Annotated in this window: 41 protein-coding genes (1 of these 41 cut by a window edge); 30 read left to right on the forward strand and 11 right to left on the reverse strand. The window is 55.9% G+C overall.

What is annotated here, in order from left to right:
• The 10 genes from ACN0RL_RS03805 to ACN0RL_RS03850 all read left to right on the forward strand — a co-directional run.
• On the forward strand, positions 1 to 1,681 hold the 3' portion of the coding sequence (locus tag ACN0RL_RS03805) for a chemotaxis protein CheA (RefSeq protein ID WP_417513852.1). 419 nt of this gene lie to the left of the window's left edge; the window shows 1,681 of its 2,100 coding nt (coding positions 420-2,100); its start codon lies beyond the left edge, outside the window; its stop codon occupies positions 1,679 to 1,681.
• A gap of 59 nt (positions 1,682 to 1,740) precedes the next feature.
• Entirely contained in the window at positions 1,741 to 2,904 is a 1,164-nt protein-coding gene (locus ACN0RL_RS03810) for a protein-glutamate methylesterase/protein-glutamine glutaminase (RefSeq protein ID WP_417513854.1), read from the forward strand.
• Complete coding sequence (locus tag ACN0RL_RS03815) at positions 2,904 to 3,644, forward strand: flagellar motor protein (protein ID WP_417513856.1); 741 nt, start codon at positions 2,904 to 2,906, stop codon at positions 3,642 to 3,644. Before ACN0RL_RS03810 ends, ACN0RL_RS03815 begins: the two co-directional genes overlap by 1 nt.
• 18 nt (positions 3,645 to 3,662) lie before the next feature.
• Positions 3,663 to 4,445, forward strand: coding sequence for a flagellar motor protein MotD (motD, locus tag ACN0RL_RS03820; RefSeq protein WP_417513858.1), 783 nt, complete (start codon positions 3,663 to 3,665; stop codon positions 4,443 to 4,445).
• Between the two features lie 97 nt (positions 4,446 to 4,542).
• Positions 4,543 to 5,340: a ParA family protein gene (locus ACN0RL_RS03825; RefSeq protein ID WP_417513860.1), complete on the forward strand. Its 798-nt coding sequence runs from the start codon at positions 4,543 to 4,545 to the stop codon at positions 5,338 to 5,340.
• On the forward strand, positions 5,333 to 6,100 hold the full coding sequence (locus ACN0RL_RS03830; RefSeq protein WP_417513862.1) for a chemotaxis protein CheW: 768 nt from the start codon (positions 5,333 to 5,335) through the stop codon (positions 6,098 to 6,100). Before ACN0RL_RS03825 ends, ACN0RL_RS03830 begins: the two co-directional genes overlap by 8 nt.
• A 143-nt stretch (positions 6,101 to 6,243) precedes the next feature.
• Positions 6,244 to 6,732: a chemotaxis protein CheW gene (locus ACN0RL_RS03835; protein WP_417513864.1), complete on the forward strand. Its 489-nt coding sequence runs from the start codon at positions 6,244 to 6,246 to the stop codon at positions 6,730 to 6,732.
• A 68-nt stretch (positions 6,733 to 6,800) separates the two neighbouring features.
• Positions 6,801 to 7,193 carry a DUF2802 domain-containing protein gene (locus tag ACN0RL_RS03840; RefSeq protein WP_417513942.1) on the forward strand — a complete coding sequence of 131 codons (393 nt, stop codon included), beginning with the start codon at positions 6,801 to 6,803 and terminating at the stop codon, positions 7,191 to 7,193.
• Between the two features lie 27 nt (positions 7,194 to 7,220).
• Entirely contained in the window at positions 7,221 to 9,503 is a 2,283-nt protein-coding gene (locus ACN0RL_RS03845) for an ATPase, T2SS/T4P/T4SS family (protein ID WP_417513866.1), read from the forward strand.
• Entirely contained in the window at positions 9,500 to 10,603 is a 1,104-nt protein-coding gene (locus ACN0RL_RS03850; RefSeq protein WP_417513868.1) for an ATP-binding protein, read from the forward strand. The genes ACN0RL_RS03845 and ACN0RL_RS03850 overlap by 4 nt, the downstream gene beginning before the upstream one ends.
• Here ACN0RL_RS03850 and ACN0RL_RS03855 read toward each other — a convergent pair.
• Both ACN0RL_RS03855 and ACN0RL_RS03860 read right to left on the reverse strand, forming a co-directional pair.
• On the reverse strand, positions 10,589 to 10,918 hold the full coding sequence (locus tag ACN0RL_RS03855) for an EscU/YscU/HrcU family type III secretion system export apparatus switch protein (protein WP_417513870.1): 330 nt from the start codon (positions 10,916 to 10,918) through the stop codon (positions 10,589 to 10,591). The genes ACN0RL_RS03850 and ACN0RL_RS03855 overlap by 15 nt on opposite strands.
• Positions 10,915 to 12,273: a flagellar hook-length control protein FliK gene (locus ACN0RL_RS03860; protein WP_417513872.1), complete on the reverse strand. Its 1,359-nt coding sequence runs from the start codon at positions 12,271 to 12,273 to the stop codon at positions 10,915 to 10,917. Before ACN0RL_RS03860 ends, ACN0RL_RS03855 begins: the two co-directional genes overlap by 4 nt.
• A gap of 168 nt (positions 12,274 to 12,441) precedes the next feature.
• Here ACN0RL_RS03860 and ccmA point away from each other — a divergent pair, with 168 nt between their 5' ends.
• The 9 genes from ccmA to ccmI are packed head-to-tail and all read left to right on the forward strand — an operon-like array spanning position 12,442 to position 19,700.
• A complete protein-coding gene (gene ccmA, locus ACN0RL_RS03865; RefSeq protein WP_417513874.1) occupies positions 12,442 to 13,083 on the forward strand; it encodes a cytochrome c biogenesis heme-transporting ATPase CcmA in 642 nt (213 codons plus the stop codon).
• Positions 13,073 to 13,798: a heme exporter protein CcmB gene (ccmB, locus tag ACN0RL_RS03870; protein ID WP_417513876.1), complete on the forward strand. Its 726-nt coding sequence runs from the start codon at positions 13,073 to 13,075 to the stop codon at positions 13,796 to 13,798. The genes ccmA and ccmB overlap by 11 nt, the downstream gene beginning before the upstream one ends.
• 32 nt (positions 13,799 to 13,830) lie before the next feature.
• Positions 13,831 to 14,574, forward strand: a complete 744-nt coding sequence (gene ccmC / locus ACN0RL_RS03875; protein ID WP_417513878.1) for a heme ABC transporter permease CcmC — start codon at positions 13,831 to 13,833, stop codon at positions 14,572 to 14,574.
• Between the two features lie 3 nt (positions 14,575 to 14,577).
• A complete protein-coding gene (gene ccmD, locus ACN0RL_RS03880) occupies positions 14,578 to 14,817 on the forward strand; it encodes a heme exporter protein CcmD (protein ID WP_417513880.1) in 240 nt (79 codons plus the stop codon).
• A 15-nt stretch (positions 14,818 to 14,832) separates the two neighbouring features.
• On the forward strand, positions 14,833 to 15,306 hold the full coding sequence (ccmE, locus tag ACN0RL_RS03885; RefSeq protein ID WP_417513882.1) for a cytochrome c maturation protein CcmE: 474 nt from the start codon (positions 14,833 to 14,835) through the stop codon (positions 15,304 to 15,306).
• Positions 15,307 to 15,345: 39 nt separating this feature from the next.
• Positions 15,346 to 17,349 carry a heme lyase CcmF/NrfE family subunit gene (locus ACN0RL_RS03890; protein WP_417513884.1) on the forward strand — a complete coding sequence of 668 codons (2,004 nt, stop codon included), beginning with the start codon at positions 15,346 to 15,348 and terminating at the stop codon, positions 17,347 to 17,349.
• Entirely contained in the window at positions 17,346 to 17,882 is a 537-nt protein-coding gene (locus tag ACN0RL_RS03895; protein ID WP_417513886.1) for a DsbE family thiol:disulfide interchange protein, read from the forward strand. Before ACN0RL_RS03890 ends, ACN0RL_RS03895 begins: the two co-directional genes overlap by 4 nt.
• Positions 17,882 to 18,361, forward strand: a complete 480-nt coding sequence (locus ACN0RL_RS03900) for a cytochrome c-type biogenesis protein (RefSeq protein WP_417513888.1) — start codon at positions 17,882 to 17,884, stop codon at positions 18,359 to 18,361. The genes ACN0RL_RS03895 and ACN0RL_RS03900 overlap by 1 nt, the downstream gene beginning before the upstream one ends.
• A gap of 52 nt (positions 18,362 to 18,413) precedes the next feature.
• Positions 18,414 to 19,700: a c-type cytochrome biogenesis protein CcmI gene (ccmI, locus tag ACN0RL_RS03905; protein ID WP_417513890.1), complete on the forward strand. Its 1,287-nt coding sequence runs from the start codon at positions 18,414 to 18,416 to the stop codon at positions 19,698 to 19,700.
• Positions 19,701 to 19,760: 60 nt separating this feature from the next.
• Here the strand turns inward: ccmI and ACN0RL_RS03910 are convergent, their stop codons facing one another.
• Genes ACN0RL_RS03910 through ACN0RL_RS03935 form a run of 6 tightly spaced genes read right to left on the reverse strand, consistent with a single transcriptional unit; the run spans position 19,761 to position 26,699 of the window.
• The gene (locus ACN0RL_RS03910) at positions 19,761 to 21,515 is read right to left on the reverse strand and encodes a BatD family protein (RefSeq protein WP_417513892.1); all 1,755 of its coding nucleotides are present in this window, start codon (positions 21,513 to 21,515) and stop codon (positions 19,761 to 19,763) included.
• On the reverse strand, positions 21,509 to 23,314 hold the full coding sequence (locus ACN0RL_RS03915; RefSeq protein WP_417513894.1) for a VWA domain-containing protein: 1,806 nt from the start codon (positions 23,312 to 23,314) through the stop codon (positions 21,509 to 21,511). Before ACN0RL_RS03915 ends, ACN0RL_RS03910 begins: the two co-directional genes overlap by 7 nt.
• The gene (locus ACN0RL_RS03920; protein ID WP_417513896.1) at positions 23,307 to 24,335 is read right to left on the reverse strand and encodes a vWA domain-containing protein; all 1,029 of its coding nucleotides are present in this window, start codon (positions 24,333 to 24,335) and stop codon (positions 23,307 to 23,309) included. Before ACN0RL_RS03920 ends, ACN0RL_RS03915 begins: the two co-directional genes overlap by 8 nt.
• Entirely contained in the window at positions 24,329 to 24,799 is a 471-nt protein-coding gene (locus tag ACN0RL_RS03925; protein ID WP_417513898.1) for a DUF4381 domain-containing protein, read from the reverse strand. The genes ACN0RL_RS03920 and ACN0RL_RS03925 overlap by 7 nt, the downstream gene beginning before the upstream one ends.
• Complete coding sequence (locus tag ACN0RL_RS03930) at positions 24,796 to 25,728, reverse strand: DUF58 domain-containing protein (protein ID WP_417513900.1); 933 nt, start codon at positions 25,726 to 25,728, stop codon at positions 24,796 to 24,798. Before ACN0RL_RS03930 ends, ACN0RL_RS03925 begins: the two co-directional genes overlap by 4 nt.
• 8 nt (positions 25,729 to 25,736) lie before the next feature.
• On the reverse strand, positions 25,737 to 26,699 hold the full coding sequence (locus ACN0RL_RS03935) for an AAA family ATPase (RefSeq protein ID WP_417513902.1): 963 nt from the start codon (positions 26,697 to 26,699) through the stop codon (positions 25,737 to 25,739).
• A gap of 130 nt (positions 26,700 to 26,829) precedes the next feature.
• On the opposite strand from ACN0RL_RS03935, the gene ACN0RL_RS03940 reads away from it, so the two are divergent.
• The 4 genes from ACN0RL_RS03940 to ACN0RL_RS03955 all read left to right on the forward strand — a co-directional run bounded on the left by ACN0RL_RS03940 (position 26,830) and on the right by ACN0RL_RS03955 (position 34,950).
• The gene (locus tag ACN0RL_RS03940) at positions 26,830 to 31,719 is read left to right on the forward strand and encodes an NAD-glutamate dehydrogenase (RefSeq protein ID WP_417513904.1); all 4,890 of its coding nucleotides are present in this window, start codon (positions 26,830 to 26,832) and stop codon (positions 31,717 to 31,719) included.
• 83 nt (positions 31,720 to 31,802) lie between these two features.
• Complete coding sequence (gene can / locus ACN0RL_RS03945) at positions 31,803 to 32,483, forward strand: carbonate dehydratase (protein ID WP_417513906.1); 681 nt, start codon at positions 31,803 to 31,805, stop codon at positions 32,481 to 32,483.
• 54 nt (positions 32,484 to 32,537) lie between these two features.
• Positions 32,538 to 33,602 carry a methyltransferase gene (locus tag ACN0RL_RS03950; protein ID WP_417513908.1) on the forward strand — a complete coding sequence of 355 codons (1,065 nt, stop codon included), beginning with the start codon at positions 32,538 to 32,540 and terminating at the stop codon, positions 33,600 to 33,602.
• Positions 33,603 to 33,795: 193 nt separating this feature from the next.
• Positions 33,796 to 34,950 (forward strand): class I SAM-dependent methyltransferase, encoded by a 1,155-nt coding sequence (locus tag ACN0RL_RS03955; RefSeq protein WP_417513910.1) that lies wholly within the window; start codon positions 33,796 to 33,798, stop codon positions 34,948 to 34,950.
• Here the strand turns inward: ACN0RL_RS03955 and ACN0RL_RS03960 are convergent.
• Positions 34,899 to 35,543, reverse strand: a complete 645-nt coding sequence (locus tag ACN0RL_RS03960) for a riboflavin synthase subunit alpha (RefSeq protein WP_417513912.1) — start codon at positions 35,541 to 35,543, stop codon at positions 34,899 to 34,901. The genes ACN0RL_RS03955 and ACN0RL_RS03960 overlap by 52 nt on opposite strands.
• Before the next feature lie 181 nt (positions 35,544 to 35,724).
• Here ACN0RL_RS03960 and ACN0RL_RS03965 point away from each other — a divergent pair, with 181 nt between their 5' ends.
• The 5 genes from ACN0RL_RS03965 (at position 35,725) to ACN0RL_RS03985 (ending at position 39,975) form a co-directional block, all read left to right on the forward strand.
• Positions 35,725 to 36,582, forward strand: a complete 858-nt coding sequence (locus ACN0RL_RS03965; protein WP_417513914.1) for a hypothetical protein — start codon at positions 35,725 to 35,727, stop codon at positions 36,580 to 36,582.
• 60 nt (positions 36,583 to 36,642) lie between these two features.
• The gene (locus ACN0RL_RS03970) at positions 36,643 to 37,320 is read left to right on the forward strand and encodes a TetR/AcrR family transcriptional regulator (RefSeq protein ID WP_417513916.1); all 678 of its coding nucleotides are present in this window, start codon (positions 36,643 to 36,645) and stop codon (positions 37,318 to 37,320) included.
• A 91-nt stretch (positions 37,321 to 37,411) separates the two neighbouring features.
• A complete protein-coding gene (locus ACN0RL_RS03975) occupies positions 37,412 to 37,876 on the forward strand; it encodes a L,D-transpeptidase family protein (protein WP_417513944.1) in 465 nt (154 codons plus the stop codon).
• Positions 37,877 to 37,909: 33 nt separating this feature from the next.
• Positions 37,910 to 39,193 (forward strand): mechanosensitive ion channel family protein, encoded by a 1,284-nt coding sequence (locus ACN0RL_RS03980; RefSeq protein WP_417513918.1) that lies wholly within the window; start codon positions 37,910 to 37,912, stop codon positions 39,191 to 39,193.
• The gene (locus ACN0RL_RS03985; protein ID WP_417513920.1) at positions 39,193 to 39,975 is read left to right on the forward strand and encodes an S-methyl-5'-thioinosine phosphorylase; all 783 of its coding nucleotides are present in this window, start codon (positions 39,193 to 39,195) and stop codon (positions 39,973 to 39,975) included. Before ACN0RL_RS03980 ends, ACN0RL_RS03985 begins: the two co-directional genes overlap by 1 nt.
• On the opposite strand, the gene ACN0RL_RS03990 is transcribed toward ACN0RL_RS03985, so the two are convergent.
• Entirely contained in the window at positions 39,950 to 40,690 is a 741-nt protein-coding gene (locus tag ACN0RL_RS03990) for a CsiV family protein (protein WP_417513922.1), read from the reverse strand. The two genes, ACN0RL_RS03985 and ACN0RL_RS03990, sit on opposite strands and share 26 nt — an antisense overlap.
• 30 nt (positions 40,691 to 40,720) lie before the next feature.
• Positions 40,721 to 44,251: a transcription-repair coupling factor gene (mfd, locus tag ACN0RL_RS03995; protein ID WP_417513924.1), complete on the reverse strand. Its 3,531-nt coding sequence runs from the start codon at positions 44,249 to 44,251 to the stop codon at positions 40,721 to 40,723.
• Between the two features lie 213 nt (positions 44,252 to 44,464).
• On the opposite strand from mfd, the gene ACN0RL_RS04000 reads away from it, so the two are divergent.
• Both ACN0RL_RS04000 and ACN0RL_RS04005 read left to right on the forward strand, forming a co-directional pair.
• A complete protein-coding gene (locus ACN0RL_RS04000) occupies positions 44,465 to 45,919 on the forward strand; it encodes a glyceraldehyde-3-phosphate dehydrogenase (RefSeq protein ID WP_417513946.1) in 1,455 nt (484 codons plus the stop codon).
• Between the two features lie 263 nt (positions 45,920 to 46,182).
• Positions 46,183 to 47,529 carry a Na(+)-translocating NADH-quinone reductase subunit A gene (locus ACN0RL_RS04005; RefSeq protein WP_417513926.1) on the forward strand — a complete coding sequence of 449 codons (1,347 nt, stop codon included), beginning with the start codon at positions 46,183 to 46,185 and terminating at the stop codon, positions 47,527 to 47,529.
• Positions 47,530 to 47,566: the final 37 nt, after the last annotated feature.

Raw genomic sequence — 47,566 nt, forward strand, 5'->3', positions numbered from 1 at the left:
CCTCGAGAAGCCTTCAGAAGCCGGCCTGGAAGACGGTGACATTACCGATGACGAGTTCGAGCAACTGCTGGATGCCCTTCATGGCGAAGCCCCTGCGGCTAAAGCAGATACCAGTCCGACTCAGGAGCAGCCAGCCGCAGGACATGGCGGTTCGGGCGATGACATCACCGATGACGAATTTGAAGCCTTGCTGGATGAACTTCACGGCAAAGGTAAATTTGCGGCCCAAGAGGCTCCGGGCGCAGGTGCCGGAGCCAAGGCTGCAGCTGGCCCGGTCGCGGGCAATGATGCTGAGCTGATCAGCGACGACGAATTTGAAAAGCTGCTGGATGAGCTACACGGCAAGGGCGGAAGCCCGACAACCGGCGATGCTGTTCACAAGCCAGCAGAGCCTCAGCAGGAACAAGCTGAAACCGCCAAACCCGGACAACAGAAAAACAAGGCCAATGCGCAGCCGGTTGCCAAAGCGCCGGCCAAAAATCCTGCCCCGGCACCAGCTGCCAGAGAACAGGCTCCGGTGGCAGAAACCACCGTCCGCGTCGATACCAAGCGCCTGGACGATATCATGAACATGGTGGGTGAGTTGGTACTGGTCCGTAACCGGTTGCAGCGGCTGGGTTCCGCAAGTGAAGACGAGCACATGCACAAGGCGGTCTCCAGCCTTGATGTCGTGACTACCGATTTGCAGACGGCTGTCATGCAAACCCGGATGCAGCCAATCAAGAAAGTATTCGGTCGTTTTCCGCGCGTTGTTCGCGATCTTGCCAGGAGCATGAAAAAAGAAGTGAACCTGGTCATGCACGGTGAAGACACGGATCTCGACAAAAACCTCGTTGAGGCCCTCTCGGACCCGCTTGTCCATCTGGTGCGTAACTCGGTTGACCACGGTATTGAGGCGCCGGATGTGCGGGAAAAAGCCGGCAAGCCGCGGCAGGGGACAGTTACCCTGTCTGCAGAGCAGGAAGGAGATCATATTCTTCTGTCCATTGATGACGATGGCGCCGGCATGGATCCGGAAGTACTCCGACGCAAAGCGGTAGAGAAAGGAATTTACGACCAGGACGCTGCCGATCGTCTGACAGATACGGAGTGTTTCAACCTGATCTTTGCCGCCGGCTTCTCCACCAAAGAGCAGATTTCTGACGTCTCTGGCCGCGGCGTAGGTATGGACGTGGTCAAGACCAAAATTGGCCAGCTTAACGGCCAGCTCAGCATTGTTTCCGAATTGGGCAAGGGCTCACGAATTATCATCAAGGTGCCCCTGACACTGGCAATCATGCCAACACTGATGATCGTGCTGGGTGATCAGTCGTTTGCGCTACCGCTGGTGAACGTAGTGGAAATTTTCCACTTGAACCTGAGTCGCACCAACATTGTCGACGGCCGGGAATGCATTGTTGTGCGCGACAAGGTGTTCCCTCTGTTTCATATAAAACGCTGGCTGGTTAAAGGTTCCTCCGGTACTGCCGATCGCGAAAACGGTCATGTTGTAATCGTGGCCATGGGCACGCGACAGGTTGGTTTTGTTGTTGATCAGTTGGTGGGCCAGGAAGAGGTGGTTATCAAGCCGCTCGGACGTGGCCTGCAGGGCACGCCGGGCATGGCTGGTGCAACAATCACCGGTGATGGCCGTATCGCGCTCATTATTGACGTTCCCAGCCTGCTTCAGCATTACAGTTGAGCGTTGCGCATAAAAGCTGAAGGCTCTGTGGGACAAGGTATTTTTGGTAGGAGAAACGGATGACAGTTTCTGTCCTGGTCGTAGACGATTCAGGGTTCTTCCGCAAACGGCTGACGGAGATACTGACTGCGTCCGGGCAAATCCGGGTGGTGGGTGTTGCTGCAAACGGCCGCGAGGGCGTAGAACTGGCTGAATCACTGCGCCCGGATGTTATTACCATGGATTACGAAATGCCGATCATGGACGGCATTTCGGCCGTGCGCGAGATCATGAAGAGGCATCCTGTGCCGGTGTTGATGTTTTCTTCTCTTACCTATGAGGGGGCCAGAATTACGCTGGATGCACTCGAGGCCGGGGCGGTGGATTTTTTGCCCAAAAACTTCGAAGAAATTGCCCGGGATGGCAGCCAGTTGCAGAAAATTCTGATAGAGCGCGTGCTGGATGTCGCCCGCAGCCGGCCGGCCAGTCGCACACAGCATTCTCCATCGCAATCTTCAGCGCATGCACAAGCGGATGTTGCACCGCAATCTCCTCGGCCGGCTGCCACGGCGGCGCCCAGACCTGCTGTTTCGGGTCGCCCGGAGCCACGCCAGCTTGCTTCCGGGCAGCAAAGTACGCAGCCCGGCCGCGCCTCCCGAAAGAGCCCGGCAAGGCACTATGCCGTTGTCGGTATCGGCACCTCTACCGGTGGGCCGGTTGCGCTCCAGCGTGTACTGGCGGCATTGCCGGCGTCCTTCCCTGCGCCCATTGTACTTGTCCAACATATGCCGGCGAGTTTTACTCCGGCGTTTGCCGAGCGGCTTAATAAACTTTGCAAGATAGAAGTGCGCCAGGCTGAGGACGGAGACATTCTTCGCCCCGGGCTCGCATTGCTCGCACCGGGTGGCAAACAGATGATGGTTGAGAACCGGGGAGGTCAGCCCAGGGTGCGTATTTTGCCGGGAGACGAGCGCCTGAATTACCGGCCCTGTGTGGATGTTACCTTTGGCTCCCTGGCCCGTTCGTTTCCCGGAAAAACTCTTGGTGTGATCCTTACCGGAATGGGATCAGACGGCAGGGAAGGCTGCCGCATGATGAAACAGAGCGGGTCGCCAATCTGGTCGCAGGATGAAAAATCATCGGTGATCTACGGTATGCCCATGGCGGTTGCCAAGGCAGGCCTGAGCGATGAAGTTCTGTCTCTCGATGACGTAGGTCCGCGACTGGTGGAGGGCGTCTGCTGATGGATGTTCTCAGCCTGCTTGGCGTTGTTCTGGCATTCGCCGCCATCCTTGGTGGCAACCTGCTCGAAGGAGGAGCTCTCAGCTCGCTCTTCAACGCCCCTGCTGCCGTTATCGTTATTGGCGGTACTCTTGCCGCGACAATTCTTCAGACCTCCTGGCCGACATTGAAGCGGGCCTCTGCACAGGCTCGATGGGTATTTGTTCCGCCCTATATCAGTATTGAAGATGGCATTGGCAAGGTGATTGACTGGAGCGTGAAGGCCCGCAAACAGGGCCTGCTCGGGCTTGAGGGGCTGGCCGAAAAAGAGCCGGAAAACTTTGCCCGTAAAGGCCTGCAGTTGTTGGTGGACGGGGCTGAAACCGAAACCATCCGAAGCATCATGGAAATTGATCTGGATTGTCGGGAGCAACGGGATCTGGAATCTTCCAGGGTGTTTGAAGCCATGGGCGGCTACTCTCCGACGATTGGGATAATCGGTGCCGTCATGGGACTGATTCAGGTAATGACCAACCTAGAAGATCCACAGTCGCTCGGGAGCGGCATTGCCACCGCGTTTGTGGCGACCATCTACGGCGTAGCTCTGGCGAATCTGTTGTTTTTCCCGATTGCCAACAAGTTAAGAGGGCTGGTCAAGGAGCGTTCCAGGTACGAAGACATGATGATCGACGGCATTATCGCCATCGCCGAAGGTGAGAACCCTAAATCCATTGAATTGCGTCTGCGGGGCTTCCTGCAGTAATCAACCCCGGTCCCTATTATGCGGCGTCGCAGGCAACCACAGGACGATTTGCACAACAAAGAGCGTTGGCTGATTTCCTACGCTGATTTCATCACTTTGCTCTTCGCTTTTTTTGTGGTGATGTACTCGGTGTCGTCGGTGAATGAGGGCAAATACAAGGTGCTTTCTGAAACGCTCACGGGCGTTTTTAACGCGCCTCAGCGGTCCTTTCAACCTATCGAGGTAGGCGACCAGCCGCAGCGCTCTGTGGTGACTGAATCAGAAGATGTTATTCCCCCTGCGGTAACCGAAGCTCCCCGCAATCCGGAACAGGATACCCGGGAGCGTTCAGAAGCCCTGCGTAACATGGCAGATCAGCTTGCACTGGAATTTGATGATCTGATCAATCGGGGGGTGGTTACTCTCGAAACGAATGAGCGCTGGCTGGCACTGAACTTGCCCGACAGTTTGCTTTTTGGCAGTGGTGATGCAGAGCCGCACTACGATTCGTTTGAGGTAGTCGAAAAGATAGCCAGGGTTCTGAGAGATCGGGATAACGCTGTAAAAGTTGAAGGTTTTACTGACAACCAGCCCATTCGCACGGCCCGCTTTCCTTCAAACTGGGAGCTTTCGGCGGCACGTGCGGCAGCCGTTGTGCGCATGTTGGGTATGGAGGGCATTGAGCCTGAGCGGCTGGCGGCGGTCGGCTACGGACAGCACCAGCCTTTAGCGCGCAACGACACCGAAGAAGGGCGGCGGCGTAACCGGCGCGTGGTGCTTCTTATTTCTCGCGATGCCAGCATTCGGGGTGTCATGCGCTAGAGTTCCGGCTCCGTTCAAGTTGTTCAGCCGCTGGCCGTTAAATCGGAGTACAGCGGGTTTCAGTTGTTTGCAATAACGTATTTTCCGGAGAGAAAACGTGCGAATCTGGGCAGTAGCCAATCAGAAAGGTGGTGTGGGTAAAACCACCTCGGTAGTGACTTTGGGTGGCCTGCTGGCGGAGCGTGGGAAACGCGTTCTGGTTGTGGATCTGGACCCCCATGGTTCTCTGACCAGTTGGTTCGGCTACGATCCTGATACAATCCCGCACAGCGTTTTTGATCTGTTTCAGCATCAGGGCAAGGTACCGGAAGGCCTTCCGGCTCAGCTCATTACGGAAACCAGTTGCCCCGGCCTGGCGCTGTTACCGGCGAGCACTGCACTGGCTACGCTGGAACGCCGAATGGTTGGTGTGGAAGGCATGGGGTTGATCGTTTCCCGGGCTCTTGCCCAGTTGTGGGACGATTTTGACTACGTCATCCTTGATAACACGCCATCGCTGGGCGTACTCATGGTCAACGCACTGGCGGCTGCGCAGCACCTGGTTATTCCGGTGCAAACCGAGTTCCTCGCCATTAAAGGTCTTGAGCGTATGCTGCATACACTGCAGATGATCATGCGCTCCCAGAAAAACCAACTGCCTTATACCATCGCCCCCACAATGTTTGATCGGCGCACTCAGGCTTCGGTAAAGAGCCTGAACCAGCTGCGCAGAACCTACCAGGACAACTTGTGGAAGTTTGCGGTGCCGGTTGACACGAAATTCCGCGATGCCAGTCAGGCAGGTATTGTGCCGTCGAAACTGGACGCGCAGACTCACGGTGTCAGAGCATACCGGCACCTGCTGGATGATTTGCTGGCAAGAACCGGCTCATTGAAGGTACGTCAGCATGGCTGACGAAAAATTGACGAAGCTGGCGGATCCGACCAGCGCAATCGCCAGTTATCTGGATGAATTGCTGCACGTGGCAACAGACACCGCTTTGCACGAAGAAATTAGTGATCCGGAGCCCGCGCCCGAATTGAAGCCCGAGCGGAAGCCTGCGTCAGTGTCGAAGCCGGAGTCGAGATCCGAACCGGCGCCCAGAGTGGAAACGCAGCAGCAACCTGCGCGCGTGCGAGAGGTTGTCGCCGCCAAGGAGCCTGCACCGGAACCGATACCAGAGCCTGCACCGGAAGTCCCGGTATTGCGTCCTGAGTGGTCGGAGCGTCCGTTTGAATGCCTGATTTTTACCGTTGCCGGCCTGCAGCTTGCGGTTCCTCTTGTTCTTCTGGGCGCTATTCACCGTATTGAAGAGGATATCCGACCAATTCCCGGCAGCCCGCGCTGGTATATGGGGATTCGGCCGAGCTCGCATCAGAATCTGAGAGTTGTGGATACGGCAGAGTGGATTATGGCCGGAAGAGTGCCAGCCAATGCCCGGGACAACTACCAGTTTGTGATCCGCCTTGATAACAGCGAGTGGGGGCTGGCTTGCGACGACGTAGCCCAGTCGTTCACCCTTAGCCCTGACGATGTGCGCTGGCGGACGGCCCGCAGTAAGCGGCCCTGGCTTGCGGGAACGGTTATCGAGCAGATGTGTGCTCTGGTTGATGTGCGCACCATGGCGAACATGCTGGTGCGTGCCGAGCGTGAGCAGCATCTTGATCTGAGCTGACCGCGGTGTCCCGTCTGGCCAGTTACTGAATGAAACGGTGCCGTGCTGGCACGGTTTGTGCCCTTAACTATAGTATTGGGCACTGATGATGTTTTTTTGACGATCAGGTTGCCCGCTGGGCAGCCGAACAGGAGAGACAGGTTATGGCATCCCCGAGCGGACAGCAAAGTCAGTCCCAGGACGATCAGGTACTGCAGTATGTGACTTTCCGGCTGGATAACGAGACCTATGGTCTGAACGTTATGCAGATCCAGGAAGTGCTGAGATACACGGAAATTGCACCGGTGCCGGGTGCTCCGGACTACGTGCTCGGTATCATCAACCTGCGGGGCAACGTGGTGACGGTTATCGACACCCGTCGTCGTTTCGGGTTGGCGGATGCGGATATTACAGATGCGACCCGGATAGTGGTAATGGAATCGGCCGATCAGGTGATGGGTATTCTGGTGGATTCTGTGGCCGAGGTCGTGTACCTGAAAGCCAGTGAAATCGAGACTGCACCGAATGTGGGTAACGAAGAAAGTGCCAGGTTTATCCAGGGTGTGTGTAACAAAGATGGTGAACTGATCATATTGGTCGAGTTCGACAAAATGCTGTCAGACCACGAATGGGCTGAAATCTCAGGGCTGTGAACCGGAGCTGTACCGGTCAGACCTGGTGATGGACGCCTTCCGTGGCAAATAAACCGGAGACGTCCATCATGTTTGCTGAAATACCTTCTTATGTTCCCTGGGTGCTGACTTCAATCGCGCTCGCTCTGGTTTTTGTGCAGGGCGTGATGCTCGGGCGCCAGAACAGACAACTGAAAGCCATGCTCAAGGAGCGCTGCGATACGCTTGGTCGGGAGTTGCATGCGACAGCGAGCGGAAGCATGGGTGTGGGCCAGCGTCTCGTGGTATGCGAACGACAATTGCACGAGCTGCGCTCAACCTTGGATGAGATGCGTCAGAACGACCCGCTGCGTATTTCCTACGATGAAGCTTCACGGCTTGTTGATCTGGGAGCGGATATCGACGATCTTATGAATACGTGTGGGATATCCCGTCCCGAGGCCGAGCTGGTGTCAGCGTTGAGAAAACGTCAGGCGGCCTGAAAATTATGCTGCTATGGACGTTGTTGAATGAAGAAAGTTTATCAAAGGGCCCGTGAGGCCCTTCTTTCTGTATCCCGTCATGATTTTGTCACCGGCTCGGACCTGATTCCTTCCATAACCGGGCACTCCATTCCCCGTGAAGAAACTGTCAGTCATATCCTGTCGATCATGCCGGAGGTTACCCCGGCCGATGATGTGATTCATGTGGGAGGGGGTTCCGGTTATCTTGCTGCTGTGTTATCCCGTCTGGCCCATCGTGTTATCTATATTGAAAAAAACCCGGATGTTGCGGAAGCCGCGAGGGCAAGGTTTTTTCGTCTGGGCATGCATAACGTAGATGTTCTGGCGCAGCCTGCTGAAAGCGGGTTTGAACTCGATCAACCCTGTGATCTGGTGCTGTGCACTACTTTCATGCCAGATCGTGATGTTCTGTCGAGCTATCTCCGTGAGGGAGGCAATCTGGTTTGCCTCGAGGGTAAGGCCGGGCCAGTTCCCAGTATGGCTATGTTTGTAAAGCGTGCAGACAAGCTTGAGCGTGTCCGTACGCTTGGCTGGGTGGATTTCAACCGGAACTCGGAACAGATTCTGATTGACCTGGGCATGATCGATGAAGGCGTGCTGGCGAAGGCGAAGTCCGAGGCGGCAGCGGATAACTGCCGTGTACTCGATGTCTTGCGTCGGAATCTGAATATCGAAGAAATCGACCTCTACCGCTCGCTGGCCCAGCAAAGAGGCATGACGTTTGCTGACGCCGATGAGCTTTTACCATCGCTGAAAGTTGAGCTTTTCCGGAAGTTTTCCCGCACTTTCCTGGATTTATCCCGGATTATCCCCGTAACGCAGAACAGTGGAAAAGTCTCGTTTGTAACAGATGATCCGGATGCGCGTACCGATCAGCTGGAGCGTATGAGCCCGGGCCGTGCCATAGAGCTCTGGCTGGTTACGCCTACGGATTTCCGAAGAATCTGGTCGTCATTGGATTTGTCAGCCAAGGGCAACAGATTTGCTGCCGACGAGGCGGTGTTATCGACTGCCGGACCAGGGGCAAGCCGTCAACGCGACAAACCTTTGGGTCGTGAAGCGGGTAGTGATCATGTCAGCCCCTATCTGGTATCGGTATATGAGGCGATTCTGCTGGATGCCGTCAGCGAAAAAGCCAGCGATATTCACATTGAACAGTACGGTGAGCGGGTAAGAATCCGTTTGCGGGTAGATGGCGATCTCCGCGACCTGGGCCAGTACCAACTTACGCCCCGGGAAATAAAGGGCGTCATCAACGTCATCAAGTTGCGGGCAGAGCTGAATATTGCCGAGCGGCGCCTGCCGCAAGGCGGGCGTTCCCGCTTGCAGCTGGGGGACATGGCCTATGATCTGAGGGTACAGACCCAGCCATCGCTTCATGGTGAGCATGCGGTTATCCGGTTACTACCGCAGACCGGCCGGGCCATGACCATTGCCGAACTGGGCATGTCGCCAATGATTGGCTCCCATTATACGCGTCTGCTTGATAACCCCGCCGGCCTGGTTCTGGTTGTCGGGCCAACCGGTTCCGGCAAGTCCACAACACTTTATGCGGGCCTGCAAACGCTGGCAGACGATGGCCGCAGAAAAGTTATTACGGTGGAGGACCCTATTGAGTACTCCATCGATAATATCCAGCAAACCCGTGTTCGGAGCGATATCGGCTTTAATTTCGCTGACGCCATGCGGGCGTTTGTGCGCGAGGATCCGGACGTGATTCTGGTGGGTGAAATCCGCGACCATGAAACCGCTCTGGAGGCGGTGCGTGCATCCCAGACGGGGCACGTTGTACTTTCAACACTGCACTGCAACGACGCGGTTGATTCTCTGCAGCGCTTGTACGATCTCGGTATTCACCCGAACTCCATCGCCGGCGAATTGCTGGCCGTAATCGCCCAACGTCTTGCCAAGCGAATCTGTAAACACTGCCGGCAGCCTGCAACACCGGACCCCGTTATTCTTGAGGAGGTGTTTCCCAACGGCGCGCCGGATAATTTCCGCTGCTTTGAGGGGGCAGGGTGTGACAAGTGTAACGGCCGGGGAACTCACGGCAGGGTGGCCATTGTGGAATATATGGAGGTGGATTCCGATATCCGGAATGCCATCTCCAGCCAGCCCCCCATCGGAGAGTTGCGCTGGCGTGCGCTGGATTCCGGCCTGATCACCATGCGGGACAGTGCATTGGACCATGTGATCGAGGGTATTATTCCTATGTCTGAATTGCCGCGTATTCTGCCCCGGGAGCGCATGGCGCCGGAGGTTCGTGGTGGCCGCAGGAGTTCGTTATGAGCGCAGCAAATCAGCAGAAAAAAGCCGCACAGCGGCAGCCCGCGGAAGTGGTTTTCAGGGATGAGCTGGAAAAGCTCGCCGCAATGGATCCCGGGCCTGTGCCACCGGGCTGGCAGATGTCACCGAGGGCGGTTGAGAAGTTTATTCTGGGCGATGACAAACTGGGGATTGAGCGCAAGTTTGTTGCGGATCGCGCTATGGTTATCCGTATTATCATTTCCTTGTGCACTAACCGGGGTTGTTTACTGGTTGGCGAGCCAGGTACTGCCAAGTCCTGGCTTTCTGAACTGCTTACGGCAGCCATTTCCGGTAACTCGACTCTTGCTCTGCAGGGCGGCGCCATAACCCAGGTCAGGCAGCTTCTTTATGGCTGGAACGAGGCAGTTCTCTCTGCCAAAGGGCCCTGTCTGGAGGCCCTGGTCCCCAGCCCGCTTATGCGGGGGATGATGGAGGGTCGGCTGGTACGGTTTGAGGAAATTGCCCGCTGCCCGCAGGCGTTACAGGATGCGCTCTTGTCGGTGCTCTCTGACAGGGTTCTGGTGGTTCCGGAAATTCCCGGCGATGACGGCGTGATACTGGCCCGGGAAGGCTTCAACCTGGTAGCCACATCCAACAGCGTGGATGCAGGCGTTCACGAGATGAGCGCGGCTCTCAAGCGCCGGATGGACTTCGAGGAAATCAGGCCGATCAAGAGCCTGCCGGATGAGATAGGTGTGGTTCTGCGAGAGGTGCGTAAGGCCAACGAACGCGCGGGTATCAGTGTGGATCTGGATGCAGAGGTCATCGAGTTTTTGGTGACCATGTTCCATGAACTGCGTAATGGACAGACAATAGACGGTCGAAGTACTGACCGGCTGGCGGGCGCAGCGCTATCAACGGCTGAGGCTGTATCAGTTGCTCACGCGGCGAGCCTCAATGCGTGGTATTACGGTGGCGGCAGCATGACTGTGGAGCAGCTGATGCACCACATAATCGGCTCGGCTTTGAAGGATCACCCGGACGACCGCCGGCGCCTCAAGCACTATTTCGAGACCGCAATTGCACCCCGCAAGGGTGAAGTCTGGGCTCAGGTATGGGCGCTGCGTTCACTCATCCACTAGGGGTGATGATGAAGGCGCGGGATTATCCCGGCCGGCGTCTTCGGGCGTCCGGCCCCGGATATGAAAGGCGAACGCCAGAATTTCGGCAATAACCCGGTATAGGTTTTCGGGAATTTCGTCGTTCAGGGACAAGCGCGCGAGAATTCCGGCCAGCTCTGCATTTTCATACAGGGGCACGTTGTGTTCTCTGGCGATTCTGATGATCTCATCGGCCAGTTCATAGGTTCCCGTGGCCGTTATAGTCGGGGCTTTCTCGCCGTCGTATTTAAGTGCAACGGCAGCGCTGGATGGATGGCGTTCGTTCTCGTGTTTCATGCTCGTGTATCCACCAGTCTGTGCTCCAGTTTTGTGGCCGGATAAGAGGGATGGCCGCGGCGACACTCAAGATCGGTTACTTCCAGTCCCAGCTCCTTAAGGCTGCGCCGCAACAGCGGCAGCTCTTCGTTAACCTGTCGCAATGTGTCCTGTTTTTCCGCCCATACACGTGCGCTGACTTCCTGCTGGCGAAGGGAAACTTCGAAATTCAGTGCACCTGCCTGCTCCAGGTCAATGGCCAGATTGAGGCGCCATTCGCTGATGGCTGTGCGCTTGCTGCCGCGATCCTTTGATGACGTTTCGTCCTTGTGCTGCTCTATGCGCAATTGTGCCACCCTGGGTTCGTTCTGAGGCGTCACCCAGGGCAAATCCATCAGCATGGTTGATGTTGGCGCCGGTGCATCAACCCCGCCTCGCGCGGTCAGGATCTGGCTGTGCAGCTGGTTAACCGTTATCCGATTCAGCATGCCGGCCAGCATTCGCAGTGTCTGGCCCACCGATGTGGGCTCGGAGCTGCTAGCAGGTGCCGGTGATGCCATTGCCTGTGGGAATTGCAGCGGTGCCTGAACCAGCCCGGGGCTGGCCAGTGGTGTGAGGCGGTTGAACAACGTTGCGGCATCGCCGGTTTGTTCGGCCAGCAGAGCGGTAATCATGCGGCCGATGGCAAGTTTAAGATCGGGCAAGGTCGGAGAGGGTGCCTGGCTCAGGCGGGACTCCGCAAACAGCCCGCTCTCCGCTATCCACTGCCGTACTTGCTGCACGGTGTTGTTCTGGTTGCCCGCACCCGGCGCCAGTGTGTTACTGACGGGCAGTCTTGCAATCAACGTTTCGATAGCCTGCCTGGCTGCCTCTGGCAGCGGCCGCGGGCTGCGGGCGGCGGGTAGCTGACCGGGCGTAAGCTCGGGGATCACGCCGCGGTTTAGTGCTGTCATCAATTTTGCCAGGCCACTGTCCAGACTTTGCTGCCACGGCATGCGTTGTGCAAGGGCCCGGGTAATGGTGGCTTCCGGAGCCGCAGCCAGCTTTCCCATCAATTGCAGTTCGTTACCGGCACGCATCACTTTTACCCAGTCACCCGGCGTCAACTCAGTTGCACCAATGGCTGCGTTTACCTGAAGCGGCTTGCCTCGCACATCCAGCAATATATCTGCGTTAGCGCTGCCCTGGCGGTTGATGATTTCTGCCACACGGGCCAGTATGGTTGCCCGGTTCGCGAGCTGAAGTTGGTCCAGTTGCTGTCGCGCAGACAAAACTGTTGTTTCACGGCCCGGCTGCCCGGCGTTGCTGGTTTGCGCCGGTCTCGAGGTTGCCGGTGCCGGAGTAGTAGGGGGCTGTTGACTGCTGGGTAGTTTCATCGCTGCTGACTTGATACCGGACAAGAGTATTCTGTTAACGCTTTCGTTATAATACGCCGCGCCGGCACCTATTGCCGTGAATACTGCTTTAAATAGTGTCTGCACCCGCTGTGTCAGTCATGAATACACTCGATGCAATCTGTGCATCGTCCTGATTACGGGGCCCCGATGTCCGAGCCGTTATTACAGGCTGTCAATCTGCAGTGTGAACGGGACAAGCGGATACTTTTCCGTGAGTTATCCTTTTCCATACTGCCCGGTACGGTAACCCGTGTCGAGGGGCCGAATGGCTCCGGCAAGACAACCTTGCTGAGAATACTGGCGGGCCTGAACGATGCGTGGACAGGTGAGCTCAGATGGTGCGGGTCGCCGCTGCCCAGCCAGAGGGAAACATTTCTCCGGAACATGCTCTATCTCGGGCACCGCCCGGGAATCAAACCTCTGCTGACTCCGATGGAAAATCTACGCGCCCTGATGGCCGGTCGCAGCCCGGTGTCCGACGCGGCACTAAGACAGGCTCTGCAAGGTACCGGCCTGAGAGGCTATGAAGATGTACCCTGCCGTAATCTGTCTGCGGGTCAGCAACGCAGAGTGGCTCTGGCACGCCTGTTGATTGCTGATGAACCCCTGTGGCTGCTTGATGAGGTGTTTACGGCTATCGACGCGGAGGGCGTAAAAGCGCTTGAGGCATTGTTGCAACAGCGTGCAGCTGAAGGTGGCGCCGTGCTGGTTACGACTCACCATGATCTGGCATTGCCGGGCATGAAAAGACTGATCCTTGGCGCGGGAGGCTTGCCGGATGAATGCTGAAGCCCGCCCGGTGGTTTGTCTTGCCGGTAATAGTGTTGGTGCGCTGGCTGCAATGAAAGGCGTGTTTGCACGGGATATGAAGGTGGCGTTCCGGCAGCGCCAGGACCTGCTCAATCCGCTGCTTTTTTTCGTTATGGTTGTTACTCTTTTTCCACTTGGAGTCAGTCCGGAAGTGTCATTTTTGCGTGAAGCGGGAGCTGGTATTCTTTGGGTAGCCGCGCTGCTGTCCGTATTATTGTCGCTGGATCATCTGTTCCGCCATGATTTTGACGATGGCACCCTGGAACAGCTTGTGCTCCAGCCGCAGCCGCTATTTCTGCTGATTCTGGCAAAAACCATGGCGCACTGGATGCTCACAGGTCTCCCTCTGGTCATTTTGACACCCGTTCTTGGCGTAATGATGCATCTCGACGGGAACTCCATCGGTATTTTGTGTCTAACGCTGCTGATTGGTACACCGGTACTTAGTCTGATTGGCGCTATTGGCGCCGCGCTGACTCTTGGATTGCGTTCGGCAGGTGTGCTCTTGTCTCTGCTGATCATTCCACTGTACATTCCCGTGCTGATTTTCGGCACGGGTACCGTTGCGGCAGCAGCGGAGGGCGCGGCTGTGGGGGCCTACCTGGCTCTGATGGGCGCTTTTTTGATGCTGGCGCTGACACTGGCACCGTTTGCAGCGGCAGCAGCCCTCAAAATCAGCTTGTCGAACGGGTAAAACAAGGTAAACGTTAGGACGGTGACCATCTGATGTGGCAATTTTTTCACAAACTGGGTTCCCCAAAGTGGTTTTTCGGGATATCCGGCCGGTTCATGCCCTGGCTGTTGGCAGGCGGCGTAATTCTGCTTATGGCCGGGGTGGTCTGGGGGCTGGCCTTCGCGCCCAAGGATTACCTTCAGGGTAATAGCTACCGGATCATTTTCATTCATGTTCCGACCGCATTTATGGCGCAGTCGGTTTACATCATGATGGCGTCAGCGGCCCTTGTAACGCTGGTCTGGCGCATGAAGCTTGCCGATGTTTTCGTCAAGGCGGTTGCACCGGTGGGACTGGTTCTCACGTTTCTGGCGCTTTTTACCGGCGCAGTCTGGGGCAAGCCGACATGGGGCACCTGGTGGATCTGGGATGCGCGGCTCACTTCCATGCTGATACTGTTGTTTTTGTATGGCGGTGTTATAGCTTTGGATCGTGCCATCAATGATGAGAAGTCTGCCGCCAGGGCGGTTGCGGTGCTGGTATTGGTCGGGGTAGTGAATATCCCCATTATCAAATACTCCGTGGAATGGTGGAATACACTACACCAGCCCGCGACATTCAAGCTCACGGAAAAGCCTTCGATGCCGGCGGAAATGTGGGTGCCGCTGTTGCTGTCCGTGCTGGGTCTGTATCTGATTTTTGGCTGGCTGGCCTGTATCCGTATGCAGACAGAGATTCTGTCCCGGGAACAACGAACCCGCTGGGTAAAAGAATTCGTAATGAAAGGAAGGGTCTGACCAATGGCATTTGATTCCTTTTCTGCCTTTGTCGCGATGGAAGGCCACGGCCCTTATGTGTGGGCCTGTTACGCTGTGTTTTTCGTGCTGATGCTATGGATGATGATCGGGTCGGTCCGGAGCAGAAATACCATTATAGACGCCTGCCGTCGCGGTTATGAGTTTCAGGCTGACAAGAGTAAAGTTGAGGCGTCATCGCCACCCTCGGCGTCCTTCGCGCGTGTAAACGTTTCCCAAGACTGACTGACAGGTATCTAAATGCATCCGATCCGTAAAAAACGGCTGACCATTGTTCTGTTTCTTCTTGCAGGGCTCTCCGTCGCGGTAGCGCTGACCACTTATGCGCTGCGTCAGAACATTAACCTGTTCTACGATCCCACCCAGATTTCAGCGGGTGAAGCACCGATGGATGTGCGGATTCGTGCCGGTGGTATGGTAGAGGAAGGTTCCGTTGTACGGGATCCGGACAGCCTTAAAGTGGAATTCCACGTAACCGATTTCAATGCATCTGTGCCCATTGAATACGTGGGGATCTTGCCGGACCTGTTTGCTGAAGGTCAGGGCATTGTTGCCATGGGCAGGCTGAATAGCGAAGGCCGCTTTGTCGCCGATCAGGTTCTGGCCAAACATGATGAAAACTACATGCCGCCGGAAGTTGCTGATGCCCTGGAAAAGGCTTCAAAAAATGGGGGCACATCGATGCCTGCCGGCGCCCAACCGGCATCCTACTAAGCAAATCACAACCAACAGCCTGATTCCTGGAGAGCTTTGATGTATCCCGAACTCGGACAGCTTGCACTGATACTTTCGCTGCTGCTGGCGGTGCTACTTTCGGTTGTACCCCTTGCCGGCTCACTCACCGGCCGGGACAACCTTCAGGCGTTTGCCAGACCTCTGGCGGCGGGTATGTTCGTGTTTGTCGGGCTGGCTTTCGCCGTGCTTACCCATGCCTTTTTAACAGACGACTTCTCGGTTGCCTATGTTGCCAACAACAGCAACAGCATGCTGCCCTGGTACTACAAGTTCAGCGCAGTGTGGGGCGGCCATGAGGGCTCACTTCTGCTTTGGATATTGATGCTGACCGGGTGGACTCTGGCGGTCGCCATTTTCAGCCGTCGCTTGCCGTCCGTTATGATTTCACAGGTTTTGTCGGTTCTCGGCATGGTGAGTGTCGGGTTCATGCTCTTCATTGTTGTTACATCAAACCCCTTTGACCGTTTGCTGCCCAATGTGCCAGCCGACGGCGCCGATCTGAATCCGCTATTGCAGGACTTCGGGCTGATTGTGCACCCGCCTATGCTCTACATGGGTTATGTCGGTTTTGCGGTGGCGTTTGCGTTTGCCATTGCGGCTTTGATCAACGGTCGCCTGGACGCCGCCTGGGCCAGATGGTCACGGCCCTGGACAACCGTTGCCTGGGCATTTCTGTCCATCGGTATTGCCCTCGGAAGCTGGTGGGCCTATTACGAACTTGGCTGGGGCGGCTGGTGGTTCTGGGACCCCGTTGAGAATGCTTCCCTGCTGCCGTGGTTGTCCGGCACAGCCCTGATGCACTCGCTTGCAGTAACCGAGAAACGTGGAGTTTTCAAAAGCTGGACGGTATTGCTGGCGATTGTCACCTTTGCGCTGAGCCTGCTGGGTACCTTCCTGGTTCGTTCGGGCGTACTCACCTCGGTTCATGCTTTTGCATCCGACCCTGAACGCGGTACCTTCCTTCTGGTTCTGCTCGCGATCACTGTTCTTGCGAGCCTCATGCTTTATGCATTCAGAGCGCCTGTCGTTCATGTGCGCTCCCGTTATGGATCCCTGTCGCGGGAGATTTTCCTGCTGCTGAACAACGTGTTACTGGTTGCGGCAACGCTGTTGGTGGCAGTTGGTACCTTGTATCCGCTGGTTCTTGATTTCTTTGACCTGGGAAAAATTTCCATTGGTGAGCCGTTCTTTAATCTCACCTTCAGCCCTCTGGCCGTGGCGGCAGGCCTTCTGCTGGGTGTCGGCACTTTTTCCCGCTGGAAGAAAACGGACGCTGGCTGGCTTGGGCGCAAACTGTTGTGGCCGCTGGCAGTCAGTGTGCTGTTGAGTACGGCTGTTATGGTCGGGTATGGCGGGTTCGCCCCCTGGGCCTTCCTGGGTGTATTTACCGCCGTCTGGGTAACTACGGCAACGTTCTGGGATCTGTGGGACAAATCCTCCTCCAGAAAGGGGCGTATCCACGGTCTCAAGCGCCAGTCTCGCAGTTACTACGGCATGGTGCTGGGGCATCTTGGTCTGGCTATCACCATGGCCGGAGCCACGGTTGTTTCGAATTATGGCATTGAGCGCGACGTGAGAATGGTGCCCGGCGACGTAGCCGAGGTTGGTGACTATCAGTTTCGCTTTGTCGATATTGGCGAGCGGCGCGGGCAGAACTTCACCGCTCAGTACGGCACGTTTGAAGTCATACTGGACGGCAAGCGTATTGCCGAATTGCACCCCGAAAAGCGCCAATATGCGGTTGGCATGAGCGTTATGACCGAGGCCGATATTGATGCCGGCCTGTTCCGGGATATCTTTGTCGCCGTGGGCGAGCGAATTTCGGATAACGCCTGGGCCATCCGGCTCCAGTACAAGCCGCTTATCAGATGGCTTTGGCTGGGGGCGCTGTTCATGGCCGCCGGTGGTTTCCTGGCGGTTTCGGACCGCCGCTATCGTATTCGTGAGCGGGACAGCGAGCGCGCAACCGCGTCGGCGCCTGCGCAGTCAGACCCTCAAGCTACGGCTGGAGCTGTTTCATGAAGCGGCTGATGCTATTCCTTCCCTTGTTGGTGGCGCTCGTAGTGGGTGTTGTTCTGTTTGCCGGTATTGGTAAAGATCCTACCAAGCTTGAATCTGCGCTGGTCGGGAAGCCGGTTCCTGCATTCAGTCTCAAGGATCTGAAAACCCCCTCCCGTACTCTGGACGAAAAACTTTTCAGGGGCGAGATTACACTGCTGAATGTCTGGGGTACCTGGTGTCCCTCCTGTCGCGACGAACACGACGACCTCATGTGGCTTGCCCGGGAAAAGAAGGTTGCGATCATCGGATTGAACTATAAGGACAGTCGCGATGATGCGCTGGTCTGGCTGGACAAGCTGGGCGATCCATACCGCTCGATTATCTACGACCCCAAAGGCACGCTGGGTTTTGATCTGGGCGTTTATGGCGCACCGGAAACCTTTGTAATTGATGCCTCCGGCGTTGTGCGTTATCGCCATGTGGGCGTGGTGAACGGCGAGGTATGGGAACAGGTTCTGTTGCCAGTGATCAACGAAGCCCGGGAGAACGGCTGATGCTCCGTATTATCTGTTTTCTTGTGATGGCAATGGGTTCCGGTATGACGGCCGCGGATGTGGCTGCGGTCTACGATTTTGATAGCCGTAGCGAAGAACAGCGTTATCAGAACCTGATTGCGGAACTGCGGTGCCCCAAGTGCCAGAACCAGAACATTGCGGATTCGAATTCTCCTATTTCCAAGGATATGAGAAATGCCGTTTACCAGATGATGCTGGAGGGTGCCAGTAACGAGGAAATAGTCGAATCTCTGGTAGGCCGGTTTGGTGAGTTCGTTAAATATAACCCTGATCTGGACAGCCGCACGTTCGTGCTCTGGGCAACGCCGGCGATTGCGGTTCTGGGCGGCCTTCTTGTGGTGGCAGGAGTCGTTGTCCGCTCCCGAAAGGCCGGTACGGCAGCGCCGACACTGAGCAATGAGGAGCAAGCGAGGATTGATATAATGCTCGCGGAACGGAACCAGGGCGGCAACGCCTGACTTCACAGCCACTACACCGCTTTATTCATTTTGAACTTGTGACGATATCTCCATGACCGAAACTTTCTGGATTGCCGCAACGGTACTGATCATTTTTGCCCTGGCGTTTGTGCTTTATCCCGTAATGTTCCATCGCCGGGACGCCCGGCAGCAGACGGATCTAAGAAACCAGAACCTGATGGCGTATCGCAGCCGGATGGAGGAGCTGGAAAAAGAACATCAGTCAGGCATTGTCGATAAAGAAACCTATGGACAACTTCGGGACGAACTTGCCGGCGCAATGCTGGACGATGTTCCGGAAAACGAAGCCCCTGCCAAATCAGTACCTGGCCGTAAGGCTGCCATGGCAGTTGCTTTGTTCTCAATACTCCTGATTCCTGCGGCCACAGTTCTGCTTTATGAAGAGTGGGGCGCAATGGACAGAGTTGAAGCCTTTGTTGCCATGCAGGAACTGGGCAATTCGGATGATGCGCGTGCTGCGCAAATGAATGAGCTTACGCAGCAATTGCGCGCGCGGCTTGAAGCCAGCCCAGATAACCCGGACGGCTGGGCCATGCTGGGCCAGACCTACATGCGTCTCGAACGGCATGAAGACGCGGCCTGGGCATTCCGGCAGCTGGCTGATAGCGTCAGCTCTGATGACGGGTCCCGGGCTGTCGCTCTGGGCCTTGCGGCTCAGGCACAGTTTTTCCGCAGCCAGGGTGCCATGACCGATGCGGTAACGTCGGCGATTGAAGAGGCGAGGGCGCTTAACCCGGATGAAGTTAACTCGCTTGGGCTTTTGGGAATCCATTCATTCAGCCAGGGTAATTATCGTGAAGCAATCGGTTACTGGGAGCGTATCCAGGCGGTGGCTCCTGATCATCCGCAGCTGGCTTCTATTCAGGGTGGTATAAGGGAGGCATACACGCGCCTGGGTGAACAGCCACCGGCTGAACGTTCCGCACTCTCACCATCCGATGACACTGAACAGGAGAGCGTAGGCGTAACCGTGCGGGTAACGCTTGATGACGCATTCAAGCAGGACATCCCGGAAGATACCACGCTGTTTCTCTTCGCCCGCGCTGCCAATACCCAAAGCGGACCGCCTTTGGCTGTTGTGAGATTAACGGCGGGCGCATTGCCTTTAGAGATACGTCTGGATGACCGTCATGCGATGGCGCCACAGTCGGTTATATCGGGCGTAGAGGAAGTGGTTGTTACCGCTCGCCTGACCCGCTCCGGCGATATTAACGCACAGCCCGGCGACTGGCAGGGCACTACAGACTCTCCTGTTGCAGTTTCCGGGGCTCCGGGTTCACCGATAGAGCTGGTTATTGATCAGCAGCTGATTAACTGAGCCAGCGGGTACCGGCTCATAGAGCTTCACGGGCGCTTGTAATTGCCGCCAGGCCTTACCCTACACCGAAAGGTTGTCGGGGTAGAGCGGCGGCAAACCGGTTTTTGAGGCGGTAGCGCCCGTTTTCGCCTTTCTCCTCGCCTTGTTGAGTGCGTCTGTCAGGGCGCTACCATTCCACGTCTTATTGCTTATCTCGCCGCCTGAATGATTCCGACTGAAAAGATGCGCCTGTAACCGGTCGAACTCCTGTTCCAGATCAGCGGCCGGGCAAACTGCAAAAACATCCTTTGCGGAGCGCAAATTGTGCCCGGGCCAACGCTCGTTTGCCCAGCCTACCAGCAGCCCGGGTGTTGAAGCATTGCCTGCCCTTGCAGCATCCAGCAGTTGCTCAAACAAGACTCCTTCGTTTCTGGCACCTGCAGAGTCATTGTTGTCGGGTACCCGGGGTACGATTTTGCGACTCCGCCACCATGCCAGCATGGTCACAACCCAGATTCCGGCCAGCACGATGCTTACCCATTGCCAGAACCTGCTGTTGTCCGGTACAGCGTTTATTTCTGGAGCCTCCTGTTCGCTGCTGATTTCCGTCGCCGTTCCCTGGCTGTCAGTGATGGGTGAGGGCGGCATGGCCGCACCATCTGCTGACGTTACATTCAGGGTTTGGGCTGGAATTACGGCGACCTTTTCGCTGTCGGATTCTGTATCCCACCAGGGAATACGAATTGTCGGTAGTATGAGCTTGCCAGCCTGAACGGGAACCAGGGCCCGGGTTTGCGTTAGGGATGAGGTAATGCCATCCGGGCCGACGCTGGTGTTGCGTTGGGGTTCCTCTGGATAGCTGCGCAGTCCGTCCGGCACAGAGTCTGGCAAGGGAGGCAGAGCCTCCGAAGGTAGGCCGATTGCCTGCAGGCTGAGTGTGCGAGTGAGGTTGTCCCCGGTTGTCAGGTCCAGGGTTGACGGCATGCCGGCTTCTGCAAGGCTGAGGCTGGTAGCCGGAAGCCAGGTGGAGCCGCTGAACTCTGCTGGCACATCTTTAACGGGTACCTCAAACAACTCGGCGCTGTCTCGCAAGAACCTGAGTGAACCATCGGGATCTCTGGTCTGGCCTTCAAAACGAATGGCAGGCAGGTTCAGAACCCCGGGTTTTTGCGGAAACAGCGCATAGTGTCGTTCCACCACCCTGTACCGGGCACCATCGCGATCACTGGAAAACTCGCGCTGCTTACCCAGGCTTTCTATGATTGCATTGGGGTGCTGGGGGTCAGACAGCTCGCCGCGGATAAGATTGCCCCGGAAGAATAGCCTCACTGTCAGTATAAGTTGCTCCTGAACGTAGACTTCCGCCTTGTCTGCAGTTAGTTCTATGAAAATGTCACGATTGGCGCTGGGCTGGCCTGGAGGGTTGCCGTCGACTACTTCTATGGTTACCGGGCGGGATACGGAATCCTTGAAGGTAAGCGCCGGGATGGTTATCTCCCCGGTTGATCTGGGTGCAAGCTGGTATGTCCAGGTGATTTCTCCCACCATATCGCCGTTTACTGTGCGAATGCTGTACTGCTGATTGCGGGCAAGTATTTCAAAGTCCGGAGACACTTTTTCAATATCCGGTGAGGGCAGGCTCGAGATATCAAAATCAAAAAGGTTACTCAGGTTGATATCGATTTTTGTGGTGCCCTTTACCGTCAGTGTCAGCACTTCACCCTCGTAAAGCCGGGTTCGGTCTGTTTCGGCAGTGAGTTCACCCGCATGTGCTGTCAATCCAAGCACCATCATTAATGTCAGCCAGATTGTTGGAATGATGAATCGTTTTACCATGGTGTATCGCCCTCATCAGATGGTGTCTGGCGTTCCTGATACTGCTGCAGAAATTTCCGCTGTAGAAGGCCGCCCGGATTATCTGGCACCCTTCGCAGCGATTGCTCCTGGCTCTGGGTCAGAGGTGTTTCGGATATGGGTGGCGGTGCCTGAGCTTCTTCTTTTCCGGCTTCTGCGCCTCCGCTTGCCTGATTACTTTCCTTTTCGGAGGCCGGCTCATGTTCGCCGGATTCTTTCTGCTCGGCGTTTTGCTCCCGGGACTGGTCACTACTCGGGGCCTGTCCAGGCTCTTCGTCAGAACTATGAGGCGTGTTCTGATCCTGGTTCTGACTGTCGCCGGGTGAACCAGAGTTGGGCTCCTGTTGCTGGCCTTCTCCCTCGTTGGAATCCGAAGAATTTTGATCGCTGCTGTTCTGATCCTGTTCCGAATTCTGCTCCTGTTGTTCGAGCAGATTTTCCACAAGCTGCCGGTTTACATGGGCATCTTCCATTTCCGGGTTGCGATCGATGGCTTTGTCATAGGCTTCGAGGGCTTCCTCCAGCTTGCCCGCCCGGGCGAGGGCATTGCCGCGATTGTAGTGCGCGAGGGGGGTGTCTGCGCCCGAGAAAGCTTCCACTGCTTCATCGTAGCGTTCAGCCCGGTAAAGCGCAGAACCTCGCCATTCGGGTGATTCAAGCATGTTCGCGGCTGTTCCAGGATCTTCACTGATCAGTTCTGCTGCTCTTTGATCCTCCCGTTGCCAGAGGCCACCCCAGTCCAGGGCTGCTGCGGGTTGTGGTATCGCCGGAAGGAGTAGCAGGGCCATCGCGGTAAAGGCGCTGCGGCGCCAGCCCAGCAATAACAAAGGCAGTGCCAGCCATAGCAGCCAGTAACCGTCGTCTTTCCAGCGGTCTATGGCGAGCCCGGAGTTTGTGTCCTGCCATTCGTCTGACTCTTCGGGGCTGAGGTTCAGGGCAGCTATATCGCTGTCATCCAGCGTCATTTCATGGCTTGCGCCGCCGCTACTGCGGGCAAGTTCCGCCAGCATATCCGGGTCGGTTCGTGTTATGACAATGTTGCCATTGTCGCGGATAAAGCCACGCCGGGCGAGGGGAATAGGGCCGCCGTCCCGGGTGCCAGCCGCCAAAGTGTTCAGGGTGAATCCTGTGCCAGCCAGGGTGTTGCTGATGGAGGCACGGTAGCGTTCGGACACGTCATCGGTAATTAACAGAATACGGCCTTTGCCCTGCGCGCCATGCTCCAGAAGCGCCCTGGCTCTGGCAACCGCAAGATCGGCACGATTGCCCTGAACCGGCATGATGATCGGGTCGAGTACATTGAGCATGCCGGTGAGTGTATTACTGTCGTCAGTCAGGGGCGCTACTACATGTGCATCCCCTGAATACACCACCAGCCCGGTGAGGCTGCCATCACGGATCGCCAGAATATCTCGGATCTTGCGTTTTGCACGGGTAAGCCGGTCAGGTTCTATATCTGTGGCCAGCATGGAAAGAGAGAGATCGAGCACGATCACCAGACTGTCCCCCGGTTTTTTCAGGGGTGTGGGCGCTTCCCGCCATGCTGGCCCTGCGAGTGCAACAGCCAGGATAATCACTGCGCTGATTGCGGGCACAAGGGCTGATCCACGTTTGTCTGCAGCGCCGCCGTAGCGTCGGATCACTGGAGATAAAAACTGCTCGGGGATAAGGCCGGACCAACCGCTGTCGCCGGAGTTCTTCCTTTTCAATACCAGATAAAGCACAGGCACAGCCAGCAACAGCAGGAGCCAGAATGGCCGAAGGAAGTGAAAATCAGCCATGGTTCACGCTCCCGTCTGCCGGTTGGGGAACTCCAGCCAGCCGGCCGGCGATGCGTCGGAAAAGAAAAAGGCTCAGCCACAGCGCCGCAGCAATGCCCGCAGGCCAGAAAAACAGATCGGTAACCGGTCGGTAGAATTTGCCCTCCAGCTCGATGGGCTCCAGCTGGTCGATGGTTTCGTAGATCAGCTCCAGTTCTGGCAGGCTGCGGGCGCGAAAATACTCCCCACCGGTTTGTTGTGCCATTCGGATCAGCAGGTTTTCGTCGAGGTCTCTGGAGGGGTTTACCCGGCGTGAGCCGAGGAGCCCTCGCTGGATCATGGAGTCGGCTCCAATGCCGATAGTGTAGAGGCGAATGCTGGCGGCAGCGGCTATCTCAGTGGCTTTGTCGGGCGATATTTCACCAGCGGTGTTGGCCCCATCCGTAAGCAAAATAACTACGCGTTGCTGTTGGGGGCGGTCTCTCAAGCGCTTGGTGGCAAGGCCCACGGCATCGCCAATGGCGGTTGCTCGCCCGGCCATACCAATGCCTGACTCCTGTAAAAGCGTTTCAAGTGTGGCGAGATCAAATGTAAGAGGCGCCTGGACGTAGGGCTCTGTGCCGAACAATATCAGGCCGAGCCGGTCGCCTTGCCGGCGGGCTATGAATTCGTTCAGTACTTTTTTGACGGCCTGGAGACGGTTAATGCTGCGGCCCTGAATAATCATATCCTGCTCTTCCATGCTGGGTGAGATGTCTACAACCAACATCAGGTCGCGCCCGGTTACGGGCATCTGCACCTGCTCACCAACATATTGTGGTCTTGCCAGTGCCAGCACGAGTAAAGACCAGGCAAGTAGCAGGACCAGGGTTTGCCAGCGAGGCACGGCATTGCCCTGGCGGGTAACACCGGGCAGGTCCGAGAGCCAGTGACCAACAGGGAATACCGGAGCATCCACAGTGTGTGCGGCCGGCTTTCGCCACTGCAGAAGTACCGGCGCGAGAATCAGCAGCAGGAGCCATGGGTAGGCAAGATTCAGCATTTTTGAGCCTCCAGCCAGGTTCGGGCGAAGGCAAGAGCCTGATCAGGTTCGGCCGTTGGTTCTTGCTGCCAGGGGCTGTTTACCAAGGCTTTGACAATGAACTGATGTGAAACCTGGTCATCAGGGAGGTGGCGTAACAGGCAGGCAGCCCACTGTTCGCCAGAAAGGGCTTCAGGATGCTCCTCCGGGTAACGTTCTCTTGCGGATCGTTTGAGTAGCGTGTTCAGCTGAGTAAACCACTGTGATTCCTTTGATGCAGTGCGTTCAAGACTGGCCAGCTCGGCCCTCGCAAGCCTCAGCCAGCGATTTCGGCGGTAATGTCGACGCACCAGCCACGCCAGAACCGCGATTGCGATAAGGAGTGCAAAAGCCAGAATCCACCAGCCCGGCGCCGGCGGCCAGAAACCTCCGGTTTGGGGCAGGTGAATATCCCGGAGTTGGCTAAGGGGATCGTCTGGCATCATCCGATCCGCCCTCCGGGCCCAAGTATGGATTGAAGACTTACAGCGGGTGCCTCGCGAGTTGAAACATCGGTTGCCCGCACACCGGATAAACGGAAGCACTCTGCAAGTGTTGCTTTATGGCGGGTGATCTTTTCTTGCCAGGCCTGTTGAAAGCTTTTGTTGGACGCATCAAACCAGACCGGGCCTTCGGCTCCCGCAATGGCAAAGCGGCCACTTTGCGGCAACTCCTGCTCCAGCGGATCGACAACCCGCAGTGCACTTACGCTGTTATGGCGGGCCAGCGCACCAAGCAGAGAGGTGGTGTTCTCGGAGATATTCAGAAAGTCGCTGATGACAAAGATCCGGCTGCCGGTATGGGCGACCCTGCGGGCTTCGGCAAGGGCGGTATCAAGGGTGATGTCGGGCGCAGAGCCATCCAGAGAAGAGTGTTGCTGGCTGGCAAGCGTATCCAGCAGCCGCAGCACGGATTTTTTGCGCCGTGCCGGGCGTTGAACGGTCAGGGTGTCGCCGTTAAAAACAATGCCGCCAACCTGATCGCCTACTGAAAGTGCGAGCCAGGCGAGAATGGCGGCAAGCTGAGCGCTGCGCACCTGCTTGAAGGCACCGGTGCTGGCAAAGAAGAGGGTGGGGCCAAGATCGCATAGCAGCAGTACCGGGCGTTCCCGTTCTTCTTCGTAGAGTTTGGTGTGGGGTGCCTGGCGCCGGGCTGTTACGCGCCAGTCTATGCTGCGGATGTCATCTCCGGGTTGGTAAAGCCGCACTTCCGCAAATGCCATGCCTCGCCCGCGCTGCGATGAGTGCTGAAGCCCGGCCTGCCGCGCTCGTGTCGGGCGTGCCGATGGCAGTTTCAACGCCCTTGCATCAGCCTGCAGGCGAATGAGTGACTGCAGGCTGATGCGGGTTATTGCATCGCTGGCGGTTACGTCCATAGCCAGCCTCAGGCGCTCACTGGCACACGGGCAATCAGGCGCTCGATAACAGTGTCGGCTGTCACGCCTTCAGCCTCGGCTTCAAAGGTAAGCAGGATACGGTGCCGCAGTACATCGAAGGCTACCGCGCGCACATCATCGGGCGTTACATAGTCCCGACCGTCAAGCCAGGCAATAGCGCGGGCACAGCGATCAAGGGCAATGGTGCCTCGCGGACTGGCACCAAAAGCCGTCCAGCGTGCCAGCTCGGGGTCGAGAGCGCCCGGATCCCTTGTTGCCAGCACCAGGGCCAGCAGATACTGCTCAACGGGCTCGGCCATGAAAATGTCCGCAACTTCTGTCCTGGCTTCAAATACCTGATCGGCAGTCAGGCGAACATCAGTGGCAGGCTGGCCCTGACGATAATCGCTTCGGGCGAGGTGAAGAATGGCCTGCTCGGCCTGCGCAGATGGATAACCGATCACCACATGCATCAGGAAGCGATCAAGCTGGGCCTCGGGAAGAGGGTAAGTTCCTTCCTGTTCAATAGGGTTCTGGGTAGCCATCACCATGAACAGACGATCAAGCGGGAAGGTGCGCATGCCTACGCTGACCTGGCGCTCACCCATGGCCTCCAGCAGGGCAGATTGCACCTTGGCCGGTGCCCGGTTGATTTCGTCTGCCAGCACCAGGTTGTGGAAAATCGGCCCGCGCTGGAATTCGAACAGCCCTGTCTCGGCGCGGTAAATTTCACTGCCGGTTACGTCTGATGGCAGCAAATCGGGAGTGAACTGGATTCGATGAAAATCACCGGTCAGATGATCGGCCAGGGCCTTTATGGCTGTGGTTTTGGCCAGTCCCGGTGCACCTTCCACCAATAGGTGTCCATCGGCAAGTAGTGCAATGAGAAGACGGTCAACCAGTCTCTCCTGCCCGATAATCCTTTTCGCTAACTGTGTTCGTAACTCACCAAACGTATGCTGTAAAGACATTGGAAACGATTGCTCTCGTGGGTAAGTAGTTGCCGCAGTTTTGGTGTCTGGCCGGCAAAAATCAAGGGTTTGACTATGCTTATCTCACGATATCCCTATTACGTTTATTTCACACTATTTGAGGTCGCCCATGAATGCGCTGACTGTGGCCAGCAAAGATCAGTTTTTTGAACTTTTGGCTGAAGAGTTTTCCAGGAAAATCGCCAAGGCCGAAGCCCGGAAAATCAGCGAGTTTGTAAAGCAGCATTATGCCCACATTCCTCTTGACGAACTCATCAGTCGACGGCTTTCTGATACCTACGGTGCAGCACTTGCAGCCTGGCAGTTTCTGCAGAAACGCAGCGCCGAGGAAACACCTGTTGCCGTGTTCAACCCGGACCTGGAGAGCGATGGCTGGCAGTCCACGCATACCGTGGTCTTCATTTTGCACCCGAACATTCCTTTTCTGATTGATTCTCTGCGCATCGCTGTTAACCAGCGGGAAATCGGAACGCACTCGATCCAGCACTCAATACTTCAGGTAGAGCGTGACAATACCGGTAAGCTCAAAAAACTGCTGGCGACCAAAAAAAGCGATTCTGCCTCTGCCTATGAAGCCTTCATTGTTCTGGAAATCGACAGGCACAGCAGCCCGGAGGATCTGAAAGATCTGGAGCAGGCGTTGCAAACCGTTTTGCACGAGGTGCGCATCGCAGTTTCGGATTTCCCGGTTGTTACCGATAAAGTCAGTGAAATCATCAAAGAACTGGATAACACCACTGCCGGGATCAGCAGCGAGCAAAAGGAAGAGGCGCAGGCCTTCCTGAGCTGGCTGCTGCAGGATCATTTCACCTTTCTCGGCTACGACGAGTACGACTTTGCCAGCGACAAGTCGGGCATGGTGGTTCGCCGTGTGGAAAATTCCGAGCTGGGCATTCTCCGCGTAAACAATGAACGGCCAGACCGGGTGCGCCTTAATGAGCTGCCACAGCGCACACGTCAGGAGATGACGCGGGTTGATGATATTTTCATTTTCGCCAAATCTGCACAGCGTTCCCGGGTTCATCGCCCTGCATACCCGGATTACATTGCCGTCAAGAAGTTCAACAAGAAGGGCGAAGTGGTTGGTGAACGCCGTTTCCTCGGCCTGTACACGGCTCGGGCCTACAATGAGCGCCCCGACGAGATTCCACTGCTCAAGCGCAAGTTCCAGAAAGTCATGAAAAGCTCCGGCTTTCTGCGTGCGGATTACGCGGGCAAGGAGCTGGAACAGATTCTCACGCTTTACCCCCGCGACGAACTGTTCCAGATCGCCGATGATGAGTTGCTGGATGTGGCGAAAAGTATCCTGTACATACAGGAGCGACGCCGCATTGAGCTGTTTATGCGCGAAGATGTTTACGGCCAGTTTGTTACCTGTCTCGCGTTTTTCCCGAGGGATATCTACAACACCGAGCTTCGTTTAAAGGTGGAGCAAGTGCTTCTGGACCGGCTGGAAGCTGAAGATATCGAGTTTGTTACACATTTTTCGGAGTCTGTACTGGCCCGGGTCCAGTTCACCATCCGTGTACGCCAGGTTGAAAACCGCAAGTTGCCGATTGCTGAAATCCGGGAAAAAGTCATCGAGATGGCTCAGTCGTGGCGCGACGGTCTTGCCAGCGCCCTGAGCGAGACCTACGGTGAAGAGGAAGGTAATGAGCTTTATCGGCTCTGGGCCGCAGGTTTCCCTGCGAGCTACACAGAGATGTTCTCTGCGCGCCGGGCGGCTATTGATCTCGAGCACATTTCGGCGGCTTCGACTCGCCAAGACCTGACAATGAGCTTCTACCGGGCGTTGGAAGAAGATGAAAGCACGTTGCATTTCAAATTGTTCTATCCCGATGGGCAGTTGCCGCTCTCTGATGTGATGCCTATCTTTGACAATCTCGGTTTCCGCGTTCTGGGGGAACATCCGTTTGAAGTAACCGACCGCAACAACAAAACCGTTTGGATACATGATTTCACCCTCTACGCCTACAGCGGCAAGGTCGTGGATATCCACCAGATCCGGCCGATTTTCGAGGAGCTGTTCCATCGGGTGTGGTACGGCGAAGCGGAAAATGACGCCTTTAACCGCATGCTGGTTACTTCCTACATGAGCTGGCGGGAAATTGCGCTGTTACGGACCTATGCCCGCTATATGCGTCAGATTCGCTTTTCCAACAGCCAGACATTTATCTCCAATACTCTGGTGAATCACGTTGAGCTCACCAGGATTTTGCTGGAGTACTTTGAGGTACGTTTCAATCCGGACCGTTTTCAGAGTGCTGGCAAAAGCCAGGCCGCCCAGCAGAAACTGGAAATCGAATTCAATGCGGGGCTGGAAGAGGTGGAAAACCTCAGTGAAGACCGTGTGCTTCGCCTCTACCTGGAATTGATGCAGGCTACTCTGCGCACTAACTACTATCAGCACGATGAAGCTGGCGGACCCAAACCTTATATCAGCGTGAAGTTTGATCCTTCCGGAATTCCGGATATGCCGCTGCCGCTGCCGGTATACGAAATATTTGTGTATTCGCCCCGTGTTGAGGGTGTTCATCTGCGGGGTGGCAAGGTTGCCCGGGGCGGCCTGCGTTGGTCAGATCGCTTTGAGGACTATCGCACCGAGGTTCTGGGCCTTGTGAAGGCCCAGCAGGTCAAGAACGCGGTAATCGTTCCTGTCGGGGCAAAAGGTGGCTTTGTTGCCAAACGACTGCCGGACTCCTCAGACCGCGAAGCGTTTCAGGCTGAAGGCATCGCCGCCTACAAGACGTTTATCCGGGGCCTGCTCGACATTACCGATAACCTGGTAGATGCCGGCATTCAGCCGCCCGAGCGTGTTGTTCGCCATGATTCGGATGATCACTATCTGGTTGTTGCGGCAGATAAAGGCACGGCGACATTTTCGGATATCGCCAATGGTTTGGCAGCAGAATACAACTTCTGGATGGGCGACGCTTTTGCCTCCGGCGGCAGTAATGGCTACGACCACAAAAAGATGGGCATTACTGCACGGGGCGCCTGGGTCTCTGTTGAGCGACACTTCCGTGAGTTGGGTGTTAACCCGGCGGAGGACGAGTTTACGGCTATCGGCATTGGCGATATGGCAGGGGACGTGTTCGGGAACGGCCTGCTGAGCTCTGAGAAAACCCGCCTGGTGGCAGCGTTCAATCACATCCACATCTTTGTGGACCCATCACCGGATGCGGCCAGGAGCTACAAGGAACGCAAACGGCTGTTCGAGAAGCCTCGCTCGGCCTGGACCGATTACGATACCAAGCTGATATCCAAAGGCGGCGGCGTATTCAACCGTAACACGAAATCCATACCGGTGAGCCCGGAAATCAAGAAGTTGCTGGGTATCAATTCTGACCGGGTACCTCCGAACATGCTGATTTCGCACATCCTGAAAGCTCAGGTTGATCTGCTCTGGATTGGCGGTATCGGCACATACATCAAAGGCAGCAGCGAATCCCACAGTGATGTGGGAGACAAGGCCAACGATGGTCTGCGCATCAATGGCGGAGAGCTGCGCTGCAAGATTGTAGGTGAGGGCGGTAATCTGGGTATGACCCAGTTGGGGCGCATTGACTATGCCCTGAAGGGCGGACGGTTGAATACCGACTTCATTGACAACTCTGGCGGTGTTGATTGCTCGGACCATGAAGTCAATATGAAGATTCTGCTCAATCGCGCGGTTGCAATGGGAGATCTGACCTCCAAGCAACGCAATGTCATGTTGGAAGAAATGACAGATGACGTGGCTGCGCTTGTGCTCAAGAACAACTACCGTCAAACCCAGGCCATCAGTATTGCCAACGAGGATGCCGCAACGCGCCTTGAGGAATATCGCAGACTGATGAATACCTTTGAAAGCGAAGGCAAGCTAAACAGGTCTCTGGAATTCCTGCCGGATGATGAAACCTTGTCTGAGCGCAAGTTGAACAAGAAAGGGCTGACCCGGCCTGAGCTGTCGGTTCTCATTTCCTATGTCAAAGGCGACCTTAAACAGACTCTGATCGACAGCAGCCTGCCGGACAATCCACTGCTTGCCCGTGAAATGTACAAAGTGTTCCCTCGTGATCTGACTCAGAAGTTCTCGAAAGAGCTCGGTGAGCATCAGCTGCGGAGGGAGATTATTGCCACGCAGATTGCCAACGATATGGTTAACCATATGGGCATTACCTTTGTGGAGCGACTGCACCAGTCCACAGGTGCAGATGCCGCATCTATTGCGCTGGCCTGGCTGATCACACGGGATGTCTTCCGGATTGATAACTGGTGGGACAAGATTGAAGATCTCGACTTCCATATTCCGGCGCAGCTGCAGATGGAGTTGATGCGAGACCTTATGCGCCTGATGCGCCGCTCTGTGCGGTGGTTGCTGCGTAATCGCCGGGCAGAGCTGAGCATTCAGAGCCATATGGAGCGTTTTGCTGACAGTGTCTGGGCGATCACCTCAGGCTTGCGGGAGTATTTGGGTGACCAGGCCCGCACTGATTGGGAAAAACGCAATGAAGCGCTGACTGGAGTCGGGCTGCCGGCGGAGCTGGCCTCTGTTGCGTCCGGGACAGGATATCTGTATTCGTCGCTGGGTATTATTGAAGCTCAGGAAGCTTCGGGCATGCCGCTGAAAACCGTAGCCAATCTTTATTATGAGCTCGGTGACCGTCTTGATCTGAACTGGTTTGCCTCCGCGATTGCCAGGCTTACGCCAGCATCGCATTGGCAGGCTCTGGCGCGGGAGAGCTTCCGTGAGGATCTGGACTGGCAACAACGCGCTCTGACCAGCGGCGTACTCAATCTGGCCACGAAGCCAGAAGATGTGCCGGCCTGCGTCGAGGGGTGGCTGCAGCGTCACGATCACATGATCGAACGTTGGAAAACCATGCTGCTCGAGCTCAAGAGTGTAAGAGAACCGGAATACGCCATGTTCTCGGTTGCATTACGGGAGCTGCTGGATCTGGCGCAGAGTACGCTGCATCAACCCCACAGTGACAGCCCGTCTGAAACGTCTTCATGACCTGATTCAGACAAACTGAGTATTGCGTTAACGCCGTGATTCCCGTTCAATCGTGACCGGGAATCACGAATTGGAGACTTTTAATGGGTCAACTTGACCATCTTCTTGAAAAAAACAGGGCCTGGGCTGAGGGTATCAAGGCCGAGGATCCGCAGTTTTTTCATCGCCTGTCTAATCAGCAAGCGCCGGAATACCTCTGGATTGGCTGTGCGGACAGCCGTGTGCCGGCGAACCAGATTGTGGATATGCCCCCGGGCGAGCTCTTTGTGCACCGTAACGTTGCTAACGTAGTGGTTCACACAGATTTCAACTGCCTGTCCGTTTTGCAATTCGCCATCGAGGTGCTGAAAGTCAAGCATGTTCTTGTTGTTGGTCATTATGGCTGCGGTGGTATCAGAACTGCTCTGCGCAATGAGGGTTTTGGCCTGATCAGTAACTGGCTGAGGCATGTACAGGATGTTCGGGATCGCCATCAGTCCGTGCTGAGTGTCTGTAACAATGAACTTGACAAGGCTGATCGGCTTTGCGAGCTGAATGTTATTGAGCAGGTGGGGCATGTGTGTCAGAACAGCATTGTTCAGGAAGCATGGAAGCGTGGCCAGCGCTTGAATGTTCACGGTTTCGTATATGACCTGGCAGACGGCATACTCCGGGACATGGGCTTGTCGGTTTCCGGAGCTGAAGACTGGGAGCAGATCAAGCAGAACAGTCTGGATGAGCTGGTATTGCGCCCTGTTCGTTCTGGTCGTCAGAAAAAAGTCTAGTCTTCACCGCAATACGGCGCTTTCCAATCCTTACAGGTGTTATCTGGCCAATCCATGCAGAGTATAACTGGCTCCGGCTTACCTAATTCCCATCAGGCGCTGCTTAGAAACCAGCACCTGTTGTCCGGCCGGCTGGCTTTGTTGGGTGTCGCATCGGCGTACCTGCTGCCAGAACTTCCTTTTAGCGGCCTTGCCATGAGTGAGCACGCGGGTGTTTTTCGTGCGTTGGCTCAGCATGAAAAGTGGCAGGCCTGCTTTGGTTATGATGACCCGGTGCTGGCTGATAACAGCTTCGACAGCGTGGTGGTATTTTTGCCCAAAGCCCGCGCCGAGCTGGAAATGCGCCTGGCACTGGCGCTCTCGCTGGCGTCTGAGGGTGCCCGATTGGTGCTGGTCGGCGAAAAAAAGGAAGGTATTGCGGGCGCCATCAAACAGCTTAGATCGGTTGCCCCGCAGGCCTTCAAGGTCGACAGCGCACGCCATTGCCAGGTCTGGTGTGCAGAAGCGATTGAGCCTGCACCCGGGTTCCGGGTTGAGGCCTGGCTGGGCTGGAGCAGAATCGAGTGTTCGGGGATATCCGTCGACGTTGCCGGCCTGCCGGGCATCTTCAGCCAGGATGGCCTGGACAATGGAACCCGGATGTTGCTGGAAACTCTTGCAGAGCAACCGGTTCGCGCTGACCGGTTGCTGGATTTTGCCTGTGGTGCGGGCGTTATCGGTGCCTGGATTCAGGCGCACCAGCGCGCGCAGGAAAAGCCCGTTGCCAGCGTTGACGGTGTGGATGTCCAGTCTCAGGCGGTTATCTGTGCGCGGGAAACCTACCGGCGTGCGAACTCAGCCGGAACGATTTTCGCGTCTGACGGCCTCGCTGGTATTGACGGCTCCTGGCCAGCAATTATCAGCAATCCCCCCTTTCATACCGGTGTGAAAACCGATACATCCATGACGGAGCAGTTTCTTCAGGACGTGAAGCGCCATTTGCAGCCGGGTGGCGAGTTGCGATTAGTGGCAAACAGTTTTCTGCCTTATGAGGCTCTGATCAAACGCTACATAGGGCGCGTTGAGCGTGTTAGAGAAGACGGGCGTTTTACTGTTTACCGCTCATTCAGAGGCCAATAACGAAAAAAGCCCCTGGGGTAGAGGGGCAAAAGGTTCGCTTCCGGAAAAAACGGAGCTAACCGCGAAAGTGTTTAAGAACAGCCCTCCTCAAGAAGACCTTCTTAAAGTGAACAGGGTTAACGATAGGGTTATTTTTTAGAGTAATCAGCCTAAAATGGCATCTTTAAAGTGAAATCCCCTCTGGATGCCCGATATGACAACCGCTGTGCTGGATTTTCCCTGTGGTAGCCTTGTTCTTAGCCGTCCCGGTACAGACGATCCGAGCTTGCGTGCCTGGAATGCTGCGGACGAACTGATCTTGCAGGATGCATGTAGCCGTCTGAAAGCGGCGCCAGACGCCCGGGTACTGGTTGTGGATGACCAGTACGGCGCATTGACGCTGGCGTTGTCCCGGTTTGCACCGGATGTGGTCGCTGATGGAGCTCAGCTAAGCGGTGCACTGATAGTGAATGCGCGGCAGAACCCGGGCTGTGCGGCACCAGAGCAGGTATACAGTTGGCTGCAGCCGCCTGACAAGTCTTATGATCTGATTCTCCTGAAAATTCCTCGCGAAGCCGACTATCTTGCGTGGCTCCTGCGCTGGGCTAATGGTGCGATCAAGCCCGGTGGGACAATACTGGCGGCAGGGATGATCAAACACCTGCCAGATCGCAGTGTGGACGTTTTTGCCGCAGCTTTGGAGGTTCAGAGCGTGAGCCGCGCCGTAAAAAAGGCTCGCATGATGACCTGTGGCCGCGGTGAGGCGACGCTTAAAGGCTGGGCCGGCACGTGGAAGGGCTACGAACTGGAAAGCAGACTAAAAGGCGGAGAGCTTCGCGTCGCCGCCATGCCCGCAGTGTTTGCGCGGGAAAAGCTGGATATCGGCACCCGGTTGATGCTGCCGCACCTGAAGCCCACCCTGAAGCCCTGCCATGCGGGTGCCCGGGTGCTGGATTTGGCTTGCGGCAACGGTGTGCTTGGTTTGAGCGCTTTGGCAATGCGGCCCGATATTGAGGTGATTTTCAGCGATGTGTCCAGCCAGGCTGTTCTGAGTGCCCGCAGCAACACTGAGGCAGCGTTTCCCGGTGCCAGGGCCTTGTTCCTGCATGCGGACGGGATTGCCGCAGGCAATGGGCCGTTTGACCGAATACTGTTAAATCCACCGTTCCACGAAGGGGGTGTGGTAGGTGACCATATCGCTCTGCGGCTGTTTGAGCAGGCGTCGCAGAATCTGACTGAGACCGGTCGCCTGGTTATGGTGGGCAACCGGCATCTTGGTTATCACCGAAGCTTGCGGCGTTTCTTTCCGCACGTCCGTCAGCTGGACTCTGATCCCAGGTTTGTCGTCTTCGAAGCCTGGCTGTCATAACCCAGTCGCGCCAGCGTATCCACGATGGTTTGCGTCTGGCTGTCGATTTCGATATTAACCTTCATACCCTCTTCAATTGCACCAAAGGTGGTGGCTCTCAACGTTTCTGGGATCAGGTGAACGTTGAACCGGTTACCATCCACTTCACCAATCGTCAGGCTCGCTCCATTGATCGCAATGTAGCCTTTGGCAAAGATGTAGCGAGCCCAGTCGCCTGGCACTTCAAACCATATAGTCACATTGTTTTCGGGCCGCAGTATTTCAACCACGGTTGCGGTTGTGTGAATGTGTCCCGACAGCAAATGGCCACCAATTTCATCGCCAATCCGCGCTGCCCGTTCAAAATTGATGTTGTGTCCGGACTCCAGGGCGCCAAGCGTTGTCAGCCTCAAGGTTTCCTGCATGGCATCGAAAAACAGTGTGTTGCCGGTTTGGCGGGTAACGGTAAGGCAGGTGCCATTGATCGCTACCGATGCGCCAATGTTCACGCCTTCTGCGTTGTTATCCGGCAAGCGGATTGCAAACGTACTCAATCCGGTTGCAGCGGTAACATCTTCAACAACGGCAATACCCTGAACAATACCGGTGAACATAAGGTGGCCTCTATAGCGGGAAAAAACGGATGGAAAGGATAACGAGCAAGGTTGCCGTTGCCAAGTTCGGCTGCGGGAAATGCAAACGGAAAGATCATAATTCAAGATCCTGGCAAGCCTGCCGATACATTTCTTAACAGATTCTTTTATAGAGATTCCATAACGCACTGGATATTCCGTCATGGCTCAGAATCAGAATGCTGCAGAAACTCTAACGGGTGCCGCGCAGGGTGCTGTATTGCGCCCCGGGCGGTCGGCTGACCCTGTCCCTGCCGGTGCAAAGCCAGATGGAAATCAGGAAAACACGATTGCCCCGGCCCCCGCCCCGCAAACAGAGGTGCCTGCGAATACAGGAAGCAGATTGGCCGGGGAGGTTGAAGCACAGAGCGCCGATCCGGTTCAGGCCGAATCCCGCCAGCGAACGCTGAGGCTGATGCTGCGTCAGTGTGATCGCGTGTTGCTGATGGATTTTGACTTGCTGGCAATGAACGACTGGCCCGATAACTTCAGCGTTGCATCTGCCCGGCGAAGTCGCGACCTGTTGATATTCAGTGCGCTGGTGGCTGCCATTATATTTCTGAGCGGGCTGACAGGTTTTGTGCCTGCCTGGGTTGCGGGAGGCGGGTTTGGTGCCTTTGTCATTATCCTGTTGCTGGGTGTTCCTGCCGTTCGTCGGATTTACACGTCGGAGCCGTCCTATCTTGATTTACTGATCAGGCGACAGCGTATGATGCGTGATGCCCGGAAACACGCTGAGCACCTGGAGGGTAAAGAGGGGCTGATCTGGCAGTGTGCCCGCATGGCAGACTTTAATCCCGCCCTGAAAAATACCCGGTTCAGCAGGCTTTTGCGTTTGTCCGAGCAGAAAGCTTTACCCCGTGCGCTGTCCCGGCGTGAGCATGTCAGGGTTTATCTGATTTATCTTCTTGAAGCGGAAAAGGCCTATGGTCGGGTTCAGGCAGCTTTTTTCGAAGGTAATCAGAATGCCATCGACCGCGGCTGGCAGAAGGCGGTTGCGGAGCCGGAGGAGAGAACTTGACATAAATGTGCTTCAAACGTATGTTTCAAACAGACGTTTGCTAGAGGCACTGAAAATAAAATGGCCCAGTCAGATACTGTTGACAGAATTCTTGATGCCGCAGAAGAATTGTTCGCTGAGCGTGGTTTTTCAGAGACTTCATTGCGGATGATTACCAGCAAGGCCAGAGTAAACCTGGCCGCCGTTAATTACCACTTTGGTTCCAAAAACGCCCTGATCCATGCGGTCTTCGGCCGTTTTCTGACGCCGTTTTCAGCGACGCTTGAAAACGCATTTGATGAGCTGGAAGCTCGTTGTGAAGGCACACCCCCAACATTGAACCAGACTCTGTGGGCTCTCACTGAGAGTGCCGTTCGCATGCCTCAGCGAAATGAAAAGGGTATTTCGATTTTTATGCGGCTGCTTGGGCTGGCATACACCCAGTCACAAGGGCATTTACGCAAGTTTCTCGAGCAGGAGTACAGCCAGCCTTTCAGTCGCTTCATGCGGCTTTTGAAGGGAGCCACGCCACAGCTTTCTGCCGTAGATCGTTACTGGCGCATTCAGTTCATGCTGGGCGCTACGGCGTTCACCATGTCCAGCAGCGATGCCCTGCAGGATATTCTGCGTAATAAACTGGGCGTAGAAACCACGGTGCAGGAAATTGCCGCTCGGCTAGTGCCCTTCCTTGCAGCCGGCATGCAGGCGCAGGATGCAATGCTTGTTCCTTCCGCACCCATCAAGATCCCGGTTGCCTGACTTGCACCCTCTCGGTTAGGCTTCCCCCTCTGTCCCGGAGGGAGCCCGACCCGTTTTGAACCAACGCAACCGCAGTGCCTGTTCAATCGACATCAGCCTGGATGACCAGAGCCTGTCTGTGCTCGATGTCAGCGGGGGCGTCATTGTGCGCTATCCAGTGTCTACTGCGCTTAATGGCGCGGGTGAGCTGGATGGCAGTGGTTGTACACCCAGAGGTGAACACTACATCCGCGCCATGGTGGGTTCCGGGCTCCCAGCCAATACCGTTTTTCGTGCTCGCCGTCCCACCGGCGAGATCTACAGTCCGGAACTTGCGGCCAGGCACCCCGGCCGCGACTGGATCCTGAGTCGCATCCTCTGGCTTTGCGGTCTGGAATCGGGGAAAAATCGTGGCGCGGGTGTCGATACCTTCCGTCGTTTCATATATATACATGGTACTCCTGATACAGAACCCATGGGGCTGGCCCTTTCGCATGGGTGCATTCGTATGCGTAATGCCGATGTGATAGAGCTGTTCAAGTGCGTCCGGTCGGGTATGCCGGTTATGATCCGTTGAAACCAGATTGATAACAGTGATTAGAGGATTCCGATGATTGGCGAAATGATGTCCACGCTGAACGGCTGGATCGAGAACTTTGGGGTGCTTTCTGAGGCCTGGCGCGTGAGTATCGTGGTATTCGCGTTGGTGTTCGGCACTGCTACGATAGCCTACATTGCCAGCCATGTTATCGGCGCTCTGGAGCGTAAGTTTTCGAAAACCAGCAACATCTGGGATGACTCGCTGCTTCATGCCACCCGTGCTCCGGTTGTGGCGTTTGTCTGGCTTCAGGGGGTTTATTGGGCCGCTGAAGTCGCGCACCATTATTCATCGGCAGAGATCTTCAAAGCTAACGAGACGGTGCTTCAGGTAGGTTTCATTTTTATCTTTGTCTGGGCCGTGCTCAGGATGATCAAAGAAGTGGAGAGTATTCTCGTCTCCCCCGTAAAAATGAAAAAGCCGATGGATTACACCACCGTCAATGCTATCAGCAAACTTTCCAGAGCGGTGGTGCTTATTACGGCCGTGCTGATCAGCTTGCAGTCGCTGGGTTATAGTCTTTCGGGCGTGCTTGCCTTTGGTGGTGTGGGTGGTATCGCTGTGGGTTTTGCGGCCAAGGACCTGCTGGCCAACTTTTTCGGTGGCTTTATTATTCATCTGGATCGGCCGTTCAAAGTCGGGGACTGGATCCGCTCACCAGATCGCAATATTGAGGGAACCGTGGAGCAGATTGGATGGAGGCTTACGACTATCCGGACGTTTGATAAGCGCCCTCTCTATGTTCCCAATGCCACGTTTACAACCATCGCAGTAGAAAACCCTTCGCGCATGACCAACCGGCGCATCTCCGAGACCATCGGCATCCGTTACGCGGATGTCAGTGAGATGGCAACCATTGTTGCAGACATCCGCTCAATGCTTGAAAAGCACGAGGATATTGATAGCAATCAGACGCTGATTGTGAATTTTCTGGCCTTCAATCACTCATCGCTGGATATCATGGTTTACGCGTTCACCAAGACCACCCAGTGGGTTCGGTTTCACGAGGTGAAGCAGGATGTGCTTCTGAAAATCAGCGACGTTATTGTCGGCCACGGCGGCGAGGTAGCCTTCCCGACACAAACCTTGCATATCAGCGATGATAGCCAGCTTCCCGAGCGGGAAAACACGCGCGGCAAGCAAGCCGGAGATGAAAAGGAAGGTGATAAAAAGCAGGCGTCGCGCAGCAAAGACGGCGCGGCCAAACGCCAACGTAGCCGCCGTCATGACACCCAGGCGGGTGACGAAGGTGAGCAGTCCCTCGACGCGGGATATGGAGAAGAGGATGGAGATTGATGTCTGAGACCAGCGGTGCCGTTGGAATTATTGGTGGTACAGGCCTGACGACTCTCTCGGGCCTGGAGATTTCAGGAAAGCGAACCCTGGAGACGCCATGGGGTGCTCCGTCGTCCGAGTTGACTGAAGGGCGCCTCGATGGCCAGCCTGTTATATTCCTGTCCCGGCATGGCAACCCCCATAGAATACCGCCTCATGAGGTGAACTATCGGGCGAACATCAAGGCGCTTTACGACGCTGGCGTGCGCACGGTAATCGGCGTGAATGCGGTGGGCGGGATACATCCGGATATGGGGCCCGCCTGCGTTGTGGTCCCGGATCAGATTATTGATTACACTTGGGGGCGGGCGGCTACTTTTTTTGAAGGCGAGTTGGAAAAGGTGACCCACATTGATTTTACCTGGCCTTACGACCAGGAAGCCCGGCACATTCTGGTGCAGGCCGCAGCAGATCAAAAGGTCGCGTTTGCCGGGTTTGGAGTTTATGGCGCAACCCAGGGCCCGAGACTGGAAACAGCGGCGGAAATACGACGTATGGAGCGGGACGGCTGTGATCTGGTGGGGATGACCGGAATGCCGGAGGCTGCTTTGGCTGCTGAGCTGGGCATGCGGTACGTGTGCCTTGGCCTGGTGGTGAACCGTGCTGCCGGGAAGTCAGACCATATAATTACCATGGAAGAAATCGAATTGGCCATCGAGCAGGGAATGTCTGGTGTGAGACGAATCCTTGAAGTCTCGATGGCCGGTTTGGGAGCCCTTACTGATTTGCCTCAACCTTCCTGAAGAACACAAGAACGCCGATGGTGGGGGAATCCAGAAAGTGAATTTCCTCGCTCCGCATCCTGCGGGTTTCGCGGATCCAGGTGAGTAGCTCCAGCGGTACCTCGGGCTGAAGCGTCAACTCTGCGCCTGTTGCCGGGGTAGTGGCAGAAGTGGTTCCCGGCGCCTGACCAGCGTCGCCCTGAGTTGTCGGCGAAGCCGTAACTTTTGCTTCCTGCCAATGATTGAGATGGACGGCGACATGCAGGTAGCGTTGCCGATCAATAGTGATATTTCCTTCAATCTCTCTCTGGCCTGTCTGCGCCAGCCAGTCTCCGATTTCGACGCGCAGCGGCTGCCCCTTGTAGTCAGGCGGGAAAGCTTCGTACCAGCCTGCGGACATAAGCACTCGATAACGTCCGCTTGCTTCAAGGCGGTTTGCCGCACTCCCCAGGTGAAGCTCGTTGCGAGGTGCGAGTTTAAGCGATGAAATCACGTTGCCGTCACCGGTTACACTGTAAAGATCCTTGCTGGTCTCTGCCGGCGCTGACACTTTACGGTTAACCATCCGCTCATTAACTGCGCCCGGATCTATTATGCGCTCCAGAATCACGAACTCCGCCCGGTAATAGTCTTCGGGCGTTTGTTGCGCATGGCCCGCCATGGCGGTTGTGAGCAAAAAAGCCGTCAGTAGTGTGCGTGCCAATAGCCGGCACAAGCGATTACCATCAGTCTGCAAGAGGTTGCTCCAGTTAATTCAAGCCCTTTCTCAGGCGGTAGCGGCACTTGGTGCAGGCACCAGTTCGCCCAGCATTCCGGAAATGCTGTCGAGTTTACCATTGGTTGAGCTGTCCTTCAGCCGAAAACGAAAGCTGTTTGCACCCTCAAGCCGGTATGTGTCTGGTGAAGATTGCATTTTCTTAACCAGTATCAGTGGATCTACCGGTGTGGAGCTGCCGAACTCAAGACGAGCCCATTCCTTGCCAGCGTCTACTTTTACTATGCCCAGGGCTTCTGCCTTGAGCCGGAGCTCGGTCTGTCGAACCAGGTTTTTTGCCGGCTCCGGTAATAATCCGAAGCGATCAATCATCTCAACCTGAAGTTCTTTTAATGCCTCGCGGTTGCTGACGCTGGCAATGCGCTTATAAAGCATCAGCCGGTTGTGAACGTCTGGCAGATAATCTTCTGGAATCAGTGCCGGTATCCGAAGGTTCATTTCTGTGCCATGGCTGAGGGGCAGCTCTGCATTGGGTGTACGACCTTCGCGAATGGCTTTGACCGCTTCATCGAGTAATTGCATATACAGAGTAAAGCCGATGCTTTCTATCTGGCCGCTCTGTTCGTCGCCCAGCAACTCGCCGGCACCGCGAATCTCAAGGTCGTGGGTTGCCAGCATAAAGCCGGCACCGAGTTCCTGGGCTTCGGAAATGGCTTCGAGTCGTTTTTTGGCATCCGCAGAAATGGCTTTCGGTGGCGGTGTCAGCAGGTATGCGTAGGCCTGGTGGTGTGAGCGGCCAACGCGGCCGCGCAGCTGATGCAACTGGGCCAGGCCGAATTTGTCAGCGCGTTCAATAATGATGGTGTTGGCGCTCGGGATATCGATGCCGGTTTCGATGATGGTGGTGCACACCAGCACGTTGAAACGCTTGTGGTAGAAATCCGACATGATCTGTTCGAGCTGTCTCTCACGCATCTGACCATGAGCTACGCCCACACGAGCTTCCGGGACCAGACGCCGCAGATCCTCGGCAGTTTTTTCGATGCTCGCCACATCGTTGTGCAGGACATACACCTGGCCGCCACGCAAAACCTCACGCAGGATGGCTTCTTTTACCATCGCATCGTCGCGCTGCCGCACAAAGGTTTTCACCGATAGGCGTCGGGCAGGGGGAGTGGCAATGATGGACAGATCTCTCAGGTGTCCCATGGCCATGTTGAGGGTTCTTGGAATGGGGGTCGCTGTCAGGTTCAGCATGTCTACTTCAGCGCGCAAGGCCTTGAGTTTTTCCTTCTGCCCGACACCGAATCGGTGCTCCTCATCGATGATGACAAGCCCCAGGTTTTTGAACCGGATATCGCCCTGAAGCAGCTTGTGGGTGCCAATGACGATATCGGCTTTACCGCTTCCAATGGCCTCCATTGCTTTAGAGGTCTGGCTTGAGCTACGAAAACGGCTGAGCAGCTCGATATTTACCGGCGTATCCGAGAAGCGATCGCGGAAGGATTCATAGTGTTGCTGCGCCAGAAGCGTTGTTGGCACAAGCACCGCAACCTGCTTTCCTGACCAGGTTGCCAGGAAGGCCGCGCGCATGGCAACTTCGGTCTTGCCGAAGCCGACATCGCCGCATACCAGCCTGTCCATGGGCTTCTCGTTGGTCATGTCTTCGAAAACGGCCTGAATAGCAATTTGCTGGTCCGGCGTCTCCTCAAACGGGAATCCGGCAGCAAAGGCCCGGTAGGCTTCTTTCGGGTCTTCAAAGGCAAATCCTTTGCGAGCCTCGCGGCGGGCGTAGACATCAAGCAGTTCGGCCGCAGTATCGCGAATCTTTTCCAGGGCTTTTTGCTTGGCGTTGCTCCAGCGCTCGGTGCCCAGCTTGTGCAGTGGCGCATGCTCTGCATCTGTGCCGGCGTAGCGCGAAATCAGGTGCAGGCTGGAGACTGGCACATACAGTTTTGAACCACCGGCGTATTCGAGCATCAGGAATTCACTGGATTCGCCTTCAACGGTAATGGTTTCCAGACCGAGATAGCGCCCGACGCCGTGGTCGATATGCACAACAGGTGCGCCGATTCGCAGCTCGGACAGGTCGCGATAACCGTCATCATTTGCTTCGGTGGGTTTCTCACGCCGGCGTCGCTGCAGTACCCGTTCGCCAAACAGGGCGGTTTCAGTAATCAGGGCCAGGTTGTGCTCTGGCAGCACCAGTCCCTGTTCCATGGGCGCGATGGTGATACCCAGAGTGCAGCTGTCATCGGCCAGAAAGTCGTTCCAGTTTTCGAAACCCCGCAGCTGTAGCTGGTGCTCCCCCAGATTTTCGATCAGGGCTTCGCGCCGACCCGAGGATTCGGCGCAAATCAGTATCCGCCCGTCAAACGTCGTTATGAAGCGCTTCAGCTGGCCCGCAGGGTCGGCGGCCCTTGCGTTCATTGCGATATCCGGCAGCGCTTCACTGGCGCAGTTCACCGTGCCGGCGCCTTCTGCCGGCCCGGGCGTTGTGGTTACCCGGGGGAAGGCCTTGAGGTGGCCAAAAAGCTCATCCTGCTGCAAAAAAAGGCTTGCGGGTGGAAGAATCGGCCGCATCCTGTCGTGCCGACGGTCTTCGTGGCGGTTACGGGTTTCTACATCGAAGTGGCTGACCGCCTCGTTCAGGCCTTCGGCAGTAAAGACGTGAGTGGTGTCCGGCAGATAATCAAACAGGGTTGCGGTCTGGTCGAAGAACAGTGGCAGATAATATTCGATGCCAGGCGGCGTAATCCCCTGGGTGACGTCCTGATAGATGGGCGCATCTTTATCCGCGTTTGGAAACTGCTCGAACCAGCGGCCCCGGAAGCCCGAGCGAGCCTCCTTGTGCCATGGGAATTCATACGCAGGGAGAAGTTCAATGCGCTCAATCCGGTCGATGGAGCGTTGGGTTTCCGGATCGAAAGTGCGCAGTGTTTCAACTTCGTTATCAAACAGGTCGATCCGGTAGGGCAGGTTGGAGCCCATGGGGAATATGTCGAGTATGGAGCCGCGAACGGCGTACTCGCCGTGTTCATAAACGTTTTCAGCGTGACGGTAACCTGCGGTTGCCAGCTGCATGCGCCAGTTGTCGATGTCCAGAGACTGACCGGTTTCCAGCAGCAGAGTGTTGCCTTGAAGGTAGTTTACCGGGGGAAGCCGGTGCATCAGAGTACGGGCAGGGACGACGATCACGCCATGGCGGATGCCGGGCAGGCGATGCAAGGTACGAATACGCCTTGAGGTTATATCCTGATGCGGTGAAAACAAATCGTAGGGCAGTGTTTCCCAATCTGGCAGTGACAGTAACTCCAGGCCGCCCTCCGCGGTCGTGGCACCATCTTCTTCTGGTGGCAGGCCAAGGAAAAAACGCATGGACTGCTCCAGCCGTATTGCGTCGGCAGTACTGCGGGTAATCACCAGAGTCAGCCCTTTGTGGGCCCGGGCGCTTTCACAGATGGCCAGAGCATCACTGCTGCCATGCAATTGCCCCCAGGTACGGTGATCGGCCTGTTTCGCAGGAAATTGCGGCGCAATCAGCGTTTGCAATGAAGCGGAAGTCGGGGCACCTTGATTCATGGGCAGTTGTTTTCTCCAGCAGTGGGTCTTGGCGAGTTTGTGGGAGCCGGTGAGGCCGCTATTCTAACGCCCACAGATGGCGGTGTCATGGCGGCAAATGTACGACGTCCGTGCCAGTTCGTATTTGCCGTAAGCCGGTTTAAGTTGGATAATGCTCCACCTTAATTATTCCACGTGCGAAACACAGGGGTCCCTACCGTGAGTCACGAACAGATGAACCAGTGCCTGTCCAACTGGATGGACAGAGAATCCACTGCGGAGGCTATGATTCCGCTGATCGGCCGTCTTTACCGGAAAAATAACGTTGTTACTTCCGTGTACGGCCGCGCGATCATCAACCAGTCGGTTATCGACATTATCCGCGCCCACAGATTTGTGCGTCAGGTGGAGCACAGTGAGTTGTCCGTTCACGATACCCTGCCGATTCTGCAGGCTATGGACAAGATGGACCTTGGGCGTGCCCACGTTGACATCGGGAAGCTGGCGGTAAAATTCAAGGAAGAAGGCGGTGATCTGACGGAGTTTCTCAATGGAGAAATCGGACCGGTGGTTGGCCAGTATTCTTCCCAGTCAGAAGAAGACGCCAGCAACGGTACCAAAGATGTCGTGCTCTATGGCTTTGGACGCATCGGGCGCCTGCTGGCGCGTATCCTGATTGAAAAGGCAGGTGGTGGCAATAATCTCCGCTTGCGGGCCATTGTGGTTCGTCACGGTGGCGCAGAAAGCGATCTGGAAAAGCGTGCCAGCCTGCTGCGTCGTGATTCGGTGCATGGCCCTTTCGACGGCACCATTCGCGTAGACGAGAAAGAGTCGGCGCTGATTGCCAACGGCAACTTCATCAAGGTGATCTACTCAGACGGTCCCGACAAGGTAGATTACACCCAGTACGGCATCGACAACGCTATTGTGATCGACAATACGGGTAAATGGCGTGACGAAGAGGGCCTGGGCCTGCATCTTAAATCCAAGGGTGTCAGCCGGGTCCTGCTTACAGCACCGGGCAAGGGTGATATCAAAAATATTGTTTACGGTATCAACAACGACTGGATTACGGATGCAGACAGAATTCTGTCGGCGGCTTCCTGTACTACCAACGCCATTACACCGGTGCTCAAGGCGATTTACGACGAGTACGGTATTGAAGACGGCCACGTTGAAACAGTGCACTCTTACACTAACGACCAGAACCTGATCGACAACTACCACAAGGGCAGCCGTCGTGGCCGAAGCGCCGCGCTTAACATGGTAATTACCGAGACGGGGGCAGCCAAGGCCGTTTCCAAGGCTCTGCCCGAGCTGAAGGGCAAGCTTACCGGGAATGCTATCCGGGTGCCTACTCCGAACGTTTCAATGGCGATTCTGAACCTCAACCTGAAGAAAGAGGTTGATGTAGAAAGCGTCAATGACTACCTGCGCGAGATGGCGTTGCACTCGGAGTTGCAGAAGCAGATCGATTTCGTGAACTCTCCAGAGGTGGTGTCTACAGATTTTGTAGGCTCCCGTCATGCCGGCATTGTTGACGCCCAGGCGACAATTGCTGCGGGCAAGCGCCTGATTCTTTACGTGTGGTACGACAACGAGTTCGGGTACAGCGCGCAGGTAATTCGCGTTGTAAATCAGATGGCTGGTATCAACTACCCCGTCTTCCCGAAACGCGCACGCGACTGAGATTGATGCGCCAGAACTGGCGCGGGCAACTCCAGAAACCCGGCGCTGGAAGGCGTCGGGTTTTTTGTTGACAGTGGCAGGCCGCTGCGGGATTACGTTCCGGTACAAACCTGTTCTCGTTTCAGGTGGAAATAGCTTGCCTTAGACACTATAATTGGCGCGATTTTGGGTATGTCTGTCCCCCCGTTTCTCGACTGTTTCTGGGCCGCAGGGGGCGGGCGATACAAATGCATAGAATAGTTTCTGATGATTGGATGAGGCTAATGATCAAGATCAAAAAAGGCCTGGATCTTCCCATCAGCGGCGCTCCTGAACAGACCATCACAGACGGCAAGCCGGTTCGCCACGTGGCGTTAATCGGTTTTGACTACATCGGCATGAAGCCGACGATGGCTGTAAAAGAAGGGGACCGTGTCAAGCGCGGTACGCTGCTGTTCACGGACAAGAAGACCGAAGGCGTTCGTTTTACATCACCTGCCGCTGGCGTGGTGAAAGAAATTAACCGCGGTGAGCGTCGGGTTTTCCAGTCAATCGTCATCGAAATCGATGGTGATGACGCTGAGACCTTCGCCCGCTTCAATGAGTCAGACCTTGCTGGTCTGGAGCGTCAACAGGTGGTTGATAACCTGGTTGAGTCTGGTCTTTGGACGGCTCTCAAGACCCGCCCTTACAGCAAAACCCCGGCAATCGACTCGGCTCCGCATTCCATTTTTGTTTCCGTTATGGATACCAACCCGCTGGCAGCTGATCCCACTCTGGTGATTGCTGAGAACGCAGTAGCGTTCGAGAACGGCCTGACCATTCTTGGCCGGCTCACAGCTGGCAAGGTCTTCGTAACCGGTCGGCCTGGCTCGAACGTGTCCGTTCCGAAAGCCGATAATATCGAAGTTCAGCAGTTTGATGGCTTGCATCCCGCCGGAAACGTTGGCACGCACATCCATCATCTTGATCCGGTATCTGTCTCAAAGAGCGTCTGGACGATCAACTACCAGGACGTGATTGATATAGGGCAGCTGTTTACAACCGGCGAGCTGAATGTTGGTCGGATTGTTGCGCTTGGTGGCCCGAAGGCTCTGAAGCCGCGTCTGGTCCGCACCCGCCTGGGCGCAAGCCTGGCCGAGCTCCTCGACGGCGAAGTCGCCACAGATTGTGATGTACGGGCGATTTCAGGTTCTGTATTTGGCGGTCGCCGTGGCGAGGGCCCCTGCGCCTATCTCGGACGTTTTGCCAATCAGGTGTCTTTGCTCGAAGAGGGCAACAAGCGCCACTTTATGGGTTGGCTGTCGCCAGGTATCAACAAATTCTCTGTTCTGAACATTTATCTGTCCAAGCTTTCCGGCAGCAAACTGTTCAACTTCACGACCACCACCAACGGTAGTGAAAGAGCGATGGTGCCTGTCGGTGCCTATGAGAAAGTGATGCCTCTGGACATCCTGCCTACCCAGTTGCTGCGTGCCCTGATTGTCGGTGATACCGAAATGGCTCAGAAGCTCGGCGCTCTGGAACTGGATGAAGAAGATCTGGCGCTGTGCACCTTCGTGTGCCCGGGTAAATATGAATACGGTCCGATTCTCCGCGAGAACCTGACCCGAATCGAGATCGAGGGCTAATACGATGGCTATCAGACAGTTTCTCGATGGAATCGAG

The sequence above is a fragment of the Marinobacter sp. genome (genome assembly GCF_048259445.1).
In the GTDB taxonomy this organism is placed as follows: Bacteria; Pseudomonadota; Gammaproteobacteria; order Pseudomonadales; family Oleiphilaceae; genus Marinobacter.

Bases quoted from the DNA above. Each gene is read 5' to 3' on its own strand.
- ccmB (WP_417513876.1), top strand. From the start codon at position 13,073: ATGAATGCTGAAGCCCGCCCGGTGGTTTGTCTTGCCGGTAATAGTGTT.
- ACN0RL_RS03840 (WP_417513942.1), top strand. From the start codon at position 6,801: ATGTTTGCTGAAATACCTTCTTATGTTCCCTGGGTGCTGACTTCAATC.
- can (WP_417513906.1), top strand. From the start codon at position 31,803: ATGGGTCAACTTGACCATCTTCTTGAAAAAAACAGGGCCTGGGCTGAG.
- ACN0RL_RS03950 (WP_417513908.1), top strand. From the start codon at position 32,538: ATGCAGAGTATAACTGGCTCCGGCTTACCTAATTCCCATCAGGCGCTG.
- ACN0RL_RS03930 (WP_417513900.1), bottom strand. From the start codon at position 25,728: ATGGACGTAACCGCCAGCGATGCAATAACCCGCATCAGCCTGCAGTCA.
- ACN0RL_RS03850 (WP_417513868.1), top strand. From the start codon at position 9,500: ATGAGCGCAGCAAATCAGCAGAAAAAAGCCGCACAGCGGCAGCCCGCG.
- ACN0RL_RS03845 (WP_417513866.1), top strand. From the start codon at position 7,221: ATGAAGAAAGTTTATCAAAGGGCCCGTGAGGCCCTTCTTTCTGTATCC.
- ACN0RL_RS03935 (WP_417513902.1), bottom strand. From the start codon at position 26,699: ATGTCTTTACAGCATACGTTTGGTGAGTTACGAACACAGTTAGCGAAA.
- ACN0RL_RS03970 (WP_417513916.1), top strand. From the start codon at position 36,643: ATGGCCCAGTCAGATACTGTTGACAGAATTCTTGATGCCGCAGAAGAA.
- mfd (WP_417513924.1), bottom strand. From the start codon at position 44,251: ATGAATCAAGGTGCCCCGACTTCCGCTTCATTGCAAACGCTGATTGCG.
- ccmD (WP_417513880.1), top strand. From the start codon at position 14,578: ATGGCATTTGATTCCTTTTCTGCCTTTGTCGCGATGGAAGGCCACGGC.
- ccmI (WP_417513890.1), top strand. From the start codon at position 18,414: ATGACCGAAACTTTCTGGATTGCCGCAACGGTACTGATCATTTTTGCC.
- ACN0RL_RS04000 (WP_417513946.1), top strand. From the start codon at position 44,465: ATGAACCAGTGCCTGTCCAACTGGATGGACAGAGAATCCACTGCGGAG.
- ACN0RL_RS03925 (WP_417513898.1), bottom strand. From the start codon at position 24,799: ATGATGCCAGACGATCCCCTTAGCCAACTCCGGGATATTCACCTGCCC.
- ACN0RL_RS03965 (WP_417513914.1), top strand. From the start codon at position 35,725: ATGGCTCAGAATCAGAATGCTGCAGAAACTCTAACGGGTGCCGCGCAG.
- ACN0RL_RS03900 (WP_417513888.1), top strand. From the start codon at position 17,882: ATGCTCCGTATTATCTGTTTTCTTGTGATGGCAATGGGTTCCGGTATG.
- ACN0RL_RS03920 (WP_417513896.1), bottom strand. From the start codon at position 24,335: ATGCTGAATCTTGCCTACCCATGGCTCCTGCTGCTGATTCTCGCGCCG.
- ACN0RL_RS04005 (WP_417513926.1), top strand. From the start codon at position 46,183: ATGATCAAGATCAAAAAAGGCCTGGATCTTCCCATCAGCGGCGCTCCT.
- ACN0RL_RS03890 (WP_417513884.1), top strand. From the start codon at position 15,346: ATGTATCCCGAACTCGGACAGCTTGCACTGATACTTTCGCTGCTGCTG.
- ccmE (WP_417513882.1), top strand. From the start codon at position 14,833: ATGCATCCGATCCGTAAAAAACGGCTGACCATTGTTCTGTTTCTTCTT.
- ACN0RL_RS03940 (WP_417513904.1), top strand. From the start codon at position 26,830: ATGAATGCGCTGACTGTGGCCAGCAAAGATCAGTTTTTTGAACTTTTG.
- ACN0RL_RS03915 (WP_417513894.1), bottom strand. From the start codon at position 23,314: ATGGCTGATTTTCACTTCCTTCGGCCATTCTGGCTCCTGCTGTTGCTG.
- ACN0RL_RS03815 (WP_417513856.1), top strand. From the start codon at position 2,904: ATGGATGTTCTCAGCCTGCTTGGCGTTGTTCTGGCATTCGCCGCCATC.
- motD (WP_417513858.1), top strand. From the start codon at position 3,663: ATGCGGCGTCGCAGGCAACCACAGGACGATTTGCACAACAAAGAGCGT.
- ACN0RL_RS03895 (WP_417513886.1), top strand. From the start codon at position 17,346: ATGAAGCGGCTGATGCTATTCCTTCCCTTGTTGGTGGCGCTCGTAGTG.
- ACN0RL_RS03860 (WP_417513872.1), bottom strand. From the start codon at position 12,273: ATGAAACTACCCAGCAGTCAACAGCCCCCTACTACTCCGGCACCGGCA.
- ACN0RL_RS03830 (WP_417513862.1), top strand. From the start codon at position 5,333: ATGGCTGACGAAAAATTGACGAAGCTGGCGGATCCGACCAGCGCAATC.
- ACN0RL_RS03985 (WP_417513920.1), top strand. From the start codon at position 39,193: ATGTCTGAGACCAGCGGTGCCGTTGGAATTATTGGTGGTACAGGCCTG.
- ccmA (WP_417513874.1), top strand. From the start codon at position 12,442: ATGTCCGAGCCGTTATTACAGGCTGTCAATCTGCAGTGTGAACGGGAC.
- ccmC (WP_417513878.1), top strand. From the start codon at position 13,831: ATGTGGCAATTTTTTCACAAACTGGGTTCCCCAAAGTGGTTTTTCGGG.
- ACN0RL_RS03835 (WP_417513864.1), top strand. From the start codon at position 6,244: ATGGCATCCCCGAGCGGACAGCAAAGTCAGTCCCAGGACGATCAGGTA.
- ACN0RL_RS03810 (WP_417513854.1), top strand. From the start codon at position 1,741: ATGACAGTTTCTGTCCTGGTCGTAGACGATTCAGGGTTCTTCCGCAAA.
- ACN0RL_RS03980 (WP_417513918.1), top strand. From the start codon at position 37,910: ATGATTGGCGAAATGATGTCCACGCTGAACGGCTGGATCGAGAACTTT.
- ACN0RL_RS03955 (WP_417513910.1), top strand. From the start codon at position 33,796: ATGACAACCGCTGTGCTGGATTTTCCCTGTGGTAGCCTTGTTCTTAGC.
- ACN0RL_RS03960 (WP_417513912.1), bottom strand. From the start codon at position 35,543: ATGTTCACCGGTATTGTTCAGGGTATTGCCGTTGTTGAAGATGTTACC.
- ACN0RL_RS03855 (WP_417513870.1), bottom strand. From the start codon at position 10,918: ATGAAACACGAGAACGAACGCCATCCATCCAGCGCTGCCGTTGCACTT.
- ACN0RL_RS03910 (WP_417513892.1), bottom strand. From the start codon at position 21,515: ATGGTAAAACGATTCATCATTCCAACAATCTGGCTGACATTAATGATG.